The organism is Achromobacter sp. 1012554356, assembly GCF_059760815.1.
The window spans coordinates 1-56173 of sequence record NZ_JCBANC010000033.1 but is presented as its reverse complement, the minus strand read 5'-3'; the positions used below and the strand labels follow the sequence as shown (position 1 = coordinate 56173).

Below are 56173 nucleotides of genomic sequence, written 5' to 3'. Positions count from 1 at the left end.
TTTCGGAAAGTTGCTGTCGACGGACGATACCGTCAACGCGTGCCGCCCCATTAGCACTGTGGCAGGTAAATTCGCAGCGGAACAATTTCAATTCTGGCCCTGCTCCGTACTACCTTGAACGCGATGGTCGAGCCAAAAACCCAACCGGGGCTAAAATGGTGGTCGTCAAGTATAGCAAGCGGCCCGGTCGCGCGCGTAAGCGCCGGCCGGCCAAGACTTTTAACGGAACCCCACGTGACTATCAAGCCGCGTTTTTGCGTTGCCCTGCTCGCCCTGGCCCTGGCCGGCACGCCCGCTGGCGTTGCCCTTGCCCAGTCGATGAGCGGCGGCGCGGGATCGAATCCCAACGCCAGCCGCACCACCCTGGACCCGATTCCCCCCGAAGGCGGCTGGGATGCCCTGGCCAATCTGCTGGAAGCCGCCAAGCCCAGCGTGGACACGCGCCTGACGCCGTCCGCCTCCCAGATCACCACGCACATCGAGCGACTGCTCACCCGTGGCGACAATCAGGAAGCCCTGGCGATGATCGAAAAGCGCGAGGCCGAGATCAAGGACCAGCGCGGCACCGACGTCCAGCTCATGTTCCAGCACGCGCGCGCCCTGGCCGCGCTTGATCGCACGAACGAAGCGATCGACATTTACACCGATATGACCACGCGGTTCCCCGAATTGCCGGAACCCTGGAACAACCTGGCGGCTCTATATGCTGGCCGAGGCGAACTCGACCGCGCGCAGGACGCCCTGCAAATGGCACTGCGCGCCGATCCGACCTACGCGGCGGCTCGCGCCAATCTGGGCGACCTGCAACTGCTGCAGGCCTTGCGCACCTACAAGAAGGCCGCCAGCGACGGCGTGCCTGGCATGCGGGAAAAGGTCCGCGAAGTTGAAACAATGTTGAAGGATAAACAAGGCAAATGATGTCCCGTTACTCCCCTCTACACCTGCTGCGCCTGACGGCGTGCTCGTTCGCACTGGCTGCATTCGCTCCGGCGTTCGTCAGCGCCGCCCCCGCAGCCTCTTCTTCCCCCTCCACCTCCGAAGGCACCAAAACCATGAGCACCAATCCCCGCGTCAAGCTTCAAACGAACCAAGGCGACATGGTCATCACCCTGGACGCCGCCAAGGCGCCCAAGTCCGTCGAAAACTTCCTGACCTATGTCAAGGAAGGCTTCTACAACGGCACGGTGTTCCATCGCGTGATCGACGGCTTCATGATCCAAGGCGGCGGCTTTGAACCCGGCATGAAGCAGAAGCAGACGCACGCCCCGATCGAAAACGAGGCCAACAACGGCCTGAAGAACGACAAGTACACCCTGGCCATGGCCCGCACCAGCGATCCGCATTCGGCCACCGCACAGTTCTTCATCAACGTGTCCAACAACGACTTCCTGAACTTCACGTCGCCCACGCCGAACGGCTGGGGCTACGCCGTGTTCGGCACCATCACCGAAGGCACCGACGTGGTCGAGAAGATCAAGGGCGTGAAGACCGGCAACAAGGGCTTCCACCAGAACGTGCCGAACGAAGACGTGATCATCGAGAAGGCCGAAGTTCTTGAATAAGATCTCCCTGCCCGGCCCGGTCTGGCTGGCATCCGACCTGCACCTGGGGCCGGCCACGCCGGCCACCTCGGAGGCCTTCCTGGCCTTTCTGCAGGCGGCAGAGGAAGAGGCGGCAGCCCTGCTGCTGCCCGGCGACATCTTCGACGCCTGGATCGGCGACGACGTGATCCGCGCCGCCCCGCCGTGGCTTGCCACGGTGCTGGTGGCGCTACGCAATACGGCTGCTCGCATCCCGGTTTGGCTGGGCCGCGGCAACCGCGATTTCCTCATCGGCGAAGAACTGGCCAAGGCCGTGGGCGCCAGCCTGCTGCCCGAGCCGGCGCTGCTGGAAACCGATTTCGGCCAGGTCCTGCTGACGCACGGCGACGAGTTCTGTACGGACGACGCCGCCTACCAGCAATTCCGCAAGATGGTCCGCAACCCGCAATGGCAGGCCGAGTTCCTGGCCAAGACCATCCCCGAGCGGTTGGCCATGGCGCAGCAGGCCCGCGGCGAAAGCCAGGCGGCCAACCAGACGAAGTCCATGGAAATCATGGACGTCAACGCGGACGCCATCGAGTCGATCTTCCGCGAGACGGGCGTGCGCGTGCTGGTTCATGGCCACACGCATCGCCCCAACCGCCACGTGCTCGACATCGACGGCCAAAAGCGCGAACGCTGGGTGCTGCCCGACTGGGACTGCGACCACGTGTCACCCCCGCGCGGCGGCTGGCTGGTCATCGACCGCGACGGACTGCAGTTCTACGACCTGGAAACAGAAGCGTAGACGCCGCAAGACCCACGCAATTCAAAAAAAGGGCCGCTTCAAGAAGCGGCCCTTTTTCTGCTCCCGCCGAGGCGGGGAGGAATCAGCGCGTGAAGATCCAGGCCGCCACAATGGCGCCGAAGATGATCCGGTACCAGGCGAACACGCGATACGTGTGGTTGGCCACGAAGCGCAGCACGGCCCGCACCACTACCATGGCGCTCAGGAACGCCGCGATGAAGCCCACGGCGATGCCCGACAGGTCGTGCTGGGTCAGCAGGCCGAAGTTCTTGTACATGTCGTAGGCCGCCGCGCCCAGCATGGTCGGCATGGCCAGGAAGAACGAGAATTCGGTGGCCGTCTTGCGCTGGATGCCGGCGATCATGCCGCCGATGATGGTGGCGCCCGACCGCGAGGTGCCGGGAATCATCGCAAAGCACTGCGCCACGCCCACGCCCAGCGCCTGCTTCCAGGTGATCTGTTCGAGCGTGTGGGCCGAGGCGCGCTCGTCCGACGCGGTGTCGTCAGCGGCGCCCGGCGCATCGCCCGGCGTGTGGCGCGTGCGGCGTTCCACGTACAGCATGATCAGCCCGCCCAGCACCAGCGTCACGACGACCACCGCCGGGTGGTAGAACACCGATTTGATGGTCTTGATGAAGATCGCGCCGATCACCGCCGCCGGCAGGAACGCCAGGATCAGGTTGCGGGTGAAGGCCACTTCGCTGGGCACGCCCGTCAGCGTGCCGCGAATCAGTTGGAGCAGGCGGGCGCGGAAGACCCACATCACGGCAAGGATGGATCCAAGCTGGATGACCACCTCGAACACCTTACCGTCGCCCGAATCGAAATTCAGCCAGTCGCCGACCAGGATGAGGTGGCCCGTGCTGGACACGGGGATGAATTCCGTCAGGCCTTCCAGGATGCCCAGGATGAATGCTTTGATCAGATAGAGCGAGTTCTCGGTCACGGGCTAGGGTCTCTCTCTGTTAGTCGTTGGCTAGGGATGCTTCGTCGGGGAAATGCTCTTCGGGGCGCTTCTCGACGCGCACCAGCGCGATGCGGCGGCCATCCATTTCCAGGACTTCGAAGCGGAAATGCTGGTGATGGATCTGGTATTCGCAGACGTCGCCCGGCTTGGGCAGATGTCCGAAGCGCGAGAGCAGATAGCCCGCGAGCGTGGAAAAGTCCTGGGCGTCGTCGACCAGGCCTTCGGTTTCAAGCACCTGCTCGACGTGGTGCAGGTCGGCCGCCCCGTCGATCTTCCAGGTGTTGGCGCCGTCCGCCACGATGTCGGGCAGTTCGTCCTCATCGGGGAATTCGCCGGCGATGGCTTCGAAGACGTCGATGGGCGTCACCAGCCCCTCGATGGCGCCGAACTCGTCAGCCACCAGCACGAGCTGGCCGCGCGAGCGCTTGAGGGTGTCCATGAGGCGCAGGATGCCGATCGACTCGTGCACGATGATCGGATCGCGCAGGCGGTTGCGGCGCACCCGGCCTTCGGTGATCAGGTCCGCGATCAGGTCCTTGGCGCGGCCGATGCCCAGCACTTCATCCAGCGAGCCGCGGCACACCGGGAAGAAGCTGTGCGGCGCCTCGGTGAGCTGGCGGCGGATGTTGTCGGGATCGTCGTCGATATTGATCCAGGAAACGTCCGTGCGCGGCGTCATGATGGACCGGATGGAACGCTCGGCCAGCGTCAGCACGCCGCTGACCATGTTGCGCTCTTCGACCCCGAACGCCTGGACGGCCGGGCTGCCGGCATGGGGCAGGTCGGGTTCGTCGCTGGCCGGCGGGCGCTTGCCCAGCATGCGCAGCACGGCCGAGGCGGTGCGTTCGCGCATGGGGAAGCGGGCGTCGAGCTTGAGCAGGTTGCGGCGCGCCACCTGGTTGAGCGCCTCGATGGCAACCGAGAAACCGATGGCCGCGTACAGATAGCCCTTGGGCACCTTGAAGCCGAAGGCTTCGGCCAGGAGCGAAAAGCCGATCATCAGCAAGAAGCCCAGGCACAGCACCACCACCGTCGGGTGGGCGTTGACAAAGCGCGTCAGCGGCTTGGACGCGATCAGCATGATGCCGATAGCGATGATGACCGCGATCATCATGATGGCCAGGTGGTCCACCATGCCGACGGCGGTAATCACCGAGTCCAGCGAAAACACGGCATCCAGCACCACGATCTGCGTGACGATCACCCAGAAGCTGGCGTAGACGCGCGGGCCGGACGAGCCGGTGTGCATGCTGCCTTCAAGGCGCTCGTGCAGTTCCATCGTGCCTTTGAACAGCAGGAACAGGCCGCCCACCATCAGGATCAGGTCGCGACCCGAAGGCGATAGTGGACCGATATTGAACAGGGGGGTAGTCAGCGTGACCAGCCATGACATGACGGACAACAGGCCCAGGCGCATGATGAGCGCGAGGCTCAGGCCCATGATGCGCGCGCGATCGCGCTGCGCGGGCGGCAGCTTGTCCGCCAGGATGGCGATAAAAATCAGGTTATCAATGCCCAGGACGATCTCAAGGACGACCAGGGTAAGCAAGCCGACCCACGCAGCGGGGTCCAGCAGCCACTCCATCAGGAGCTCCAGAAGTTACACGACCGGTAATCGTACATGGAAAATCCATGACATGCCGGTGACGCATCCCGTCCGTAAGCCTGATGGACAGAGGCTTTGGGCCGAATGGACTAAGGCTTGCAAGCGCCTGAATCCGGCCCGTCGGCCCGGTTCACGCGCGCCGCGCGACAGGCGCCGCGGGCATGAAAAAGCCGGCCCCCCGGCCGGCTCTTGCTTGTCTCAACAGACCCGTCGGGGGGATTAGCCGCCGACTTTGAGCGTGCCCTTCATCATGGCCCAGTGGCCGGGGAAGGAGCAGAAGAATGCGTAGTTTTCGCCAGCGGCGAGCTTGGAGACGTCGATCTTGACGGAGTCGGATTCGCCGCCGCCGATGACCTTGGTGTGGGCGATGACGCGGGTGTCGCCCGCCTTGACGTAGTCCTGCGCGAGGCCGGCGCCCATGCCGTCCGTGGCGACGCCCTGCTTGTCGGCTTCCTTGGTGAGGACCCAGTTGTGGCCCATCGCGACCTTGGCCATCTTGCCGACGTGCTTCAGGTTGACCGTGAATTCCTTGCAGCTCTTGTCGACCACGATTTCCTTGACGTTGAACTGCATGGCGTCGTTGCTTTCGACGGTGGCTTCACATTGCGCGGCCAGCACGGGCAGGCTGGAGGCGGAAAGAAGGATGGCGAGGGTGGCTTTTGCCAGCATGAAATTCTCCGATGACACAGCGGTCGATGCACGTACGCCAGCCATATGCAGACGCCGTTGCCGCCGCGGGTCAGTGTAGGACTGCCTTCTCGTCGTCCGATTGACATCCATCAACACCACCCGCGGATACCCCCCAAATCTACGGAACTTCCCCTACATATCGTAGGGCTATTAGGCCTTCGACTCTGTCAGATTGACAAACCGCAATCCACCCCCCGATGCATGTTCGTAGGATGCCCGTAAGCAAACACGACGAACAGAGTTCAGCATGCGCGGCAGTACCGCAGTACACCTTCGGGTCACAAAATACGTTCAAGCCGCGTTCATTGCTTTATGGCTTTCCTGTCTGTTCCTGGCGCAAGCGGCGCAGGCGCAACGCCTGCCTGAATTCCTGGCCAGCACACCCATCACGGACGTATTCCCCGGCGCCGACCGCTCCGGGCCCGTCGAGGGCAAGCCCGCCATTGCCCGCGTGTTTGCGGGCAATAAGCCGCTCGGCCTTGTCTACCTGACTACCGACGTGGTCAACACCCGCGGCTACTCAAGCAAGCCGATCGACGTGCTGGTGGGGCTTTCCGACAGCGGCCGCATCATGGGCGCCAAGCTGGTCGAGCACCACGAGCCCATCGTGCTGATCGGCATACCGCAAGCCAAGGTCGATCGTTTCATCCAGGGCTACGTCGGCCTGAACTTCGTCGAGTCCCCGCCCCGTCACGGCGCACCGCCGCCCGTGGACATCGTCAGCGGCGCAACGGTCACGCTGATGGTGATCGGCGACACGATCACACGGTCCGCCATTGCGGTGGCGCGCGCGCACGGCATCGACAAGTCGGGCGCGCCACGCGCCGCGGCGCAGCCGGCTGCCACCCGCGTCCTCGACGAAGACAAGGACACCGTGCAGACCTGGCAGGAACTGCTTGACGCGGGCGCCGTGAAGAACCTGCGCCTGACGCCCGACGACGTCAATCAGGCGTTCCTGCGGTCCGGCCGCAAGGACGCGGCCGATCATGGCGAGGGCGGCCCCGACGATACCTTCATCGACCTGTATGCCGCGCTGGTCAGCGCACCATCCATCGGCCGCAGCCTGCTGGGCGACATCGGCTGGCAGCGCCTGAAGGAACGCCTCAAGCCCGGCCAGCAGGCTGTGCTGGTCGCGGGCAATGGTCTCTATTCATTCAAGGGGTCCGGTTACGTGCGCGGCGGCATCTTCGACCGCATCGAGGTCATCCAGGACGAAGGCGCCTTCCGGTTCCGCGACCGCAACCACCAGCGGCTGGCCGACATCAACGCCAAGGGCGCGCCGGCGCTGCGCGAAGTCGCCCTCTTTGTCGTGCCCGAAGACGCCTCGCTCGACCCGGTCAAGCCGTGGCGCCTGCAACTGATGGTGCAGCGCGTGCTCAGCGTGTCGGACAAAGCGTTCGTCACGTTCGATCTGCCGTATGACCTGCCCGCGGCCTACACCCGCACCGTCGCGCCGCCGCCGGCGCCCGCCGCCAGTCAATCCTCCGCCATTCAGTCCGCCGCCGCCACGGCGCCCTCGCCCGACGCCGAATCCGCGCCGCCCGCGCTGTGGAAGCAGATCTGGCAGGGCAAGGCCGGCCAGATCGCCATCCTGACCGTCGCGCTGACGGTGCTCGTCGGCATTTTCTTCTTCCAGGACCAGCTCACCTCACGCCCGCTGATGCACGACAGGCTGCGTCTGGCGTTCCTGGCCTTCGCGCTGTTCTGGATCGGCTGGTACGGGCAGGCGCAGTTATCCATCGTGAACGTGCTGACATTCTTCTCGGCCTTGCGCACCGACTTCCGCTGGGAATACTTCCTGATGGATCCGCTGGTATTCATCCTGTGGTGCGCCACCGCCATCTCCATGGTCTTCTGGAACCGCGGCGCGTTCTGCGGCTGGCTGTGCCCGTTCGGCGCGCTGCAGGAACTGACCAACCGCATCGCCCGGCGGCTTGGTGTGCGCCAGCTCAAGATTCGCCACGGCGTGGCGCAACGGCTGTCCACGCTCAAGTACGTGATCTTCCTGCTGCTCTTCGGCTTCTCGCTGTATGACCTTGCAGTTGCCGAGCAACTGGCCGAAGTCGAACCCTTCAAGACCGCGATCATCCTGCACTTCGTGCGCCACTGGCCCTTCGTGCTGTTCGCCGTGGCGCTGCTGGCCGCAGGTCTGTTCATCGAGCGCTTCTTCTGCCGCTACCTGTGCCCGCTGGGCGCCGCGCTGGCCATCCCCGCCCGGCTGCGTATCTTCAATTGGCTCAAGCGCTACCGCGACTGCGGCAACCCCTGTCAGCGGTGCAACATCGAATGCCCCGTTCAGGCGATCGACCCCTCCGGCGAAATCAATCCGAACGAGTGCATCCAGTGCCTGCACTGCCAGATGCTTTACCACCACAAACAGAAGTGCCCTCACCTGATCCAGAAGCAGGCAAAGCGTGAGCGGCGCCCGGCTCCGCCCCCTGAGCCGTTGGTGCAGGAAGTCGTTCTGCATCGCATGCCGACCCCCAACTCGGCAAATCGCCCCAACCGGGAATCGTGAAACACGATTTTCGTACCGCGGCGCAATGCGCCGTCCCTACCTAGGAGTTATCCATGTCCGACAAGATCCCCGAAAAAGCCGGCCTCACCCGCCGAAGCTTCCTGGGCACCGCAGCCATCACCGGCGCGGCCGGCCTCGTTGCCGGGGCGCAGATGTCCACCGCGCACGGCAAAGAGGGCAAATCTGGCAACGGCGCCGTGCTCGGGCATGTCGCGCCGGGCGAGCTCGACGAATACTATGCGTTCAACTCCAGCGGCCAGTCGGGCGAAGTCCGCGTGCTGGGCCTGCCGTCCATGCGCGAACTCGTGCGCATTCCCGTCTTCAACCATTGCAGCGCCACCGGCTGGGGCCGCACGAACGAAAGCCGCAAGGTTCTGACCGACGGCCTCACGCCTGAAACCCGCGAATACCTCAAGGATAAGGGCGGCGTGTTCCCCAACGGCGACGCCCACCACCCCCACCTGTCGTTCACCGACCAGACCTACGACGGCCGCTACCTCTTCATCAACGACAAGGCCAACAATCGCGTGGCCCGCATCCGCCTGGACGTGATGAAGACCGACAAGATCGTTGAGCTGCCCAACGTGTCGGGCGTGCACGGCCTGCGTCCGCAGCGCTATCCGCGCACCGGCTACGTGTTTGCCAACGGCGAGCACATCATCCCGCTGCCTAACGACGGCAAGGTGCTTGACGATCCCAAGAAGAACTTCTTCTCGGTCTACTCGGCCATTGATGGCGACACCATGAAGGTCGCGTGGCAAGTGCTGGTCGACGGCAACCTGGACAACGGCGACGCCGACTACCAGGGCAAATACTCGTTCGCCACCTGCTACAACTCGGAGAAAGGCGTCACCGTCGAGGAAATGTCCGCCAACGAGCAGGACTGGGTCGTGGTCTTCGACCTCAAGCGCATCGAGAAGGCGGTCAAGGACGGCGACTTCAAGACGATGGGCGGCGTGCCGGTCGTCGACGGCCGCCACGGCTCCAAGTACACGCGCTACATCCCGGTCCCCAACTCGCCCCACGGCTGCAACGCCGCGCCCGACGGCATCCATCTCATGCTGAACGGCAAGCTCTCGCCCACCGTCACCGTGATCGACGTGCGCAAGCTGGACGACCTGTTCGCCGACAAGATCAAGCCTCGCGACTGCGTCGTGGCCGAGCCGCAATTGGGCCTTGGCCCGCTGCATACCGCGTTCGACGGCCGCGGCAACGCCTACACCACACTGTTCATCGACAGCCAGATGGTCAAGTGGAACATCGACAAGGCCAAGCGCGCCTACAAGGGCGAAAAGGTCGACCCGATCCTCCAGAAGCTGGACGTGCATTACCAGCCGGGCCACAACCACTCCACGATGGGCGAAACCAAGGAAGCCGACGGCAAATGGCTGGTGTCGCTGAACAAGTTCTCGAAGGATCGCTTCCTGAACGTGGGTCCGCTCAAGCCCGAGAACGACCAGCTCATCGACATTTCCGGCGACGAGATGAAGCTCGTGCATGACGGCCCCAGCTTCGCCGAGCCGCACGACATGTGCCTGGTGCACCGTTCCAAGATCAACCCGATCAGCGTCTGGAAGCGCGACGACCCCATGTGGGAAGACGCCCGCCAAATCGCCAAGAAGGACGGCGTGTCGCTGGAAGACGCCGCCAAGGTCGTGCGCGACGGCAACAAGGTCCGCGTGTACATGATGGCGGTGGCGCCGATGTTCAGCTTGAAGCAGTTCGAGGTGAACCAGGGCGACGAGGTCACGGTGTTCGTGACCAACATGGAAGTGATCGAAGACCTGACGCACGGCTTCACGCTGGAAGGCCACGGCATCGCCATGGAGATCGGACCTCAGGCCACGTCGTCCATCACGTTCAAGGCGGATCGCCCTGGCATCTACTGGTACTACTGCCAGTGGTTCTGCCACGCGCTGCACATGGAAATGTCCGGCCAGATGATCGTGCATCCCAAGAAGTCTGCGTAACGATCCATGGCTGCCATCGCAACCTTGCGAAACGCGGTGTGGGCCGCGGCCGGCTTCGTGCTGGCCGGCTTCGGCCCGGTCCTGAACGGAGCCGCCGCGGCCGCCACCCTGGAGGTCGCGGCGGGCGCCGATCTGGCGCAAGCCGTCGCCACGGCGCAGCCCGGCGATACGCTGCGCCTGGCGCCCGGCATTTACGCCGGCGCCGTGATCATCGACAAGCCGCTCACGCTGGAGGGACCCAAGGACCGTTCCGCCGTCATCGCCGGCACGCGCCAGGGGCGCACCCTGTGGATCAAGGCCACGGACGTGTCGCTGCGCAACCTGACCGTCACCCGCTCGGGGCTGGACCTGCCCGCCATGGACGCAGGCATCTTCCTGGACCGCACCGCGCATCGCGCCGTGGTGGAACACAACGACATCCTGGACAACCTGTTCGGCGTCTATGTATGGGGTCCGCAGGACGCGCTGGTGCGCGGCAACCGCATCGTGGGCAACAAAGAGCTGCGCGTGGCCGAGCGTGGCAACGGGGTGTCGCTATGGAACACGCCCGGCAGCGCGGTCGTGGACAACGACATTTCCGCCGGCCGCGACGGCGTCTTCGTGAACACCAGCAAACAGAACCGGTTCACCGGCAACCGCTTCCATGACCTGCGTTACGGCGTGCACTACATGTACACGAACGACAGCGAGATCAGCGGCAACGTGTCCACCGGCAACGACATCGGCTTCGCCATCATGTATTCGCACCGTCTGGTCGTCACCGGCAACGTGGCGGTGAACAACGTGGAACAGGGCCTGATGATGAATTACGCCAACGACTCCAACATCTCCGGCAACACCGTCGACGGCGCCGGCAAGTGCGTATTCATCTACAACGCCAACAAGAACCGCTTTGCGGACAACCATTTCTCCAACTGCGATATCGGCATCCATTTCACGGCGGGCTCCGAGGGCAACCGGATCTCGGGCAACGCCTTCATCAACAACCGCAACCAGGTCAAGTACGTGGGCACGCGGGTGATGGAATGGTCTGATAACGGACGCGGCAACTACTGGAGCGACAACACGGCCTTCGATCTGGATGGCGACGGCATTGCCGATACGGCCTACCGTCCTAACGACGTGGTGGACCAGTTGCTGTGGCGCGCCCCCGCCGCGCGCATCCTGCTTAACAGTCCGGCCATCTCGGTGGTGCGCTGGGCACAATCGCAGTTCCCCGCGATCCTGCCCGGCGGCGTGATCGACAGCGCGCCGCTGATGAAGCCTGTCCGGGAACCGCGCGCTGACAACGACGCCATTGCCGGCCCGAATCTCGACGCGCATCTCGACGCGAGTCTTGCCGCAAAACCCGACGCAAAAACCGGCGCGAAGCGCGCCGAGGACAATCAATGAGCAATCCACTGGTGACGCTTGCGGGCGTCAGCAAACACTATGGCGCCCACCGGGCCATCAGCGTCCTGGACCTGGACCTGCGCGAAGGCGAATGCGTGGCGCTGGCCGGGCACAACGGCGCCGGCAAGAGCACCCTGATCAAACTGATCCTCGGACTCATCCGCCCGACGCACGGGCGCGTCACGTTGTTCGGCCAGGACGCGCACAGCCCGGCCGCCGCGCGCCTGCGCGACCGGATCGGCTACCTGCCCGAAACGGTCGCGCTGCATCCCGCGATGACGGGCGCCGAGACACTGGCTTTCTACGCGCGCCTGAAACGTCAGCCCGTATCGCGCAACGCGGAACTGCTTGAGAAAGTGGGCATCTCCGGCGCGGCGCACCGCCGCGTGGGCGGCTATTCAAAAGGCATGCGCCAGCGGCTGGCCTTGGCGCAGGCGCTGCTTGGCGCGCCGCGCGTCCTGCTGTTCGACGAGCCCACCACCGGCCTGGACCCGGCCTCGCGCCTCAAGTTCTACGAGATCGTGCACGAGCTGCGCGCCAGCGGCGCCACCATCCTGCTTAGCACGCACGCCTTGTCGGAGCTGGCCGGCCACGCCGACCGCATCGTCGTCATGAAGGCGGGCGTGAAGATCGCCGACGGCGGCATGTCGGCGCTGCGCCGCGACACCGGGCTGCCGATCCGTATCAGCGTCACACTTGGGCCGGACAACGCATCCGCCCCGCCCTCCTCGGCCTGGCGCCAGGTCGACGCCAGCCGCTATGAACGCCTGTGCCACGAATCGGACAAGGTCGAGGCCATCCGCAGCATCGGCGCCATCGGGGCGCCCATCAGCGACCTGGACATCCAGGTTCCAGGGCTTGACGACATCTACGCCCATCTGCTTGAACGGGAAGACGCATGAACGCCGTAAGCACAATCATCGGCAAGGAAATCCGCGACGGCCTGCGCAATCGCTGGGTCCTTGCCACATCGCTCCTTTTGGCCGCGCTGGCGCTGGCGCTGGGCCTCTTGGGTAGCGCCCCCACCGGCGCGGTCAAGGTCGATCCCCTGACCGTCACGGTGGTCAGCCTGTCCAGCCTGTCCATCTTCCTGGTGCCGCTCATCGCGATGCTGCTGGCCTACGACGCCATCGTCGGCGAGGTCGACCGCGGCACCATGGCCCTGCTGCTCAGCTACCCGGTGTCGCGCTGGCAGGTCATCTTGGGCAAATTCATCGGCCATCTGGTCATCCTGGCCATCGCGACCGGCGCGGGCTATGGGTCGGCGGGACTGGCGCTGCAATGGGTGTATGGCGGCATGGACGCCAGCGCCTGGCGGCCCTTCGCCATGCTGATCGGCGCCAGCGTGCTGCTCGGCGCAAGCTTTCTCGCCATGGGCTACCTCGTCAGCACGCTGGTGCGCGAACGCGCCACGGCGGCGGGCATCGCACTGGGGGTGTGGCTGTTCTTTGTCGTCATCTATGACATGGGCCTCTTGGGTGTGCTGGCTGCGGATCAAGGCCGCCACGTCACGCCGGGCATGCTCAATGCGCTACTGCTGGCCAATCCGTCCGACGTATACCGGCTGCTGAACCTGACAGGGTTCGAGAACATTTCCATGTACGCGGGCATGGCCGGCGTCAGCGATCAGGCGCACATGCCCGTGCCGCTGCTGGTGGCGGCGCAATTGCTGTGGATCGCCGTGCCGTTTCTGCTGGCCGCCTTCTGCTTCCGGAGGAAACAGCTATGACGCTGCAACGTTGGGCCGCAATAACGGCCTTCTCGGCCATCATGCTGGCGCTGTCGGCCTGCGGCGGCGACGAACCCGCCGCGGCGCCGCCCGCACCGCAGGCGGTCTCCGCTGAGGCCGTCGGCCACTACTGCGGAATGATGCTGCTGGACCACACGGGGCCGAAGGGCCAGATATTCGTAAAAGGGCGCGCCGCGCCGGTGTGGTTCTCGTCCATCAAGCAGGTGTTCGCCTACACGCTGCTGCCCGAAGAACCCAAGGGCCTGGCCGCCATCTATGTCAACGACATGGCGGCCGCCGGCCCCGATGGCGCGGCGGATCTGAAGGCGTGGGTCGATGCCCGCCAGGCCTTCTACGTCATCAACTCCAGCTTCATCGGCGGCATGGGCGCCGAAGACGCCATGCCGTTTTCGGATCAGACGCGCGCGCAGGCTTTCGCGCAGACCCACGGCGGACGCGTCGTGCGCTTTGCCGACGTGCCCGAGGACTACGTGTTTGCCCAATAGCGCGAACGCCCGCCGCCCTGATTGAATCGCCCTTACTTTTTGCGCCTCACCTGGTTGATAACGCCATGCACTCTCCCGCCCGTCGCCGCTTCCTCGGCATCGTTGCCGCGTCTTCCGCGCTGGCTCTCGCTCCCGGTTTCCTGCGCCGCGCGCATGCGGCCATCGCGCCGGTACGCTGGCAAGGCGTGGCGCTGGGCGCGGACGCGGAACTGCGGCTGTATCATCCCGACCGCCTGGCTGCCGAACAGCTCATCGAACGGGCGTTGCAGGAACTGCGGCGGCTCGAGGGCGTGTTCAGCCTGTACCGCGACGACAGCGCGCTGTCGATCCTGAACCGCCAGGGGTATCTGGCCGATCCGCCCTCCGACCTGGTCCGGCTGCTCAGCGAAAGCCGGCACTACGCGGAATTGACCGGGGGCCTCTTTGATCCGTCCGTGCAGCCGCTGTGGCGCGTGTACGCCGACCACTTCGCGCAAACCGATGCTTCCCCCGATGGCCCCGCACAGAACGATATCTCTCGGGCGCTGCAGTCCGTGTCGTACAGAAACATCCAGGTCGACCCGCAGCGCATCCACCTGCAGCCGGGCATGGCGCTGACGCTGAACGGCATCGCGCAGGGCTACATCACCGACCGCGTGACGGACCTGTTTCGCAACGCCGGTCTGGAGCGCGCGTTGGTCGACATGGGCGAGATACGCGGACTGGATGCATCGGCCAACGCTACGGGGTGGCGCGTCGGGCTGGCCGATCCGCTGTCGCCCGACCAGATCCTGGCTCAGGTGCCGATCAGCAATCAGGCGCTGGCCACGTCGGGCGGCTATGGCACGCCGCTGGATGCCGCGGGACAGTATTCGCATCTCTTCGATCCGCTCACAGGACAGGCAAGGCCGCTGTACCGCAGCGTGTCCGTCATGGCGTCCACAGCCACGGCTGCCGATGCGCTGTCCACGGCGTTTTCGAACATGCCGCTGGAACTTACCGCGGCGCTGGTGCGCAGCCTGGGCGTGCGGGCGTGGATGGTGCTTCCCGATGGCCGGTTGATTGCGCAGTCCGCCGAGACCTGATCGCGGCACGGCTGCCTGCGCGAGCGTCGGGCACACAGATTTCGACCCCGGCCAAACCGATTATTTCTCCCAGCGTAATAAAGAAGTGCGCCCAGAGGTTATTCCTCTAAAAATCGTTCGGTTCCACACTGACGGCACGGTTCGGGAATTGTCCCGCTCCGAAAACCCACCCCAGGAGCCGGACCTTGAAAATCCACCACCACCCGCTGTCGGGCCATTCTCACCGAGTGGTTCTCTTCGCATCGCTGCTTGGCCTGAACGCCGAGCTGGTCGAAGTCGATCTGAAGTCGGGAGCCCACAAGAAGCCCGAATTTCTCGCCCTCAATCCCTTCGGCCAAGTCCCGGTTCTGGAAGACGACGGCGTTGCCATTGCGGATTCGAATGCCATCCTGGTCTATCTCGCCAACAAATCCGGCCAACGCGCCTGGCTGCCGGAAGACGCGCGTGGCGCGGCGGCCGTCCAGCGCTGGCTGTCGGTGGCGGCGGGTGAAGTCGCCTACGGGCCGGCGGCGGCCCGGCTGATCACCGTGTTCGGCGCCGGCTTCAACGCCGAAGAAGTCATCGGGCGCGCGCACGCCCTGCTCAATAAGCTTGAAGCCCACCTGGCCAATCGCGAGTGGCTGGCCGCCGATCATCCGACCATCGCTGACGTCGCCATCTACAGCTACCTCGCCCGCGCGCCCGAGGGGAACGTCGATCTTTCGGCGTACACCGCGGTCAAGGGTTTTCTCGGCCGAGTCGAGGCCTTGCCGGGCTTTGTGCCCTTCGTCCAGACCCCGGCCGGGCTGACCGCCAACGCGTGACGGCGTCCTGAGCACCGACGGTTTGGTCCGCGGTCCATCCCCCCAGCGAGAAACGAAAATGGCCGAGACATCCACCAAGTTGCCCACCTGGCATGCGGGCGAAAAATTCATCCAGGAGAAGGTCGGCGTCGCCGAACGAATGGAAGTGGTCGGCCAGCGTGTCGTGCGGGACTACATGCCTGACCAACACCGGGACTTCTACGCGCAACTGCCCTTCATCGTGCTGGGAAGCGTGGACGCCGCGGGGGACGCCTGGGCGACGTTTCTTGAAGGCAGACCGGGCTTCATGTCGTCGCCGACACCGGCGACGCTCGATATCGCCGCCCGCCCGGATGCCACGGACCCGGCAGGCCGCGGCATGATTGAAGGCGCTCCGGTCGGCCTGTTGGGCATCGAGATGCACACGCGCCGCCGCAACCGCATGAACGGTGTGCTCGCACATGGCGTGGATAGCGGTTTCCGGGTCGGCGTCGATCAAAGTTTCGGAAACTGCCCGCGGTACATTCAGCTCCGCGACTTCACCTTTGTCCGCGATCCCGGCGTGCCCGCGCCGGTGCAGGCCGAGGAACTGGCGGCCATCGACCCGGAGACGCGGGCGCTGATCGAAAAATCCGACGCCTTTTTTGTCGCGTCGTACGCCGAGCGTGAAGACCGCCGCCAGGTCGATGTCTCCCATCGTGGCGGCAAGGCCGGGTTCGTCCGGGTGCATCAGGACGGCACGCTTACCATTCCGGACTTCAACGGCAACCTCTTCTTTGCCACGCTCGGCAACATCCTGCTCAACGGCAAGGCAGGACTTCTGTTCGTCGATTTCGAGACCGGCGACATGCTGCAGATGACGGGCGAGGCTCAGGTCATCCTGGACGCTCCCGACATCGCGGCATTTCAGGGTGCGGAGCGTCTATGGACATTCCGCGCGCACAAGATCGTGCGCAGAAGGGGCGGCCTGGCCCTGCGCTGGAAGTTTCAGGAGGGCGGCTGGTCGGAGAGTTCGTTGATGACGGGCGATTGGCAGCAAGCCGATGCGCGGTTGCGCGCGGCGGAATTTGCAACCCGTTGGCGACCCTTGAAAGTGCGCAGCGTCGTGCAGGAAAGCGAGTCGATCCGATCGTTTCATCTGGCGCCGGACGATGGCGCTGGACTGCTGCCGCATCTGGCGGGCCAGCATCTGCCCATACGCGTCAACGTCCCGGGATTGGATAAGCCGGTCATTCGCACCTACACGCTGTCGGTCGCACCGTCGGATGGGCATTACCGCATCAGCGTCAAGCGGGATGGCCAGGTCTCCCAATACCTGCACGACCACCTGCATGAGGGCGACACCATCGACGTGCGGGCGCCGGCGGGCAGTTTCACGCTGGACGCGCAGACGAATCGCCCTGCAGTGCTGATGGCGGGAGGAGTCGGCATCACGCCCATGCTGGCGATGCTGCGCCATCTTGTCTATGAAGGGCTGCGCCGGCAACGCATCCGGCCCACTACGCTGTTTTATGCCGCGCGCGCCAAGCGCGAACGCGCGTTTGATGATGAGATTGCCCAGCTGGTTGCCGCCGCAAAAGGCGCAGTCAAAGTCGTTCGTGTGCTCAGCGATATCGCCGATGCCCAGGACGGCATTGATTACGAAGCCTCGGGCCGTATCGATATGCCACTGCTCAGCCGGTTTCTGGCATTTGGCGACTACGAGTTCTATCTTTGCGGCCCCCCGACGTTCACACAGGCCATCTACGACGGCTTGCGCGGCTACGGCATCGCCGATGAAAGAATCCTCGCCGAGGCGTTCGGACCGGCGTCGTTGACGCGCACGGGTACGCCCCATGCAGATAAGCCGGTCCGCTTGCCGCCAGCCACGGCCTCCGTGCCCATCGCGTTCATGAATTCGCTGAAGGAGGCACGCTGGACCCCGGGGTCCGGCACGCTACTTGATCTTGCGGAGACGCGCGGACTGAATCCGGAATTCAGTTGCCGTGAGGGGAATTGCGGGACGTGCCGCACCAAACTGATCAAGGGCGCGGTGACCTACATAAAGGAACCCACCGCCGAAGCCGGTGAGGATGAGGTCCTCATTTGCTGCGCGGTGCCCGCCATGCCGCTGGGCGAAGAAGAGAATCGAATCCAGTTGGCGCTCTGACCCACGTGCAGTATGCGGCGGGCCGCTAACCCGCGCGGGTAGCGTCCTGACGCAGTGAAAAAAAACCGGCCGCCAGGGCCGGTTTCTGTTTGCGCGTCGCGCCGATCAGGCCGCCGAGGGCGGGTTCAGCGTGGAGAGCATCTGCGTGAAGATCTTGGGGCTTGCGGCCAGGACGTTGCCGCTGTCCATCCAGCCTTGTTCGCCATCGAAGTCGGCGACCAGACCGCCCGCTTCCAGCACCATCAGGCTGCCGGCAGCTACATCCCAGGGCTTCAGGCCCACGCCGCAGAAACCGTCCAGGCGGCCGGAGGCCACATAGGCGAGGTCCAGCACGGTCGAGCCCAGGCGGCGCACGCCGGTGGCGCCTTCGGCCATCTGGCGGAAACGCTGCGAGCCCTGTTCGGGATCGCCGGCATTGGGCCAGTGCGCGCCCAGCAGCGCGTCGTGGTAGCGGGTGCGGCCCGAGACGCGCACGCGGCGGTCGTTCAGGAACGTGCCGCTGCCACGGCTGGCGGTGAAGAGTTCGTTGCGCGAGGGGTCATAGATGACCGCTTGCGTGACCTGGCCGCGCTGCGTCAGCGCAATCGACACGGCGTAATTGGGCAGGCCGTGGATGAAGTTCGTGGTGCCGTCCAGCGGGTCGATGATCCACTGGAATTCCGCCTGGTCGGGTCCCTGCAGACCGAACTCCTCGCCCAGCACGGCGTGGTCAGGGTAGGCTGCGCGCAGCGTTTCGACGATGGACTCTTCGGCGGCGCGATCGACTTCCGTGACATAATCGCGCGGCCCCTTGCGAGCCACGCTGAGTCGTTCCAAATCCATGCTGGCACGGTTGATAATGGTGCCGGCACGCCGGGCCGCCTTGATGGCGATGTTGAGCATCGGGTGCATAAAATTCCGTACGTATGCGATGAGTTGGCTTGATGATAGGCCGCTTGCCGCCCCCCGGCACGCCGTCGCCCCCGCGGGGAAATCGACTCAAAAAACCAGGAAGGCACGAAGCCAAACGTGCCATTTTAAATGACTCAAGCATTTTCACGTGTTCGCTTCGTAATGGTGAACCCCAGCCACCCCGGAAACGTCGGTTCCGCGGCCCGTGCGATCAAGACGATGGGCTTCTCGGAACTGGTCCTGGTGGACCCCAAATTCCCGGATGTAACAAGCCAGCCGGAGGCCGTGGCGCTGGCCAGCGGCGCGCTGGACGTGCTTGAGAACGCCCGCATCTATCCGTCGCTCGAGGAAGCCCTGGCGCCCGTCACGCTGGCTTTCGCGCTGACGGCGCGGGTCCGCGACCTGGGTCCCCCGCCCTGCGACATCCGGCAGGCGGCCGATCTGGCCTGCGCTCACCTGGCGGACACGGCCGAAGGCGTGGCCGCGATCGTGCTGGGCACCGAACGCGCGGGGCTGACGAACGCGCAGATCGCGCTGTGCCACCGCATCTGCCACATCCCGGCCAATCCCGAGTACAGCTCGCTGAACGTCGCCCAGGCGCTGCAATTGGCCGCCTGGGAGCTGCGTTATGCGCTGCTGGTGGATCAGGGCGCCGAGCTCTTGCCGCGTTCCACTGCCCAGGAACCGTCGCGTGGCGCGGAACCGGCTTCCAGCGAGGCGGTCCAGGCGTTTCTGGCGCACTGGGAGGAAGCGCTGGTCGGCGTGCAGTTCCTGGACCCTGCCCACCCGAAGAAGCTGATGCCGCGCATGCGCCATTTGTACTCCCGCCTGTCGCTCACCCGCGACGAAGTGGACATGATGCGCGGCGTCTGCACGGCGATGCTGAACGCGGCCAAGAAGAAATAGCGGTCGTGGCGCCGGCTGAAATCAATCAGCTGGATCAAACGCACAAATAAAAAAGGGACGGCCCAAGACCGTCCCTTTTTACTAAGCCCTCCGCCGGCGAGTGACCGGCAGAGGCGCCGATCAGTCCACCGTCGCGCCCGAGGCCTTGACCACGGGGGCCCAGCCTTCGACTTCCGACTTGATGAACTGGCCGAATTCGGCCGGCGTCGTCTTCACGCCCACGGCGCCCAGCTTTTCAAAGCTGGTCTGCACGGCGGGCTTGTCCAGCGCCTGCTGCATGGCGGCGTTGAGCTTGTTGATGACTTCCGGCGGCGTGCCGGCGGGAGCCAGCAGACCAAACCACGACGACACGTCAAAGTCCGTGAATCCCGATTCCTTCATGGTCGGCAGGTCCGGCGCGCTCTTGGAGCGGTCGGCGGTGGTGACGGCCAGTGCGTTCAGCTTGCCCGATTGGGCATGCGGCCAGGCCGAAGGCATGTTGTCGAACATGAACTGCACCTGGCCGCCGATCAGGTCGGTCATGGCCGGGGCGCTGCCCTTGTACGGCACGTGCAGGACGTCGATGCCCGCCTTCATCTTGAAAAGCTCGCCCGCCATGTGGATGGACGTGCCGCTGCCGGACGAGGCAAAAGCCAGCTTGCCCGGGTTCTTCTTGGCGTAGTCGACCAGTTCCTTCACGGACTTCACCGGCACCTGGGGATTGACCACCAGGATGTTCGGGACCTTGGCGCCCAGGGCGACCGGGGCGAAATCCTTGGTCAGATCGAACGAGACGTTCTTGTACAGGGTCTGGTTGATCGCGCTGGTCACCGCCACGAACAGCAGCGTGTAGCCGTCCGGCGTGGCGCGCTGGACCTGGTCGGTCGCGATGTTGCTGCCGGCGCCCGGCTTGTTTTCGACCACGAATGATTGACCGAGGGACTCGGTCAGTTCCTTGGCCATGATGCGGGCGATCACGTCGGTGGTGCCGCCGGCCGAGAAACCGACCACGATGCGGACAGGCTTGTCGGGATAGGCTGCGTGGGCGGAACCCAATGCAAATGCGCTTGCGGCGGTGGCCAGAAGGGTGGCGGCAAGGCGCCGCATGCCAGGCTTGTGACCTGTAGTCATAATGTCTCCGTGCGGGTACTGTCCATTAGATGGACGATTCGAATTATTGGATGGACGCATTCTGCGCTATACAGGCGGTGGCCATCAAGGTAGAGTCCACCCTACGGACGATGGTTTTCCCTCGTTCGTTTGTTGATAACCCTTAGTTTTCAGAGATCTGCATGCAAGACAGCGATGCCGCGGCCGCGGGCCCACGCACTCTGCGACGCGGCCTGGCCGTGCTGGCCGCCCTCCGTGACCAGGGTCCGGACGGCCTGAGCGTGACCGATATTGCCCGGTTGACCGGCATACAGCGGCCCACCATCTACCGGTTGCTCGCCGCCCTGCTCGACGCGGGCCTGGTGCTGCCGGTCGCGGGCACCAAGAAATACCGCGCCCAGCTTGCCGTCGATCCGGACACGCGGTCGCGCGATCCGCGTGTGCGCCAGCTCCTGCCCGTGCTGCGCCGCCTGGCGGACCGCACCGGTGACGCCGTGTTCCTGGTGGTGCGCGAGGAAGACGACTCGATCAGCCTGCATCGCGAAATCGGCAGCTATCCCGTACAGATCCTTGCCACGTATGCCGGCAAGCGCCAGCCGCTAGGCGTGGGCTCGGGCGGCATGGCACTGCTGGCCGCCCTGCCCGACGACGTGGCGCGCGGCATCGTCGAACGCAATTCCGGCAGGCTGGACGAGTACGGCGGCATGACGCCTCAGGAAATGTTCCGCCTGATCGAAAACACGCGCGCACGCGGCTACTCGGTGGTCGGCAACCACGCGGTGCGCGGCGCGCTGGGCGTGGGTTGCGCTTTGCTGGACGCGCAGGGCGCGCCCCTGCTGGCCGTCAGCGTCACGGCCATCATCGACCGCATGCCCGCGCAGCGCCAGCGCGAGATCGCGGGCTGGATCAAGACGGAACTGGCCCGGCTTGCGATGCCGGCCTGATTGGCGGGTCGCCAAGATCGATCAAGCCATCTCGCCATCTCGCCGTCGAATAAAAATGGGCGCCTCCAAAGAGGCGCCCATTTTCATGACTGACAAAACCAAACCCGCAATCAGGAAGCCGCCGCGCCCGTCTTGGGGTTCTGGATTTCGCGCAGCGGGATCGGGGCCTGGAAGCCGGCCTCTTCGAGCGAGCGGCGGATTTCCTGGTACAGGCTCCAGCGCAGGTCCCAATACTTGCCCGACTCGGCCCACACGCGCACGTTCACCGTAACGCCGTTTTCCTTGTAGTCGAACACCTTCACCTGCGGCGCCGGGTCCTTCAACGCGTCGGGACGCGCGTCCACTATCTGTTGCAGTTTGGCGACCACCGCATCCAGGTCGTCGCCATAACGAACCGGCACGGGGATGTCCAGACGGCGCGTCTTGTTGCGGCTGTAGTTGGTGATCGTGGCGTTCCAGACCGTACTGTTGGGCAACGTCATGTGGATGCCGTCACCCTGCACGAGGCGCGTCAGAAACAGGCCCACTTCCTCGACCGTGCCATCGGCACCCGAGCTGAGCGCGATGTATTCGCCCGCGCGGATCGGACGCAGGATCAGCAGCATGATGCCGGCCGCAATGTTCTGCAGCGTGCCCTGCAAGGCCAGACCGACAGCAAGACCCGCAGCGCCCAGCACCGCGATCAGACTGGCCGTCTGCACGCCAAAGCGCGCCAGCACCGCGATCACGGTGAAGATCCGCACTGCCCACATCACGGTCGTGGAGAACATGGGCACGATCGTGGGATCGATCTTCGGCGACCGCGTGGCGGCCCGACGGACCCAGTTGCCCAGCAACGACGACACCCACCAGCCAATGCCGAGAATGAGCAAGGCGACGAGCAGATTGATGCCCATATCCATCAGTCTCGGGGCCCAGATATAGAACTCTTTTACGGCCTCATCCATGGAACCTCCTGCGAAAAAAATCGACGGAAGAATGTATCAGAAGCGGCTTGCACAAAGCGGCGCGACGCCCGACGGGAGTGTCAGGCTTTGTAAAGAGAAGCAGCGCGAGCCACTACGGGGCACGACGTAGGACTGATTCCGGTGTCTGACGTCAGCGATAGGCGGAGGTGTCTGACACCCAAGGCACACCGCTGCAATCCCGAGGCCGTCTCCCCAGGGTGTCAGACACCGGCACCAGCACGCAGCATAGGTCTTGCCGCGCTGGCAGGCAAAGCCGCGTTACGCAGGCACGACGCGGAAGTGGTTGTCCCAGGAGACGTCGCGCGACGGGGGCAGGACCGGCTTTTCATTGCCCTGCGCGTCAGTGCGGATCATGGCGCCCAGACCGCTGCTGACCAGAAAGCCCGCTTGCGCGGCGGGTGCGACGCCGCAGCCGTCGGCAAGCGACGTGACGCCCAGGCATTTGCCGCTGGCTGCGTCCCAATAGATCACTTGCCCGCCGACCGGGCTGGATGTGGCCACGATGCCGCCGGATGCGTCGACCGCAACGGAGCCCACATAGTTGCGCATGTTGCGCAGCGTCTCGGCCGGGCCTTCAAACAGTTCCAGCGCCGCGCCGCGGCGATGGCGGCCGACCAGCGCGGGACGATCGGCGGCCGGGCCCATGTATTGGCAACCGAACCACACCGCGCCATCGGCCGCCAGGGCTAGATGCCGGATCGACAGCCGGTGCAGCGCCGGCGCAAGCTCCACCTTCTCCAGCAGTTGCCCCGTGGCCGCGTCGATATACGCGAGCGACGGCCGCATGGTGTCCAGGTTCAGTTCCAGCTTGCCGTAGTCCGGGTGAGTCAGGATGCCGCCGTTGGCCACGCACAGCGTTTTGCCGTCGGGCATCAGCACGACCTCGTGCGGCCCGATGCCGCCGGAGTCGAACTCGCCCACGCGCCGGTAGCCGCCGCCGGGGGTGGCGTCGTACAGACCCAGCACGCCGCGCCCGCCTTCGAAGTCGTTTTCCGTGGCGGCCAGCAAGCGGCCGCCTTGCACGAAGGCGCCGTGGCCGAAGAAGTGCCGGTCCTCGGGCAGCGGCAAGGCCGCTGGCTCGCCGCCTTCCAGCGAAAAGCCCAGCGCAAAGAAGCCAGGCTGGCGGCCAAACACCACGGCGCGCTGCGCCGCGGCGTCGATCGCAAAACTGTGCCCGCGCGCGGGCATGGGAATCGCGAGGCGATCGCGGCCGGTCTGATCCAGCACCACCGCCTCGTCGCGCCCGCCGCGCTTACGCGCGGTCAGGTACAGCGGTCCGCCATCGGCCGGCAGCGCGGCGCGCGCGGCGGCGGGCGACAGGCCCAGCGCCGCGGCCAGCGCCAGGAAGCGGCGCCGGTCAATCTCCATCGAGCGCGTTGAAGCCGATGGTGACGCCCAAGGCGGGCGCCAGGTTCTCGTCGACGATGGCCTTCGCGTTCTTGAGCGTCAGCGACGCGAGGACCAGCAGGCGGCGCCCATCCTCGCCCGCCAGCGCCTGATCCAGCGGGGCCGGCACCGCACGCAGCGTCTCTACGGCGCTGGACAATTCTCCGCGCACCGACGCATCCATCCATTTCTCGCCCGCGGGCAAGGGATAGCCGCCGGCCACGTAGAAGGCCTTCAACGCATCCAGGTTGGCCGCCAGCAGGCTCATGGACAAGCCGCTGCGCCAGAATGCCGCGCGCTTGGACCGCGCGGCTTGCGGCGAATCGCCCAGCACCGGCTCGATCTTCACGTCGCGCGCGAACTGCAGCCCGGTCGACAAGGCCTTCATGGCCTCGGCCGCGACTTCCTGCGAACTGCGATAGAGGTCATTGCCCGGCTGGGGCCTGGCAAACTGCCGCCCGAACTCGCCTTGCGCGCTCCAGGCTTCGCCCAGATCGCGCGAGATCGTCGCGACGTTGGCAGAGACGGCCGTGGCGTAGCCGCAGGCATACGCAAAGCCGGGCGCGCCGGTGTCCTTGAGCAGGTCGGGCTCGCCGTACAGCACATATTCGAGTGCGGGCAGACCCTGCACCGCCACGCTGCGGCCGGCCAGCGCGCCCGGTTTGAGCAGCCCGTCGTCCTTGGCCGCGATCAGCGTCTGCACCTGACGGGGCATCACGCCGCGCGTGTCGGGCCAGAAGGCCAGGCGCTCGAAACGGTTGGCCTGCACCAGCGGGCCGAAGCGCAGAATCTCGACGCCCGACCACGCGTGCGCCAGCGTCTTGAACGCATCACCGACGCGCGCGGCGCCCGCTGCGTCGGGCTTGGCGCACCAGCCGCCCAGCGCGCCTTCCAGCGCTGCGGCGGCGTCCGTCATCTTCGCGACAGCAGGCCGGGCGTACTCGCGCGCCAGGCGTTCGCCCAGATCTGCGGGTAGCGCGGCCTGCGCGGTAACCGCGGCGATCGGCGCCGCCAGCATCAGCACCGCAGCCGCGGCGCGCGTGAACAAAAGGCGGGCCATTACAGGGACTCCAGGAAGCGGATCAGGTCCGCGCGTTCTTCGGGCGTCATATCCACGACGCGGTCGCGCGCGGGCTTGGCCGCGCCGCCATGCCACAGCACGGCTTCCAGCAGCGTGCGGGCGCGCCCGTCGTGCAGCCAGGTCGCGTTGGGGTTCACGGTCTTGGTCAGGCCGATGCCCCACAGCGGCGGCGTGCGCCATTCGCGGCCCGTGGCCATGCCGTCACTCACGCCATCCGCCAGGTCGTCGCCCATGTCGTGCACCAGCATGTCGGTGTACGGCCAGATCAGCTGAAAGCGATGTTCCGGCTGCTTGGCGTTGCGGCTGGTCACGTACTTGGGCACGTGGCAGGCCACGCAATTGGCTTCGTAAAACAGCTTCTTGCCCGCCAGCACGCGCGCGTCGTCCGCATCCCGCCGCATGGGCACGGCAAGGTTGGTCGAATAGATGGTGACGAAGTCCATCAGCTTGCCCGGCACTTCCTCCGCGCCGAAGCGTGGCTGCGCGCCGTGCGGCATGTCCAGGCATTGGGTCTGCGCGGGCGTGCATTCGCCGGAATGCTTGGGGAACATCGGCGTGGATAGGCCCATGTCATTGGAGAACGCGGCAGCGCTCTGCTGCTCGACCGTCGGCTGTCCCGCCTTCAAATTGAACCGGCCCAGCACGCGTGCCCCGGTGCGCGCATCGGTGACCCAGTTAGCCTTGCCGACGATGCCGTCGCGCTTGTCCGCGCCGACGTTCGCCAGGATGTCGGACTCGTGGATCGATTCCAGCAGCCCCAGCCCGATCATCGGCGGCGCCAGCCGCGGCGAGATCTGCGTGTCCGCGCGCATCGGCCCGTAACCCAGGTTCTCGATGCGATACGTGGGCTTCATCAGCGTGGCGGTCTCGCCGCCGCGCAGCGCCACGGGTACGGCTTCGTATTCGATTTCCATGCGGCCTTCGGCGGGCAGGCCCGCGACCGCGAAATTCTGCAGCTGCACACCATAGACGGGTTCCGGCAAGGCCGCGATCTCGTCGGCGCCCAGCTTGGGATGCCCGCGATCGGCGCCTTCCGGCACGGCCAGGCGCAGCAGCAGCGCAACCGCATCCGTGCGTTCCAGCGGATCGAAGCCCGGCACCGTGCCACGGCCGTCCTTCGTGTGACAGGCCTGACAGGAGCGTGCGTTGAACAGTGGTCCCAGGCCGTCGGACGCCTGCGTGGACGAGGGTGCGGACACCCAGTCCTTGCGGAACAGGCCGTTGCCGACGATGAACTCCTGGCGGCCTTCAAAACTCATGTTCGCCGACGGCTGCGAAAAAATGTCGGCGTTGATGAGCTTGTTGGTCGTCGCGGCCCCGGCCTGCATGGTCTCGAATGTTTCGACCTTCGAGAAATCGCGGGTGGGCGCCGTGATGGCGGTGACGCGCTTCTGGTCTTCGGGCGTCAGATCGTCACGCCCGCCGGGAGCGGCGGGCGCGGCGGCGGCGACGGCATGAACCGACGCCGCCAGTACGGCGGCTAATGCGAGTTTCACTTGAACACGGCGTCGGGTTTATCCAGGCTGTCGGACCCTTCGATGGCAACCTTGCCCAGGTCCAGCAGCGTGATCACGCGTTCCAGGCTGCGCGTCTGCGCGACCAGGCTGTCGATGGCAGCCTGCACCACCGCGTTGCCCTCCTTGTTGCCTTCCGCGATCATCTGGTCATACGTCTCGACCGTCTCGGCCCGCGTCTTCATGGCCTGCATGGCGGCGACCGTGGCGTCCAGCTTGGCGCGCACTTCGGCGTCCAGCTTGGGATCCTTGGCCTTGACCAGTTCGGACAGGCTGGCGCCGGTCACCTTCTTGCCGTCGATGCGCGTGTACGAACCCAGATAGACATTGCGGATGCCGATCTGGTCGTAATAGTGCGAGTTGTGCGTGTTGTCCGAGAAGCAATCGTGCTCTTCCTCGGGATCGTGCAGCATCAGGCCCAGCTTCATGCGTTCGCCGGCCAGTTCGCCGTACGAGAGGCTGCCCAGCCCGGTCAGCATGGCGATGAGGCCGGCCTTCGGGTCCTCTTCGACCGCCTTGCGCGCCGCGCCGTCCTTCTTCCAGTTGCCCACCATTTCTTCGAGATCAGTCACCAGCAAGTCCGTTACCGCCTTCAAAAATTCAATGCGGCGTTCGCAATTGCCGCCGGTGCACTGTTTGGGGTCAAAATCCGTATGCGGGCGATTGCCCGAGTGACGCTCCTGCGGCGTGCCCTTGCGATCCGCGGGCGCGGCGCCGGTGCCGTTCAGGTCCTGGCCCCACAGCAGGAATTCGATCGCGTGATAACCCGTGGCCACGTTGGCCTCGTTGCCATCGGCCTCGTGCAGCACTTCGGACAGCAGCTCGGGCGTGATCTTGCTGACATCGACCGTCTTGCCGCCCACCGATACCTTGGCGTTGGCGATGACGTTCACAGCGTAGAACGCGTTTTCGTCGTTCTCCGTGCCGTAGGACGCGTCGACATAGTCAATCAGGCCTTCATCCAGCGGCCAGGCATTCACGCGGCCTTCCCAGTCGTCGACGATGGGATTGCCGAAGCGGTAGGCCTCGGTCTGCTGATAAGGCACACGCGCCACGATCCACGCTTCGCGCGCGGCTTTCAGGGTTTCGGCGCTGGGCTTGGCGACCAACGCGTCGATGGCGTCGCGCAGCTTCTTGGCGGCCGTCAGCGAATCCTCGTAGCCGGCCAGCGCCAGATCGGAGTACGTGGCGACCACGGCCTTGGGTTCGACGGCGGCTTGCGCCACTCCGCCGTACACCGCGGCGGCCAGCACCGCACCCAATAGCAACTTGCGCATCGTCTTTCTCCCGTAATTCGGACGGCCCGCCCCCGCGGCGGTCCGTTCCGGCTTGAATTTTGTGGATGCGAGTGTAAACAATTTTCGTTTGATATTCAGGCGCCGTTCAGTTAGCTGACAAATTTTTGAACGAAAACGCCTACCGGGCCGACCCCACCCGCGGCGCAATGACCGAGGCAGTGAACTGATCCGAAGCGCGGCACGCCAGTTCCGCCACGAGCCGGATCGCGTCCGAGCCGCCGCTTTCCAGATAGCTCACCGCCAATTGTTGCGGCGGCACCGGCAAGTCAGTGTGAATGATCTGGATCTCGCCACGCGCGACGTACTCATAGAGGGGCGGCAACGGCACGAGCGCACGGCCGAAGCCGCCGCGCACCAGCCGCGCGAGCGCCGAGATCGAACTGACGAAATGCACCTTGCCCTGCGGCATGCCGACCTCGCGGTACAAGGCCTTCAGCGCCTCGTGCGGCTGCGATCCCGGGCTCATCGTGAGCACCGGCTCGCCGAGCAGGTCGTGCGCCGTCATCGTGTCCTCGCCGCCCGCCGGTCCGATCCAGCCCATCTCCATCGGCAGGCAGGGCATGCTGACGATGCCCGTGTCGTTCAGCACGTCCGTCTGGAACGCGATGTCCAGCGTGCCCTCGCGCAAACCGCGATGCAGGGCGCGCACCGTCTCGGACGTCAGCTGGACGTCGATGCCGGGATACGTGGACCGCAGGTTCGTCAGAAAGCCGATCAGCCAGGTGTGCACGACGGTCTCGATGGCGCCGATGCGCACCAGCCCGGCGACCGCGTCGCCGCGTTTGCCCAACGACAGGATCTGCTGGCGGATCTCGAGCAGGCGCTCGCCGTAATCCAGCAGCCGCGTGCCGACCGCCGTGAGCTTCAATTCCTTGGCGTCACGCTCGAACAGGCGCGCGCCGATGTCCTCTTCCAGCGACGCGATGCGGTTGGCCACGGCCGCCTGCGTGATGTGCAGACGGTCGCTCGCGGCGCGAAAACTTCCTAGCCGCGCGGACCACAGAAAGGCTTCGACAAAGCGCGTGTTCATGCGCCCGATGCTACTGCCAACGCAGCCGGCGCGGGCGCGTCGTTGCCGGCGGAGGACACGTTATGTCCCCTTATGTGGTGCGTCTTGCACCAATTTGGTTCACGACAGCACCAGCCTGAGGCGAAGTGATCGCGCGCCAGGGGGCCAACCACCCCGCGCAAAACCTGGCACGGGTATTGCTTGATGACTGGTATGCAAGCTTGTCTACAAGCGCCCCCATCCAAGCAGCCCAGGAGCCTTACATGATCCATCGCAATGCACCCTACGCCTTCAACGCCACCCGCCGCCGCCTGATCCAGGGCGCCGCCATGGGCGCGGCGGCGCTCGCCGCTCCGGCGCTGGTGCGCGCGCAATCGGGTCCGGTCATCCGGATTGGCTTCTGGCCCGTGGCCGCTGGCCTGCCGTTCTACGCCGCCATCGAGAAAGGCTATTTCAAGGAAGCCGGCCTGAACGTCGAGGCGCTGAAGTTCGCGGGCGCGCAACAGGTCATGGAAGCCATGCTCGCAGGCCGCGCCGACGGCAGCGCCAACGGCACGGGCTCCGCCAATCTGGCCATCGGCGAGATCGCTTCGCCCGGCCTGTTCAAGATTTTTGCGTCCAACCCCAGCAACGCCAAGAACGTGCTGGATGAGTTCATCGTCGCGAAAGACAGTCCCATCAAATCCATCGCAGACCTCAAGGGGAAAAAGGTCGGTTCTGGTCCCGGCATCCAGAATTCCACGCTGGCCAAAGCAGTCCTGGAGCGCGCCGGCGCAACGGGGGCAACCGTGGTCGAGTTGGCGATCAGCCAGCACGTCGCCGCGGTTGCCGCCGGCCAGTTGGACGCGTGCTACACGCTGGAACCCACTGGCACGGTGGGCCGCCTGAACGGCACGACCCGCGTGCTGGAGACCGGCGTCATCGCCAAGTACGTCCTGGGCGATCCGATGGCGCCGTGGTTCGGGGGTTCTGCCTCGCTGACCACCGCCTTCCTGAAGAAGCATCCTGAGGAAAGCAAGAAATTCATCGCCGCGTACGCGCGCGGCATCGAGCTGATCCGCACCAAGCCCGACGAGGCGCGCCCCTTCCTGAAGGGCTACACCGCCATCGAAGGCCCGATGACCGAGGAAGTGCCGCTGGCCGCCTACACGCTGCACAACGAGTTCACGCCCAGCGACGTGCAGTACTTCCAGAAGTTCTTCGACCTGTTCACCGACAAGGGCGTCTTCGCGCAGAAGGTCGACGTCTCGACCATGCTTTACAAGGGTTGATCCATGACCGCGACCACGGCTACGGGCGCCACGCCCGCCCCCTCTACGGCCACCGCCGCCGCGCCGGCCAAGGCGCAGCCGGCCATGTCTAAGACGCAGCCGGCCATGTCCAAGCCGCCGCGCAAGTTCGACACCTCGCGCCTTCTGCCGCTGATCGGCCCGCTCGCGCTCTTTGTGGTGTGGGACCTGGTGGTCCGGCTGCAGCTTGTCAGTCCGGTGCTGCTGCCCACGCCCAGCGCCACCATCGTGGCGCTGGTCAAGGGCATGGCGGGCGGCCCGCTGCTGGCGGACTTCCTGTCCTCTTTGAACCGCACCGTGCAGGCCTTCCTGATGGCCGGCGTGATCGGCGTGCCGCTGGGCGTGCTGCTCGGCAGCAACGAAAAGGCCTACCGCAGCGTCGAGTTCCTGGTGGACTTCTTCCGGTCCACGCCCTCTTCCGCGCTGATCCCGTTGTTCCTGATGATCTTCGGCGTGACCGACATGAACAAGATCGCCATCGCCGCCTTCGCGGCCGTGCTGGTGATCCTGTTCAACAGCGCGTACGGCGTCATCAACGCCCGCAAGCAGCGCGTGATGGCGGCGCGCGTGATGGGCGCGTCGCGCTGGCAGATCTTCAAGGACGTGCTGATCTGGGAAAGCCTGCAGCCCACGTTTGTCGGCCTGCGCAGCGGCGTGTCGATGGCGCTGGTCATCGTGATCGTGGCCGAGATGTTCATCGGCTCGGACAGCGGCCTGGGCAATCGCATCATCAATGCGCAGCAGGTGCTGAACGTGCGTGAGATGTACGCCGCGATCCTGGCGGCCGGCGCGCTGGGCTATGTGCTCAACATTCTCTTTCTCGTGCTGGAAAAGCGCGTGGTTCACTGGAGCGGCCGATAAATGTCCACCGTCATCAACCCCGTCATCGCCCCCGCGCCAGCCGCCGCGCCCTTCCAGCCCGGCCCGCTGGGCACGCACATCACCATCCGCGGCCTGACCAAGTATTTCGCCGGCTGGCCGCTCTATGAAGACTTCAACCTGGACATCCCGAAGGGCAAGATCGTCTCGGTCTTCGGGCCGAACGGCTGCGGCAAGTCCACGCTGATCAACATGATCGCCGGGCTGATCCCCATCGATTCCGGCGAGATCCTGTTCGACGGCAAATCGCTGGCGCAGACCAAGATCGGCTACGTGTTCCAGAACTACCGCGAAGCCATGTTCCCGTGGCTGCGCACCATCGACAACATCGCGTATCCGCTGCGCCTGGAAGGCCGCAGCAAGGCCCAGGTGGATGCGCGCGTCGAGGAACTGGTGGCCTCGTTCGACGTGAAGTTCGACCTGAACCGGTATCCGTACGAACTCTCGGGCGGACAGCAGCAGACGGCATCCATCATGCGCGCGCTGGCCCCCGGACCCGAAGTGCTGTTTTTGGACGAACCGTTTTCCGCGCTGGATTTCGAGATGACGCTGTTCATCCGCGAAAAGCTGCAGGAAGTCTTTTTGCAGACCGGCACGACCATGCTGCTGGTCTCGCATGACCTCGAAGAAGCGGTGTATCTGGCGGACCAGGTGCTGCTGCTGACCAAGCGTCCCACGCGGGTCGCGGAGATCCTGGACTACACGGATGCGCGGCCCCGCACGGTCGAAACGCTGTCCGAGCCCAGCTTCATCCAGATGAAGAAACTGAGCCTGGAAATCTTCCAGCGCGAAGTGCGCAAGTAATCCCACGCCACCATCGGAAGCCATCGCCATGACACAGGAAACCATCGACCAATACGTGCGCAGCGCGCTGGCGCTGTCGGGATATGCGCTGCGCGAGTCCGCCGCCGAGCAGGTCGTGCAGCAGTTCTCGCGCATCCACGACATCGCGTCGACTTTCGCCGACGAGCCGCTGCCCGTGGAACTGGAATCTGCTTCGGTGTTCCGTCCGTGACCGGCCCCGCTCACGATATCGCCCGCCAGGTCCGCAGCGGCGAACGCAGCGCCGCCGCGGTGCTGGACGCCACGCTTGCCCGCGTGCGCGAGCGCGATCCCCGCTACAACTGCTTCACCGCCGTCACGGAAAGCCGCGCCCGGCAGGAAGCTCTGGCCATCGACGCCCGCCGTGCGCGCGGCGAAGCGCTGCCCCCGTTGGCGGGCGTACCCTACGCCGTGAAGAACCTCTTCGACATCGCCGACGAGGTCACGCTGGCCGGCGGCCGTGTCAACGCGTCCAACCCGCCCGCGCGGCGCGACGCGTTGCTGGTCGAGCGCATGCGCGAAGCCGGCGCCGTGCTGGTCGGCGCCCTCAACATGGACGAGCACGCCTACGGCTTCACCACCGAGAACACCCATTACGGCGCCTGCCGCAATCCCCACGACACCTCGCGCATCGCGGGCGGCTCGTCCGGCGGCAGCGCCGCCGCGGTGGCCGGTGGACTGGTGCCGCTGACGCTGGGATCGGACACCAACGGATCGATCCGCGTGCCCGCCTCGCTGTGCGGCGTCTTCGGCCTGAAGCCCACGTTCGGCCGCCTGCCGCGCACGGGCTCCTTTCCGTTCGTGGGCAGCCTGGATCATCTGGGCCCCTTCGCGGGCAGCGCCAGCGACCTGGCCGCCGCCTACGACGCGCTGCAAGGCCCCGATGCCGCGGACGTTTCCTGCGCGCAGCACCCGGCAGCGCCCACGTTGCCAGCCATTGCCGACGGCGCAGGCGGGCTGCGCATCGCGGTGCTGGGCGGCTACTTTTCGGAATGGGCGGGTCCCCAGGCGCGCCGCGCCGTGGAAATCGCCGCGCGCGCCCTGGGCGCGACCGACGTGGTCGAGATGCCGGCCGCCGTGCAGGCGCGGTCTGCCGCCTTCATCATCACCGCGGCGGAAGGCGGCGCGCTGCACCGCCGCCGGCTCGTCACGCACTACGACTACTACGAACCGCACTCGCGCGACCGCCTGGTGGCCGGCAGCCTCGTTCCTGCGGCGTGGGTGCAGCAGGCGCAGCGCGTGCGCCACCGCGCCTACCTCGAGGCGCTGGCCCTCTTCGAGCAATACGACGTCCTCATCGCCCCCGCCACGCCCGTCAGCGCCACACCGATCGGCGCGGACTGGCTGACGCTCGCCGGCAAGCAACTGCCAGCCCGCGCCAGCATGGGGCTGCTGACGCAACCGATTTCCGCCATTGGCCTGCCGGTCTGCACGGCGCCCACGTGGCCCGAATTGGACGAGGACGGCCACCTGCCGCTGGGCGTGCAGCTTATCGCCGCCCCCTGGCGCGAAGCCGATTGCCTGCGCGCCGCCCACGCACTCGAGCAGGCCGGCGCGGCCCGCACGCGGCCGGTCTGACACGCACCCTGCCCTTCTATCGCAAAGCCTGGAGCCTCGACATGGAAACCGCATTCGCCGCCATCGACATGCCCCGCACGCTGGCCGACTCCGCGTATACCACGCTCAAGCGCGACATCCTGGAGTTCCGGCTGGCCCCGGGCGACCGCTTCACCGAAACGGAGATCGCGGACCGCCTGCAGGTCAGCCGCACACCCGTGCGCGAGGCGCTGTTCCGCCTGGAGCGCGAAGGCTATCTGGAGGTGCGGCAACGTAACGGATGGCTGGTCAAACCCCTGGACTTCGAGACGCTGGATCACTTCTATGAGCTGCGCAGCGTGCTCGAAGCGGCGGCGGTACACGCGCTGTGCGCCCCGGGACAATCGCCCGATCCGCTGCTTGCGCTGCGGCCGCTCGCGGAGACGTGGCTGGTCGACGAGAACGAGCGGTCCAGCGATTGCGAATGGCTGGCCGACCTGGACGAGCGCTTTCACGTTGAATTGGTGGCGGCCGCTGGCAACCCCGAGATCGCGCGGGTGCATCGGGCCGCAACCGAGCGGATCCGTATAGTGCGCCGGCTGGACTTCACCCAGCCCGACCGTATCGGCACCACGTACCGGGAACACGGCGCAATCCTGTCTGCCGTGCTGGCGCGCGACGGTGCAGGCGCGGCGGAATTGCTGCGCGCACATATCAAGGACAGCCAGGACGCCGTGCGCAAAATCACCCTGCACCGGCTCTACGCCACACGCCGTGCAAAGGCGGCGTGAAGGCGGGATCAAGAACGCTTTAGCCTGCGCGCAGCCAGCGGTGCAGCACCCGCGAGATGAACGGAATGCAGACGAACACCATGATGGGCGTCAATATCACGCTTGTGATCAACACGCGCCAGAACACCGGCAGGATGCTCAAGTGCTCGCTCACCAGCACCGAGAACACCAGCAGCACCGGAAAATAGGCCAGCCAGATGCTGACCGCCTGCTTCCAGCGCGGCGGCGTGCTGGCCTTCGGCGCAAACCAGCCGGCCGTGCCAGTCACCCGATGCTCGTGACTCGCGCGCACCAGCGTCGCGCCACGTTCCAGCCACATGCGGCGCGGCAAGGATTTTTCCCACCGGTTCAAGCTTGCCTCGTCGGTAAAGCGCAGCACAATCTGATACTCGTCGCCCCCTTCCGGCGGCTGCAGCACACCAGACCCGAGAAACCCCGGAAAGCCCGCCGCCAGGATTTCGCCCTGGCGCATCCACGACAGGAAATCGCTATAGCGCTCGGGCGCGATGTGCCGAGTCACCAGCATGGTGACCGGACTGGAAACGGCAGAATGAGACATGGCGGAACTCCTGGGCAGCGTGCAGCGTGTTATGCACGTTAACCCTAGCAATCCCCGTGCCAGCTTTGCGGCGCAGCATTTGCCCCGAGCCAGCGCCGCTAAGCCCGAAAGGTCGAATAATTGCGCACCGCAACACACCCCATATTGGTGATAACCCTAAACAACGCACCAATTAGGTGCACACGGAGATACGCAGCAATGGACATCAATCTGCCCGACGTCTTGGCCGAAGTCACAGCCGCCGTTGAACGCTACGAGGCCGCGCTGGTTTCGAACGACGTGCAGGTGCTCGACACCCTGTTCTGGAACAGCCCTCACACCTTGCGCTACGGCGCCGGCGAAAACCTTTACGGCTACGACGAGATCCGCGCCTTCCGCGCACAGCGTTCGCCGCAAGGCCTCGCAAGACAGGTCCTGCGCACCGCCATCACCACCTATGGCGAGGACTTCGCCACCGCGAACCTGGAATTCCAGCGCGAAGGCAGCACGCGCATCGGACGCCAAAGCCAGACCTGGATGCGCACGCCGCAGGGCTGGCGCGTGGTGGCGGCGCATGTCAGTTTGATGACTTGAAGCAGTCATGCGCGTGCGCTTCACTCGGTGCCAAGCGCGCCATATGAATATGCGCAATCGGCATTGAGCCTGGCCCCATGCAGGTCTACACTGGCTGTTCCTTTTTCCCTCGTTGGAGCACACGCTCATGAGCACATACAAGATTGCAGTCTTCGTCGGAAGCCTACGCGCCGCCTCGATCAATCTGCGCCTGGCGCGTGCGCTGGAAAAGCTGGTTCCGGCCGACTTCAAGTTCGAGTATGTGAGCCTGGGCGACATCCCGCTCTACAACCAGGACAACGAGAACAACCTGCCCGCGCCCGCCGCCAAGCTCAAGCAGCAGATCGCCGATGCGCAAGGCATCCTCTTTGTCTCGCCCGAACACAACCGCTCGGTCCCGGCCGCCATCAAGAACGGCATCGACTGGGGCACGCGCCCGTGGGGCCAGAACTCGTGGGCCGGCAAGGCCGTGGGCATCGTCGGCGCATCGCCCAGCGCCGCCGGCACCGCCATGATGCAGCAGCACCTTCGCAACATCCTGGCCGCCGAAGGCGCCAACGCCCTCACCACGCCGGAGGTATTCCTGCAATATTCCGAAGGCCTGGTCGACGACCAGTTCAACATCACCAACGAAGGCACCCGCAAGTTTCTGCAGGGCTGGGTGGACCGCTACGTCGACTGGATCAAGAAATTCAACGCCTGATCTGCCGCCGACGCCGGCCACGCGCAAGGCGTGCCGGCGCCGATCGCCCGACCTACCTCCGGGCGATCAAGCCCCTCGATTCGTCGAGGGGCTTTTTTTCGAGCGGCTACGTTGTAGGACCAACTCCGGTTTCAGACACCCGAGAGAAACTTATCCCCCTCAACTGTGGAGAAAGGTGAGGACAGCCTTGGGGCAGGTCGAAAATCTCCTGCCACGCCAAGCACTTGCGAGGGGCGATCAATAAATGCGCAATCATCCTTTTGGACGATTTCCGGTGGAGTTATCCCCGTTTTTAAGCGCGCGGAGCGGCGGAAACGGTGTTTGCGCACCCCGATGTGGATTTGTCCCCGCCTTCTGTGGAAAAGCATGAGGACAGTGTGAGGGCAGGTCGAAAATCCTGTTTCATATCAACGCCCTGCAGGCCGTGGTCAAGAAAGGCCCAAACGCAGTTTGCGCGGGCCTGTGTTGTCCCCGCCAAATGTGGATAAGCCTGAGGACAGCCTAGGGGGAGTCTGCAAAAACCCTTTCAGGTCAGTGACTTGCGGGTCGCGGGCAAGAAACGCTCACGTGGCCGCCATGATGCTGGCCGCGCTGTGGATGACCGAGCCTGGGGGAAAAGCAGACAGGCTTGTCCCCACGGAATGTGGACAAGCCTCTGAACAGTCGGACAACAAGTCCGGAAACTCCTTATCCGACAGTCACTTGCGAGGTGCGATCAAGGAATGACCACCACTGGATCAGGAATCGCCTTCGAGGCGCATGCCGATCTTCAATCCCACCTGCCAATGCGCCACCTTGCCGTCCTTGATGTGACCACGCACTTCGGTCACCTCAAACCAATCCAGATTGCGCAAGGTTTCGGATGCGCGCTCGATGGCTTTCGCGATCGCATCGTCGGAGGATTTGGTGGAAGAGCCCACCAACTCGATCTGCTTGTAGACATGATTCGACATAGCTCGTCTCCGCTGTGAGGTGAGTCGTGAATCGTCGGTGCTTGGGCCGTGTTCCGGCGCTTACGACCGGCAATCCATTCGAACACACAGGATACCTGCGCAGCGATAGAGTGGTGTTACGAGTTCCGTCGCGCGGTCTCGACCGGCGACGGAATCGCTTTTGCAATGCGAGCAAAGGAGGTCACCATGCCTGAACGAAAAACCATTGAACGCGCCAAGCGCGACAAGCGCGAAGGCAAGTCTGCGTCCACACAGGCCGGGGAATTCGTGCGCGAGGAAATCGACAACGTGCGCGAAGGCAAGCACGGCGTGCGGTCCAGCAAGCAGGCGATCGCGATCGGCCTGTCCAAGGCGCGGCGCGCTGGCGTCAAGCTCGGCACGCCCAAGAAGGCCAGCGCCGAAACCAAGCGCAAGGCAGAGCAGGACACGCGCGCGGCGCACGACGGCCATGCCAAGTCGAGCACGCGCTCCAAGGCCGCGACGAAGGCCTTGAAGAAGGAAAGCACCAAGCCCGCGTCGAAGGCGGCGCTGTCACGCAACGCCACCAAGACGGCCAGCAAGCGCACGCCTGCGGACCGCTCTGCCGCCGCGCGCAAGGCAGCGGCGACCAAGGGTGCGGCTGGCCGCTCGGCCGCGGCCAAGAAGGCGGCGCGCACGCGTGCGGCGAACAAGCAGGCAGCGGGCGGGCATCATGCGGCGCATTGATATGGCGAATTGATGTGGCGTGCCGACGCCGCCCCCATCAACGCGCTGCTATCCCGCCTCGAACGCCTTGAACCGCTCCTGCAAGAACTCCCGCAATCGCCGCACCGCCGGAGACAGCAGCATGCGGTGCACGCACAGCAGGTATAGCGGCGACGGTTCGCTGACATAGCCGGGCAGCAGTTCGACGAGCCGGCCCGCGCGCAGGTCCGTCAGCACGTCGTAGCGCGATTTGTATGCCACGCCGTGCCCGGCCAGCGCCCACCGCCGCACCAGATCGCCGTCATCGCCGACGCGATCGCCCTTGACCGGAATGGTGACGGTGGTGCCGTCTTGCTCGAACGTCCAGCGGTCGTGCAGGGTCTCGCCGAGCACGAAGGACAGGCAGTTGTGTCGCCGCAAATCCGCCGGCGTCTGCGGCACGCCGAGCCGCGCCAGATATGCGGGCGCCGCACATACGACGCGCCGGTTGTGCTCGGCGAGCGGGAGCGCGACCAGGCTCGAATCGTTTGGCGTGCCATAGCGCACGGCGATGTCGACCGGCTGCCGGTACAGGTCCGCCAGCCGGTCGCTGATGCGCAGCTGGAAGCTGACGCGTGGATGCTGCCGCTGGAATTCGTCCAGCCACGGCAGCAGCACATGGCGGCCCAAATCAGATGGGATTGACACTGACAGGGTGCCCGCGATGTCTGTCTTGTCGCGCGCCATGGCATTCTTGCCGGCGTCGAGCGTGGAGATCGCGGAGCGCGCGTACTCCAGATAGCGCTCGCCGTCGCTGGTCAGGCGAAGGCTGCGCGTGGACCGCACGAAGAGCCGCGTCTCCAGCTCCTGTTCCAGCCGCTTGAGCGCGGCGCTGGCCACCGCCGGCGTCAGGTCGAGTTCGCGCGCGGCAGCGGAAAAGCTGCCCAGATCCGTCGCGGCGACAAAAATCCTCAAATCCTCGAATCGGACCAATTTGGCCTCATTTTCAAAAATTTATTGAAACTGCCTGCGATGCTAGCCCGTTTTTCCCCGGTGCGGTGTGGGTAATCATGCAGTCATTCCCCGACAAGCAAGGAGTCACCGCATGAAAATCGAACTGAAGGGCAAGAAGGCATTGGTCACCGGATCGTCCGGTGGGATCGGCTTGGCCATCGCCACCGGACTGGCCGAAGCTGGGGCGCAGGTCGTCCTGCATGGCCGCAATGCGAGCAAGCTGGCGCAGGCCGCGCAGGCCATCTCGCAGCGGGTGGCGGGCGCGCAGATCACCACCGTGCAGGCGGATCTGGCGACCGCGGACGGCGCGGCCTCGGTCTGCGCCGCGCATCCCGACGTGGACATCCTCGTCAACAACGCGGGCACGTTCACGCCCAAGTCCTTTACCGAAATCACCGATGACGACTGGCAGGCCATGATGGACACCAACGTCATGAGCGGCATCCGCCTCTCGCGCTATTACCTGCCGCGGATGCTGGTGGCCAACTGGGGCCGAATCGTCTTCATCTCCAGCGAGTCCGCCGTGCAGATCCCCGCCGAGATGATCCATTACGGCGTCAGCAAGACAGCTCAGCTCGCCGTGTCGCGCGGTCTGGCCGAGCTGACCGCGGGCACCAATGTCACCGTCAACGCCGTGCTGCCGGGCCCGACCCGTTCCGAAGGCGTCTCCGACTTCTTCGCGGAAATGGCGAAGGAACAGGGCGTTTCGCAGGAACAGATGGAGCAGGACTTCATCGCCCAGCATCGCCCGACGTCGCTGCTGCGCCGCCTTGCCACGGTGGAAGAGGTGGCGAACATCGTTGTCTACACCTGCTCGACGCAAGCGTCAGCCACCAACGGCGCAGCCCTGCGCGTGGACGGCGGCGTGGTCCGCTCCATCATCTAATCCCTTGAACAGCCTGAACTCCCACATGAAAGCCATTGCCTACTTCAAGAACCTGCCCGCCGATAACGCCGACGCGCTGCAGGACATCACCGTCCCGGAACCCGCGCCGGGCGACCACGACCTGCTGGTGGACGTGCATGCCATCTCGGTCAATCCCGTTGACGTGAAGATCCGCGCCAACCGCAAGCCGCAGGACGGAACGCCGGAAATCATCGGCTGGGACGCCGCGGGCGTGGTGCGCGCGGTTGGCGCCCGGACCAGCCTCTTCAAGCCAGGTGACCGCGTCTGGTATGCCGGCGCCCTGACCCGCCCCGGCGCCAACAGCGAACGCCACATCGTGGACGAGCGCATCGTCGGCCACATGCCCGAGAGCCTGGATTTTGCACAGGCCGCCGCCCTGCCCCTGACCACCATCACCGCGTGGGAACTGCTGTTCGACCGTCTGCGGGTGCTGGACAACGCGGCCCCCAGCCAGCGCAGCCTGCTCGTCGTCGGGGCGGCCGGCGGGGTGGGCTCGATCCTCGTGCAGTTGGCGCGCCGGCTTACGGGCCTGACGGTCATCGGCACGGCATCGCGGCCCGAGACCCAGGCCTGGGTGCGCGAACTGGGCGCGCATCATGTCATCGATCACACGAGGCCGCTGACCGAGGAACTCAAGCGCATCGGCTTTGAAAACGTCAGCTACATCGCGGGCCTGACCCACACGGACAAGCACTTTGCGCAGATGGCTGAGGCAATCGCGCCGCAGGGCAAGATCGCGCTGATCGACGACCCGGCCGCGGTGGATGTGCGGCTGCTCAAGGGCAAGTCGGCCTCGCTGCATTGGGAGTTCATGTTCGCGCGGCCGCTGCACAACACGCCCGATCTCATCGCCCAACACGAGCTGCTGAACCAGGCAGCCCGCCTGATCGACAACGGCACGCTGCGCACGACGCTGGGCGAGCACTACGGCAAGATCAACGCCGAGAACTTGCGGCGCGCCCACGCCTTCATCGAAAGCGGCAAGGCGCGCGGCAAGATCGTGCTGGAGGGGTTCTAGAGACGCGGCGATCCCGAGCGGGGCCGCGCGCCAACGCCGTGCGCCGCGCCGGGCGCGACCAGGCCTGTCAGCCCCGGCCTTCGCGCTTGGCGCGCGCGTGCGGATCGTTGATCTCGGCTTCCAGCTCGGCGATCAGCCACTGGAACCAGCCATTTTCCGTGCGGGCATAAACGGCGGCCGCCGGCGTTTTGCCTTCGCGCCAACCTGTCTGGTGCGCGTCCATCCAGGCGGACAGGCTCTTGTGCGGCGCCAGCAGGCCCGACAACCACGACCACACGTAATCGGGCACGTTGCGGCGAAAGCCCTTGGCGCTGGCATAGATGGTCGGCTCCAGCGGCAGGTTGCCCGCGCGAGCCAACTTGACCTGCGTCCGGCGCAGCGTCTCGACAGCGGCCTGCAATTGTTCGGTGCTGAGCTTTTTCACGTAACGACTCCTGATACTGGGTTCGTGCGGATTATCGCCGCAGGGTGCGGCGGTTACCAAGCTGCCATTCACTTTTTGCGCGCTGGCGCAAGCCCCAGCAGCAGCGTGGCAGCGAAGCGCTCGCCCGGTTCCAGCACCTGCATGCCAGTACGGGTATCGCCGGCCGCCGCCAGATTGAACGCGTCGGCCACATTGCTGACCGGTTCCACGCAAAGAAAATCCGCGCCCGGCGCCGTGTACACCACCAGATGCGCGAACGCCGGATCGGCATGCAGCGCCAGCTCGTGGCCATCGGGCCAGTGCAGCGTCGCGCGGCCCTGCCACTGCGACAGGTACGTATCGCATCCCTCGGCGGACTGGCGAAATTCCCGCACCGTCGTCGTTTTGCTTCCGCTGGGCAGACCATTTTCATCCGACGGCCAAATGCGCCGAGCATGCAGCGACACGCGCTGGGCCGTGAAATACGGATGGATACCCATGCCGCACGGCATCGGGGTGTCGCCCCGGTTGGTGATGGACAGCTTCAGGCTGAGTCCGCGGCTGTCCAGCCGCCAGCGCTGCACGCACTCAAACGGCCAGGGCCAGCCCAGCACACCGGCCGGTTGGTCAAGCACCAGGTCGACGCTGTCGGCCGTCAGATTGCGGACCTGCCACGACTGGAACAGCGCGGCGCCATGGATCGCCTGTGGTCGATTGGGCACGGACTGCAGCGCGTGTCGGGCGCCATTGAAGGTGAAGACGCCGTCGCGGATCCGGTTGGCATACGGCGCCAGCGGATACGACCCGGCGCGCGGCCATTTGCCGGCGGGCCATTCGGTGGCGGTCAACGGCACTATCCAGTCGTGTCCGCCGGTGGACAGCCGCGTCAGCCGCCCTCCACCGCCCGGGGCGAACTCAGCCTGGTGGTCGCCACTGGAAATGGAAACGCGCTCGGTGGCGTCCAGGACGGCGGGAACGGCAATATCTGGCATGGCATTGAAACTCCCGCAGCGTCCACACGCGCCACGAGGTGGGATTGTGCCCGGCGGCACGACGCGGCTGCAAGTTGGCGTCACCGTGACGCCGGCCGCTACTCTCTGGCGGACCACCACAACCATGCCGCCGCGGCAAGGCCCACCCAGACCAGAACGATGAATACTGCGCCAAGGAAGCTCCGGGGCTTCGAACGCTTTGCGAGCACCCATTCTTCAGCGCGACTGCGGCAATCTGAAATGGCATCCGGGGGCACCAGCTTGATGCTTGTTCGTTAGCTACGACAACTCGGCTGCCGCCCGCTTTGAATTTCAGAGCGGCTGCGGGGTGCTAGTGCCAGTTCGGGTTTGACAGCCCCGGCTCATGCCCCGCGTGCGCAGTCCCTCCCTGGAAATGCCATGCTCGAAGCACGCCTACGCTTCATCGAAGAACTGATCGACGTTTTCAATTTCGGCAGCTCGATCAGAAGTAGTTCGAGGGTGACCAAAGGCAAAGGGCCGAACCCCTTGTTTCAAAGGATTCGGCCCCACTTGCTAGGTGCCAGCCCGCTTGCCTTAGGGCAAGCCAGCCAGTTCTTAAATCGGTTTGATCATTGTCGCCTGAGGACCTTTCTGACCTTGGCCGGCGACGAACGTCACGCGCTGGTTCTCTTCCAGAGATTTATGCCCGCTACCCTGAATTTCGGAGTAATGAGCGAAGAGGTCCTTACCGCCCTGCTCCGGCATGATAAAGCCGAAGCCCTTGTCGTTGTTGAACCACTTCACAATACCAGTTTCAATCTTCAATGTAAGTCCTAGATTTTCCAGGGAAAATTTCCCTGCCCTCACTATCGGGTATTGTCAGCCAGATTGATATGTCCGTTTCAATTTGACACATTCTCCGACGCGCCCGCCGGTGCCCGTCATGGCGATAGTCCCACGCCGCCCCCAGTTCACGGCGAAGGATCTGCGGCTGTACAGGAATGTGGGAGAACGATTCGATGAGACAAAACGCATCCGCACGAGTGACCGTCTCTGCAGGCTTGCTCGCAAGGTCCCCCACATGGTTTTGAACGTGCGCTTGATCTCAATCAGGCATTTCTCTGCCCGATGCTGTTTGATGTGTCCGGTTAGGTAAATGTCGCAGGCGGAGGATTTCCCATTCCACGACCGCAGCAGCGATCGACATGGCCGGCCAGCGTCCCAGCTTCTTCTGACGCATATTGCCGCTCACCGGGCTCTTGGACCGGTAGATCCATGTTCTTGCCGTGGCGGTTGCTTCAAGCCGCAGCCCGGTATAGCCATCAATGGTAAGGTGTCGGCCTGGCTCAAGCAGCTTGGCGGCGCGCGCGTCGAATTGCATGAAGGGAAGGATCCTCTGGCGTCGGTTGCGAGAGTCCTAAACGAAGCGGCGTAACTTCTCAATTCGACCCACCAAAAAGCTACGCCAAACCGCCAAGTGTTGGTGGATTTTGATGGGCGTGGTTGGGCCATACGACGATGACAACTTTCCCGACTCTCCCTCAATAAATGCAAGAAAATCAAGGCACAACGCCGAAATCTCGGGCCAAAACGGACGAGGATCTGTCAAGCCATACCCCCATGATGCAGCAGTACCTGCGCCTCAAAGCCGAGGCCGGGCCGTTGCTGCTGTTCTATCGCATGGGCGATTTCTATGAAATGTTCTACGAAGACGCCGAGCGCGGCGCGCGGTTGCTCAATCTGACGTTGACCAAGCGGGGCTCGTCCAACGGCGTGCCCATCCCCATGGCCGGCCTACCCGTGCACGCCATGGAGCAGTATCTGGCGCGGCTCGTGGCCATGGGCGAGTCCATCGCCATTTGCGAACAGATCGGCGATCCCGCTGCCTCCAAGGGCCCGGTCGAACGCCGCATCGTGCGCATCGTGACGCCCGGCACGTTGACGGACGACGCGCTGCTGCCCGCCAAAGCGGACCGCGCGCTGGCGGCCGTTTTCGTCAGCGGCAACGCGCGCGCGCCGCGCGCCGGGTTGGCCTGGCTGAATCTGGCCAGCGGCGAGTTCCGGGTGACGGAATGCGCGCCTGCCCAGCTGGAATCCGAGTTGCACCGCATTACGCCGGCGGAGATCATCTGCGCCGACAGCGCCGAGTTCGACTTCCCGTTCGAAGGCGCGCGCTCCCGGGTGCCGGACTGGCACTTTGAAAGCGACGGCGCCCGTGCGCATCTGCTGGCGCATTTCAAGACGGACACGTTGGCGGGCTTCGACATCGAAGACATGCCGGCCGGCATCTGCGCGGCGGGCGCCCTGCTGCGTTATGCGGCGCGCACGCAGTCGCAGGCGCTGGCGCACGTGCAGAGCCTGTCGGCCGAGCGGCCCGGGCAGTTCGTGTTGCTGGATCCGGTCACGCGCCGCAATCTGGAACTGACGCAGACGCTGTCTGGCGAAGACTCGCCCACGCTGTTCTCGCTGCTGGACGGTTGCCGCACGCCGATGGGCAGCCGCCTCTTGCGCCGGTGGCTACATCATCCCTTACGCGAAAACGACCAGGCGCTGGCGCGCCAGCAGGCGATTTCAGCCCTGCTGGCCGGGCGCATGGACGTCGAGCAGACCTTCGGCTCGGCGGGCCTGCTCGAAGCCCTGCGTGCCGCGCTGAACGCCTTTCCCGATATCGAGCGGATCGCTGCGCGTCTGGCACTGCGCTCCGTGCGCCCGCGCGAACTCGCCAGCCTGCGCGACGCGCTGCAGGCACTGCCCGCGCTGGCCGATCTGGTTGAACCCATGTCGGCCTCGCCGCGCATCGGCGAACTGATTTCGTATCTGTCCGTGGATCCCGCGTTGGCCGCGCTGCTGATGCGGGCCATCGCGCCCGAACCGGCCGTGGCCATCCGCGATGGCGGCGTGCTGGCGGCCGGCTTTGACGCGGAACTGGACGAATTGCGCGGACTGGCCGCCGACGGCGGAGACTTTCTTGTCCAGCTGGAAGCCCGCGAGCGCGAGCGCACCGGCATCAGCAATCTGCGCGTGGAGTTCAACCGCGTGCATGGCTTCTACATCGAGGTCACCAAGGGCCAGACGGCCAAGGTGCCGGAAGACTACCGCCGACGCCAGACGCTCAAGAACGCCGAACGCTACATCACGCCCGAGCTCAAGACCTGGGAAGACAAGGTGCTGTCCGCGCAGGACCGCTCGCTGGCCCGCGAAAAATGGCTGTTCGAGCAATTGCTCGACGTGCTGGCCGAACACGTGCGCCCGCTGTCCGACTGCGCCGCGGCGCTGGCCGAACTGGACACGCTGGCCGCCCTGGCCGAGCACGCGCAGCGCCATGACTGGGTCGCGCCCGAGTTGTCCGAACAAGCCGACATCGACATCGACGCCGGCCGCCACCCGGTGGTCGAGCGCGCCATCGAACGCTTCACGCCGAACGGCTGCCGCCTCGATCCGGCGCGGCGCATGCTGCTGATCACCGGCCCGAACATGGGCGGTAAGTCGACGTACATGCGGCAGGTGGCGCTGATCGTGCTGCTGGCGCGCATCGGCAGCTTCGTGCCCGCGTCGCGCGCGCGGATCGGCAAGATCGACCGCATTTTCACCCGCATCGGCGCGGCCGACGATCTGGCGGGCGGACGTTCGACCTTCATGATGGAAATGACGGAGGCCGCAGCCATCCTGTCTGCCAGCACGCCCAACAGCCTGGTGCTGATGGACGAGATCGGCCGCGGCACGTCCACGTATGACGGCCTGGCGCTCGCCTGGGCCATCGCCTGCCGCCTCTTGTCGCACAACCGCGCGCTGACGCTGTTTGCCACCCACTACTTTGAACTGACCCGTCTGCCCGCCGAGCAGGCCACGGCGGCCAATGTGCACTTGGCCGCCGCCGAATCGGCAAGCGGCATCGTCTTCCTGCACGAAGTGCGCGAAGGCCCGGCCAGCCGCAGCTACGGGATTCAGGTGGCCCAGCGCGCGGGCGTGCCCGCCGCCGTCATTCGCCAAGCGACGCGCGAACTCGAACGCCTGGAGGCGCAAGGCGCCCCCACGCCGCAGCTCGGTCTGTTCTCGGCCGCCGCCGAGGCCGACGCGCAGGCGTACGCCGAAGCCGAACGCTCCGACGCCATCGAGGCGCTGGATTCGCTGCGCGAGGAGCTCTCCGCCATTGACCCCGACAGCCTCACCCCGCGCGAAGCGCTGGATGCCCTTTACCGCTTGAAGAAGCACCTCCAATGAACCTCGACCAACCGCTGCCGCTCTTGGGCAATCAAAGCCCCAACGACTTCATGCGCCGTTACTGGCAGAAGAAGCCGCTGCTGATCCGCCAGGCCATCCCGGCTTTCAAGCCGCCCGTCACCATCGCGGCCATCAAGAAGCTTGCGCGCCGCGACGACGTGGAATCGCGCCTGATCTGGCGCGAGAACGGCGAATGGCAGATGGAAAACGGCCCCTTCGCGCGCCTGCCCAAGGACAACGAGGGGGACTGGACCCTGTTGGTGCAAAGCGTGGATCTGCACAGCGATGCGGCAGCCGAGCTGATGGCCTTGTTCCGGTTCATTCCGGACGCCCGCCTGGACGACGTGATGATCAGCGTTGCCAGCCACGGCGGCGGCGTCGGCCCGCACTTTGACAGCTACGACGTGTTCCTGCTGCAGGCCGCGGGCGAGCGCGAGTGGCGCTATGGCCGGCAAAAGGATCTGTCGCTGGAGCCGGGCCTGCCGCTCAAGATCCTGAGCAACTTCCAGCCCGAGGAAAAGGCGGTGCTATCACCCGGCGACATGCTGTACCTGCCGCCGCAGGCCGCGCATGACGGCATTGCCATGGGCGACGGGTGCATGACGATCTCCATCGGCTTTCGCGCGCCGACGCAGGCCACGCTGGCGCGCGGCCTGCTGGAAGCGGCCGCCGACCAGGTCATGGCGCGCGTGGGCCTTCTGGGTGGCCCCTACGGCGAACCGGCGTTGCCCGGCGCAAAGCTGTCGGCCGTGTACCGCGATCCGGCCCAGCCGGCCGTGGACACCCCTGCGGCGCTGCCCGACGCACTGGTGGCCGCCACGCTGGACACTGTCGAAAAACTGCGCTTTGACGACGCCCTGGCGTCGCGCTTCCTGGGCTGCTGGCTGACCGAGCCCAGCAATCTCAGCGTGTTCGATGCGCCCGAGGGCATGGACGTGGATCTGGAGGAAGACTGGCCCGCGTCCGGCCGCCTCGTGCTGGATCGCCGCAGCCGCATGCTTTATCGCGGCAAGCAGCTCTTCATTAATGGGGAAACGGCTATGACGCCCGCGGACACGGCATTGCGCCTATTGGCTGACGCGCGTAGCCTGGATTGCGCGCATCCCGCTTGCGCCCGCTTATCGGAGGACGCGCGCACCTGCTTGGCGGACTGGCTGGACTCGGGCTGGATTCATTACCGCCCCGAGTAGTATCTGGAAACGTCGGCGTATCCGTGTCGCACAGAAAGAAATCAGGTCTGTAAGGCGGGTCACATCAAGAAAGACATAACACCAAGCTGAAAGGTTTGTTGCTTTTGGGATGCCACCGCTTTAACTTTCATACGCGATCGGCTTGAACCTTCCTGTAGCCTGAATTCTGGTTTCCCCTAACGGGGTTTCAAGAGTCGTCATCTATAGGAGTTCAAATAATGATGAGCAAAACCTTGATTATTGCCTCGGTGCTGGCCGTCGCGCTCAGCGCTTGCAACAAGAAGGAAGATGCCCCGGCACCGGCGGCCAACCCGACTCCGGGCGCCTCCACGCCCGCACCCGCTCCTGGCGGCACGCCGCCGGCCTCGCCCGCGCCGACGCCTGGCACGACGCCCGGCTCCGGTTCGACCACTCCGGGCGGCTCGACCACCCCGGCGTCGTAAAGCTTCAGGCACGAACCCCCGCACTGAAAGACGCAAAAAAAACCCTGGCATGTCATGCCAGGGTTTTTTTGTGTCTTGCCGCAGCGCAGGCGGCCATTGAAGGCCGCATTTGCCGCCAGCCGGGCGAGGATTCCGTTGGAACCCTGCCGGCGGCCGCGGCACGCGGAGCGTGCGCGGCCTGGCGTTTCAATTACATCTTGTCCTTCAGGACGCTCAGCAGGCGCTGCGCCGTCGGGCTGTTGTCAGGCGAACCGTTGGCGTCCAGCACCGAGACGGTGGTCTGTTCGCCGCTGCCCACCAGGTGGATGCGGTACTGGGGCGCCTGCGCCTTCTTGTCGCCAGAGAACATACGGCTGAAGAAACCGGGCTGTTCCATCTTTTCGCCGGTGTCGGTGTCGACATAGCGCACGAAGTAGTCGCCGGCCGAACGGTCGCGGTCTTCGACGGCGAAGCCGCCGCCATCGAGCGCCACGCCGACACGACGCCATGCGCGGTCGAACGATTCGCTGACGATGAGGGACGCGCCCTGCGCGCGGACATCCTGCTGCACGGCGGGACGCTGCGGCGACGCTTCGGCCTGCTGCACCAGCTTGCGGGCGTTGTCGACGTCGGTGCCCAGGTAGACCATCATGCGCGCCAGCATGGCGGCGTTCAGGCCCGGGTCTTCCTTGCCGTTCTGCCACTGCACCTGGCCGCCGTCGGAGCCGACGCGCTTTTCGAGCATCTGGCGGTGGCTGACGTAGATCTCGGTGTGGCCGTTGACGCGTTCGACGCGGGTGCGGAATTTCTCGCGCTCGCCGCTATCCCAGGCCGATTCGAGCACCGCGCCCAGCGCTTGGCGCAGCCAGCTTTCCGGGATCTTGGCACGGTTCTCGGCCCAGTCCGTTTCGATCAGACCGGCGCTGGGGTTGTTGCTGGCGACGGTAAAGCCGTTTTCGGTCCAGAAGTCGACCAGGCGGGGGAACACCTGCTCGGGCGGGCGGTCCACCACCAGCCAACGCAGATCGCCGTCGCGCTCGACACGCATGTCGGTGCGGTTGGGCAGCACGTTGCTGGTCTTCGGGGCGCTGGCCTGGGTTACGCCTTGCTGCTGGAATTCAGAGAAGGTGGTGGAGCCGGAGGCCGGCGCGCGGTAGCGGGGGTCGCTGTTGGCTTGCGTCAGGTCGGGCGGAATGCTCAGGGGCTCTCCGCGTTGGTTCACTGCGCTCTTGTAGTCGACTGATTCTTCATTGCCCAGGAATTGGTTGACCTCGGAGCACCCGGCCAGCAACACCAGAGACATCAATGCCGACAAACCGGCATGACGCTTGTTCATACGTTTCCTCACGATATTTAGAGCAGTCCCGTTTCCTGGAGCGCGTTGCGCACCGTTGCGTGATGCTGCGCGCTCAGTTCGACCAGTGGCAGTCGGTAGCCAAGTGCGCTGCGGCCCATTTCGGCCAACGCCCACTTGACGGGGATGGGGTTGGCTTCAACGAACAAAGCCTTGTTCAGACGCGCCAGGAACGCGTTAAGTTCACGGACCTTCGGCACGTCGCCCGCCAGGGCGGCGGCACAGAGGTCACGCATGAGCTTGGGCGCCACGTTGGCCGTGACGGAAATATTGCCGCGCGCGCCCAGCAGGATCAGGGCTGCCGCGGTGGGATCGTCCCCGCTGAAGACCTGGAAGCTGGCGGGCGCCTCGCGGAGCAGCAGGCCGCCGCGGGCGATGTCGCCGGTGGCGTCCTTGATGCCGATGATGCCCGGCACCTGCGCAAGGCGCAGGATCGTCTCGTTGCTCATGTCGGCAACGGTGCGGCCCGGCACGTTGTACAGAATGGTGGGCAGGTCGACGGCTTCCGCGATGGTGCGGAAGTGGCGGTACAGGCCTTCTTGCGACGGCTTGTTGTAGTACGGAACGACCGACAGGCCAGCCTGGGCGCCGACCGCCTTGGCGTGGCGCGTCAGGTGGATGGCTTCGTCGGTGGAGTTGGCGCCCACGCCTGCGATGACCGGAATGCGGCCGGCGGCGTGTTCAACGGCAACGCGGATCAGTTCCGCGTGTTCTTCCATGGAGACCGTGGGCGACTCCCCGGTGGTTCCCACCACCACCAGCGCGTCGGTGCCTTCCTGGACGTGCCAGTCGATCAACGACCGGTAGGCAGCGTAGTCCAGGCTGCCGTCGGGTTGCATTGGGGTGACCAGGGCCACCATGCTGCCCTGGAAATTAACGCCTGCGGCGGTAGCAGGGGATGCCATAGATTCGGGCTCCAAAACCCCGCGGCGGGATTGCCCCAGGGCCTGATTCAGTGAAACCGCTGAGTTTAACGGATATTGGGTGGAATCTTACAGAAACCACTGAACGATTGTCGTTCCCAGCGCGAGCACCGGTTGCATCAATAACCAGAGCACATCGGTGACCAGCAGGACAATGACGATGATCAATCCATAAGGCTCGATTTTCGAATATTGCCAAGCCAGACGATTGGGCAGCAGGCTGAACAGGATGCGGCCGCCGTCCAGCGGCAGGATGGGCAGCAGGTTCAGCGCCATCAGCACGAGGTTGACGTTGACGCCCGCGACGGCCATTTCGAACCAGAAGCTTTCGTGCAGGCCGCTTTCCATGAAAAGGCGCAGCGACAGGGCCCACAGAATGGCCATGAACAGGTTGGCGGCCGGTCCGGCCAGGGCCACCCAGGCCATGTCTTTCTTGGGACGGCGCAGGCGGCCGAAGTCGACCGGAACCGGCTTGGCCCAACCGAAGAGCAGCATGGAGCCGCCGATGAGCTTGGAGGCCAGCAGGATGGCAACCGGCACCAGCAGGGTGCCGATGGGGTCGATGTGGCGCGCCGGATTCAGGCTGACCCGTCCGGCCTGGTAGGCGGTCGGATCGCCCAGCATGCGCGCCACGTAGCCGTGCGCGGCTTCGTGCAGGGTGATGGCGAAGATAACCGGTATCGCGTAGACCGCAATGGTTTGGATGATGTCATTCATGGCGAACCGGATTGTAGATGAGCCACGCGCCGGCGCGGCGCGTCTCGTGCATCGAGTCGAGGAGAGGAATCAGACAAGTCCGAGAGTGGCGGGATCGCCGCGGCCCAGGCGCACCACAAGGGGATCGTCGCCCGTGAGGTCGATGACTGTGGTGGGCGCTTGCGGGCAGGCGCCCGCATCGATGATGGCGGCCAGATCGTGGTCGTAGCGCGCGCGGATATCCTCGGCGTCGTTCAAAGCCTCGGTTTCATCCTTGGGAATGAGCGTCGTGGACAGCAGGGGCGAGCCCGCCTGTTCCAGCAGGCCCAAGAGGACGGCGTGATCCGGCACGCGGATGCCGATGGTCTTGCGCGAAGGGTGCGAAACGCGCCGCGGGACTTCCTTGGTGGCTTCGAGAATGAAGGTCCAGGGGCCGGGGGTCGCGGCCTTCAGCAGGCGGTATTGCTTGTTGTCGACGCGGGCGAAGTGGCCGATTTCGGCCAGGTCGCGGCACAGGACCGTAAGGTGGTGGCGTTCGTCCAGTCCGCGAAGGCGACGCAGCCCGTCGGCGGCGTTTTTGTCGTCGAGGCGCGCGACGACGGCGTAACTGGAGTCGGTGGGAACGGCAACCAGGCCCCCGTCATTAAGCCATTGCGCGGCTTGCTTGAGCAGCCGCGGCTGGGGATTTGCAGGGTGGACAGAGAAGTACAAAGCCATGGGTTTATCCTAACATCCTTGAAGGCCGCTCAATTGCGCGGCGATGCAAAATGGCGGTATCGCCGATCCGCCCCGGAGAACGAACATGCGCCTTGGAAATTCGCGCCAGAGCAACAATGTGGAAGACCGCCGTTCGGGCGGCCCGCGAATCGGGGGCCGCGGCACCATCGGCATAGGCACGATAGTACTTGCCCTTGTCGCAATGTACTTCGGTGTTGATCCCCGCGTGGTCCTGGATATGGCCGAAGGCCCGGCGGTGCAGCAGCAAGCGCCCGCGACGGCCCCGCCGGCCAACGATCCCCAGGCCGTTTTCGTGTCCAAGGTGCTGGGCGAAACCGAGGATGTGTGGAACACCATCTTCCAAAACGAACTGAACCGCCAGTACGTCGAGCCCAAGCTGGTGCTCTTTCGGGGCGCCACGCCCACGGCCTGCGGCACCGGGCAATCGGCCATGGGGCCCTTCTATTGCCCGGGCGACAGCAAGGTCTATATAGACCTGACGTTCTTTGACGAACTGCAGAACCGGTTCAAGGCGCCCGGCGATTTCGCACAGGCGTATGTGATCGCCCATGAAGTCGGCCATCATGTGCAGCACCTGCTGGGCATTTCGGATCAGGTGGATCAACTGCGCCGCCGCAACCCTTCGCAGGCCAATGCGCTGTCGGTGCGCCTGGAACTGCAGGCGGATTGCTTTGCCGGCCTGTGGGCGCAGCGCGCGGATGCGGCGCGCAACATCCTCGAAGGCGGCGACGTCGAGGAAGCGCTGGCGGCAGCCACAGCCATCGGCGACGACCGATTGCAGAAGCAGAGCCAGGGGTACGTGGTGCCCGATGCCTTCACACACGGCAGTTCGGCGCAGCGCGTGCGCTGGTTCAAGCGCGGTCTGGAAAGCGGCAGCATCAAGCAGTGCGACACGTTTGGCGCGACTTCGCTCTAAACCGGCGCGTTCTGGTTCCAAGCCGGCGTCGGCCTGCTGCGTTAACTGTATATCCATACAGCCAACTGACCCCGGCCGTCTTCATCTTGTAAGATTACGCCCCCTCGCAATGCTGCGCGCGCGTGTTTCTCTTCCGCGGCGCGGCGGGCGCAGCGCTTGCCTCTCGCAGGTTTGCCCGCGCGCGCCCAAGACCCTTTATCTGTTTCCATGGCCAACAAGTTCGAACCGCTAATCACCGTTGATGAGGTGCAAGAGATTCTTGCCGAACCCAAGGAAACCGCGAAGCCGATCCTCTGGATCCCAAAGCCGGCCGCGGGCAGCGCGCAGTGGATGGAGTTCAGCAGCCCTTGCAAGATCAAGGGCGACGTGCGTGAGGACGTGATCTTTCGCGTGATGTACCGGGGCGCCCGCACGGCCGTGCACGGACAGGCCACCATCTTTCTGACAGAGGCGTTCTGTGCCAGCCTGTTCGTGGGTCCGCACCGGGTGTACGGCGTCGACACCGACGACTCGTTTCACACCAGTCTGGTGGGCGCCGACCGGCCGCAGTACCGCAAACCGCTGGCCGACCGCAGCCACGAGCACATCTGGGTCGAGGAAGGCGAAGGCTATGCCGAGCCCGTCGTGCCCGCGCTGGACACCATTGCGGCGCTGATGCAGTATTTCCTGCCGCGAGCGAACCTGACGCTGGCCGGCGGCTTTGCGCATCCCCTCAAAGGCCGCCAAATCGAACTGATCCTATGAGCAATTTTCTGGAAGCCTCCGGCTGGACTGTCCTGCCGGCGGGCGAATACGCCATCCGCGCCGTGTCTCCCATGACGCTGGGCCTCGACGGCCAGCACGCCGCCTTCTTCATCGCGCATCCGGACGAGTCATCGTTCTACCTGACCGACGCCTGTGAGACCGCGATGCATGCGTCGAGCTTCGGCATCGACGTGGCGGCAAAGCGCATCGACATCCTGAACGAGACGCCCGGCGTCACCCTTGCCCACTTCGACCGGTCGGGCGCCATCGTGGCATCGGGTCCGAACGAGCAGTTGCAGGAAGCGTTGTGGGACGCGGTGAAGCTGGCAATGGCGCTGTCGTTTCAATGCGCCAAGTGGATGCCGCGTTTCAGCCAACTGCGCTTCCGCGCCCAGGTGGGACGCGCGCTGGCCGAAGGCGTGGGCGTGAACCGCATGGTAAAGGGCGCGCGCGCCAAGGGCAGCAGCGGTCACACGGCGGACTTTGCGTATGCGGTGCGCGCGGCGGGCAGCACCGCCCTGACTTACATCGAACCGATTGCCCTGAAGGCTGGCAAGAAGATGGACTGGACGCAGGTCTATCAGACCCACGGCAAGATGTCCGACGTGAAGATGGCCGATGCGCGCAACTCGCGCATGGTGATTCTGGAAGACGGCGCGTCGGCCGAGGAATTCAAGAAAGCCGTGACGATTCTGGAGCAGTCCGCCACCGTGCAGACGCTGGCCAAGACCCGCGACTGGCGCGAGGTGTTTTCGGCCTAGCCGTCAGGGCCGCAGGAGTCAGGCTGGCAGATTGGTCAGGCCGTCCACGATCTCGCGGCCATGCACGATGGCCGCATGGACGGCCTCGCGTGGGCTGTAGACAAAGCCGCCCCCGGCAAATTGCGGTACGGGATATTCGTCGCCGCCTTCAAGGATGGCGCCTGCCTGCACGACCATCACCGATGCGATGAAGACGGGGCCGCTGGCTTGCGCCGGAACTTCGATAGCGCCGCTGCCCCGGGAGACCTTGGCCGTGAGGCGGTATCCCTTGTAGATCAAGTTGTTCTGATGCACTTCGGTAGTCCTCTATCTGCCGTCGAGCATACTCCGTGATTTGATGACACTTCGGATAAGTTTTGTAACCCAAGCAGAAAATAGAAACACTGTTGCGCTGCCGCAAGCGCGTCCCCGTTTCTCAAATGCTGGGAAGCAAAACCGCATTCGCGCCGAAAGGTAGCGCTGACGCGGCTTGCGGGGCTGCACCGCCTGCGGGCGGTGCAGCATCGAAGGCGGTTTCCCGGGGATTACCCTAGGGCCTGTTGTGAAAGCGCATCCTGGGACACTTTCATCCCTGTCACGCGCCTGTAATCGTCCAGCCGCCAGCCCCGGCCCAGCAGGATCATGCGGGTGTGCAGATCGTCGCGCACGCTCTCACTGACTGCCGGTCCCAGATACGTAAGCTGCTTGCATCGAAGGTCCACGAAGCCCAGCGCGTAGTCGCGTGCCAGCCCCATCCATAGACGATGCGCGCCGACCGATTGGCGCGCGCCGCTGAGGATGCAGAGCCCCGCATCCAGCGCCCAGCGGTACACCGCCGTCGCCAGCCCCATGCCCTGGTATGGCGCAGCGTATTTCGAATGCGGGGCGCGCACGTAGGGATCGGCGCGCCGCCCCACTTCGATCAGGCGGTTGAAGACCGTATAGCCCGCCAGCCGGCCGCGTCGCACGTCCACCACATACACGTAATACTCGCCGTCGGCTTCGCGGTAGCGAAGCACGATGCCAGGGATGTCGGTCTTGACCTCCGGCAATCCATGCAGGCGGTCCATCGGACGATTCATGCGGTTGTGGATGGCATCGAGTTCCTTGTCGACCTCTTGGGGACTATGGTTAACGTCGATGCGCAGTTCCGTCACGATCGACATGACGTGACGGAACGCGTGCAAGGCCAGCGTAGGCAAGGCCACCTCCTGAGCAGGGTTGAAAAGCAGTCCGCAAGGGACGGGAAGACGTAAAAAAAGCCGCATCCGCGGCTTGAAAGCTTGTGTGCGGGTACGCCGCCGGTTGGGACGGTAGGGATCGGCAGAGGCGAGAAGGAAGCGATCAGGCTGCTGCATGCGCGTCCTTTTGAGCTGCGGGCTGGTCGCCGGCAAGGCCAAAGAAGGCCGGGAACTGCCGTTCGCCCTTGGCCGTGATGCGCAGCGCGCGCGAGTCCAGATCCTTGCTGATCCAGCCGCGCGCCAACAGCGCATCGAGCAGCGCCGCGCCCAGCGCGCCGCCCAGATGCGACCGGCGTTCGCTCCAATCGAGGCATGCGCAGGCGAAGCGGCGGCGGCGCTGCCGCGCTTGCGTGGCATCAACGCCCACCTGCGCGAGCGAGGCCTCACCCAGCGGCGTCAGCAGATAATCGCGGCCGTCCGGCTGCAACCAGTGCCGGGCCAGCATCTCATCATGGATTCGCACGGCCAGCGTGCCAGCCATGTGGTCGTAGCAGGTGCGGCTGTCGCGCAGCGCGGAAGGTGTGGTCGGCTTGAATGGGGTGCGCTCGGCGCCGGCCACCACCAGCAGCGCTTCCAACGCATGGCCGACTTCGCCGCTGGCCAACCGGTAGTAGCGATGCTTGCCCTGTACGGCCATCTCGACCAGGCCCTGATCGCGCAGACGCTGGAAATGGCTGCTGGCCGTGGACGCGCCGATGTCGGCGGCCGCGGCCAGCTCCGTGGCGGTGCGCGCGCGGCCGTCCAGCAGCACGCACAGCATGCGGGCGCGCGCGGGATCGGCGATGGCGCCCGCGACGGCGGACAGGTTGATATCGGCGAACTCGGAATCCATGATTCGGTATGGACCAAAGTGTTGTGTGTAGGGCGTAAGCATACTTCGCCCCAACGAAACCGACATCCCACCTGCCCTTCCATGACCGCCTCCCCTTCCTTTTTCGGCTGGACAGTCCTTTGCGCCACCTTCGTGCTCGCCGTTTTCGGCTGGGGCGTGGGCTTTTACGGGCCGCCGGTATTCCTGCACGCCGTCGTCCAGCGCACCGGCTGGAGCGTCGGACTGGTGTCGGGCGCCGTCACGCTGCATTTTCTGGCGGGCACGCTGGTGGTGGCCAATCTGCCGCGTTTGTACCGGCGCATCGGCGTCGCCCGCACGACCGCGGGC

The 56173-nt window shown here is 65.2% G+C and carries 56 protein-coding genes and 1 pseudogene; 32 read left to right on the top strand and 25 right to left on the bottom strand.

Annotated elements, in window-relative coordinates; translation table 11 throughout:
* The first annotated feature begins 234 nt into the window (after positions 1-234).
* From AC6LJW_RS17725 to AC6LJW_RS17715, 3 genes are all read left to right on the top strand, one after another.
* A complete protein-coding gene (locus tag AC6LJW_RS17725) occupies positions 235-918 on the top strand; it encodes a tetratricopeptide repeat protein (protein ID WP_056563521.1) in 684 nt (227 codons plus the stop codon).
* A gap of 134 nt (positions 919-1052) precedes the next feature.
* Entirely contained in the window at positions 1053-1562 is a 510-nt protein-coding gene (locus tag AC6LJW_RS17720; protein WP_056563523.1) for a peptidylprolyl isomerase, read from the top strand.
* Positions 1555-2328 (top strand): UDP-2,3-diacylglucosamine diphosphatase, encoded by a 774-nt coding sequence (locus tag AC6LJW_RS17715; protein ID WP_427986617.1) that lies wholly within the window; start codon positions 1555-1557, stop codon positions 2326-2328. The genes AC6LJW_RS17720 and AC6LJW_RS17715 overlap by 8 nt, the downstream gene beginning before the upstream one ends.
* A gap of 82 nt (positions 2329-2410) precedes the next feature.
* On the opposite strand, the gene AC6LJW_RS17710 is transcribed toward AC6LJW_RS17715, so the two are convergent.
* The 3 genes from AC6LJW_RS17710 to azu all read right to left on the bottom strand — a co-directional run bounded on the left by AC6LJW_RS17710 (position 2411) and on the right by azu (position 5570).
* Positions 2411-3274: an undecaprenyl-diphosphate phosphatase gene (locus tag AC6LJW_RS17710; protein ID WP_056563528.1), complete on the bottom strand. Its 864-nt coding sequence runs from the start codon at positions 3272-3274 to the stop codon at positions 2411-2413.
* Between the two features lie 19 nt (positions 3275-3293).
* Positions 3294-4880 (bottom strand): TerC family protein, encoded by a 1587-nt coding sequence (locus tag AC6LJW_RS17705; protein WP_056563530.1) that lies wholly within the window; start codon positions 4878-4880, stop codon positions 3294-3296.
* A gap of 240 nt (positions 4881-5120) precedes the next feature.
* A complete protein-coding gene (gene azu / locus AC6LJW_RS17700) occupies positions 5121-5570 on the bottom strand; it encodes an azurin (RefSeq protein ID WP_056563534.1) in 450 nt (149 codons plus the stop codon).
* 268 nt (positions 5571-5838) lie between these two features.
* Between azu and AC6LJW_RS17695 the strand changes: the two genes are divergently transcribed.
* The 9 genes from AC6LJW_RS17695 to AC6LJW_RS17655 all read left to right on the top strand — a co-directional run bounded on the left by AC6LJW_RS17695 (position 5839) and on the right by AC6LJW_RS17655 (position 17701).
* Positions 5839-8109 carry a 4Fe-4S binding protein gene (locus AC6LJW_RS17695; protein WP_498087876.1) on the top strand — a complete coding sequence of 757 codons (2271 nt, stop codon included), beginning with the start codon at positions 5839-5841 and terminating at the stop codon, positions 8107-8109.
* 53 nt (positions 8110-8162) lie between these two features.
* The gene (gene nosZ / locus AC6LJW_RS17690) at positions 8163-10079 is read left to right on the top strand and encodes a TAT-dependent nitrous-oxide reductase (protein WP_498087875.1); all 1917 of its coding nucleotides are present in this window, start codon (positions 8163-8165) and stop codon (positions 10077-10079) included.
* A gap of 6 nt (positions 10080-10085) precedes the next feature.
* The gene (locus AC6LJW_RS17685) at positions 10086-11471 is read left to right on the top strand and encodes a nitrous oxide reductase family maturation protein NosD (RefSeq protein ID WP_427986135.1); all 1386 of its coding nucleotides are present in this window, start codon (positions 10086-10088) and stop codon (positions 11469-11471) included.
* Positions 11468-12373, top strand: coding sequence for an ABC transporter ATP-binding protein (locus AC6LJW_RS17680; RefSeq protein ID WP_498087874.1), 906 nt, complete (start codon positions 11468-11470; stop codon positions 12371-12373). Before AC6LJW_RS17685 ends, AC6LJW_RS17680 begins: the two co-directional genes overlap by 4 nt.
* The gene (locus AC6LJW_RS17675) at positions 12370-13200 is read left to right on the top strand and encodes an ABC transporter permease (RefSeq protein ID WP_056563543.1); all 831 of its coding nucleotides are present in this window, start codon (positions 12370-12372) and stop codon (positions 13198-13200) included. The genes AC6LJW_RS17680 and AC6LJW_RS17675 overlap by 4 nt, the downstream gene beginning before the upstream one ends.
* Positions 13197-13706, top strand: coding sequence for a nitrous oxide reductase accessory protein NosL (locus AC6LJW_RS17670; protein ID WP_056563546.1), 510 nt, complete (start codon positions 13197-13199; stop codon positions 13704-13706). Before AC6LJW_RS17675 ends, AC6LJW_RS17670 begins: the two co-directional genes overlap by 4 nt.
* A 65-nt stretch (positions 13707-13771) precedes the next feature.
* Positions 13772-14770: an FAD:protein FMN transferase gene (locus AC6LJW_RS17665; RefSeq protein ID WP_498087873.1), complete on the top strand. Its 999-nt coding sequence runs from the start codon at positions 13772-13774 to the stop codon at positions 14768-14770.
* A gap of 185 nt (positions 14771-14955) precedes the next feature.
* Positions 14956-15573, top strand: coding sequence for a glutathione S-transferase family protein (locus AC6LJW_RS17660; protein ID WP_056563553.1), 618 nt, complete (start codon positions 14956-14958; stop codon positions 15571-15573).
* Between the two features lie 58 nt (positions 15574-15631).
* A complete protein-coding gene (locus AC6LJW_RS17655; protein ID WP_498087872.1) occupies positions 15632-17701 on the top strand; it encodes an FAD-binding oxidoreductase in 2070 nt (689 codons plus the stop codon).
* Positions 17702-17806: 105 nt separating this feature from the next.
* Here AC6LJW_RS17655 and AC6LJW_RS17650 read toward each other — a convergent pair whose 3' ends face one another.
* Positions 17807-18592: an inositol monophosphatase family protein gene (locus AC6LJW_RS17650; RefSeq protein WP_056563559.1), complete on the bottom strand. Its 786-nt coding sequence runs from the start codon at positions 18590-18592 to the stop codon at positions 17807-17809.
* A gap of 129 nt (positions 18593-18721) precedes the next feature.
* On the opposite strand from AC6LJW_RS17650, the gene AC6LJW_RS17645 reads away from it, so the two are divergent.
* Complete coding sequence (locus AC6LJW_RS17645) at positions 18722-19498, top strand: RNA methyltransferase (protein WP_105239791.1); 777 nt, start codon at positions 18722-18724, stop codon at positions 19496-19498.
* 120 nt (positions 19499-19618) lie between these two features.
* On the opposite strand, the gene AC6LJW_RS17640 is transcribed toward AC6LJW_RS17645, so the two are convergent.
* Positions 19619-20608, bottom strand: coding sequence for a Bug family tripartite tricarboxylate transporter substrate binding protein (locus AC6LJW_RS17640; protein WP_056563566.1), 990 nt, complete (start codon positions 20606-20608; stop codon positions 19619-19621).
* Between the two features lie 161 nt (positions 20609-20769).
* Here AC6LJW_RS17640 and AC6LJW_RS17635 point away from each other — a divergent pair, with 161 nt between their 5' ends.
* The gene (locus AC6LJW_RS17635) at positions 20770-21531 is read left to right on the top strand and encodes an IclR family transcriptional regulator (protein WP_056563570.1); all 762 of its coding nucleotides are present in this window, start codon (positions 20770-20772) and stop codon (positions 21529-21531) included.
* 110 nt (positions 21532-21641) lie between these two features.
* On the opposite strand, the gene AC6LJW_RS17630 is transcribed toward AC6LJW_RS17635, so the two are convergent.
* From AC6LJW_RS17630 to AC6LJW_RS17605, 6 genes are all read right to left on the bottom strand, one after another.
* The gene (locus tag AC6LJW_RS17630) at positions 21642-22478 is read right to left on the bottom strand and encodes a mechanosensitive ion channel family protein (RefSeq protein ID WP_056563573.1); all 837 of its coding nucleotides are present in this window, start codon (positions 22476-22478) and stop codon (positions 21642-21644) included.
* 279 nt (positions 22479-22757) lie between these two features.
* Positions 22758-23867 carry a DUF1513 domain-containing protein gene (locus AC6LJW_RS17625; RefSeq protein ID WP_498087871.1) on the bottom strand — a complete coding sequence of 370 codons (1110 nt, stop codon included), beginning with the start codon at positions 23865-23867 and terminating at the stop codon, positions 22758-22760.
* Positions 23857-24945, bottom strand: a complete 1089-nt coding sequence (locus AC6LJW_RS17620; protein WP_498087870.1) for an imelysin family protein — start codon at positions 24943-24945, stop codon at positions 23857-23859. Before AC6LJW_RS17620 ends, AC6LJW_RS17625 begins: the two co-directional genes overlap by 11 nt.
* Positions 24945-26462 carry a di-heme oxidoreductase family protein gene (locus AC6LJW_RS17615; protein ID WP_427986146.1) on the bottom strand — a complete coding sequence of 506 codons (1518 nt, stop codon included), beginning with the start codon at positions 26460-26462 and terminating at the stop codon, positions 24945-24947. Before AC6LJW_RS17615 ends, AC6LJW_RS17620 begins: the two co-directional genes overlap by 1 nt.
* Entirely contained in the window at positions 26459-27757 is a 1299-nt protein-coding gene (locus AC6LJW_RS17610; RefSeq protein ID WP_427986147.1) for an imelysin family protein, read from the bottom strand. The genes AC6LJW_RS17615 and AC6LJW_RS17610 overlap by 4 nt, the downstream gene beginning before the upstream one ends.
* Positions 27758-27896: 139 nt before the next feature.
* The gene (locus AC6LJW_RS17605; RefSeq protein ID WP_498087869.1) at positions 27897-28808 is read right to left on the bottom strand and encodes a LysR family transcriptional regulator; all 912 of its coding nucleotides are present in this window, start codon (positions 28806-28808) and stop codon (positions 27897-27899) included.
* 242 nt (positions 28809-29050) lie between these two features.
* On the opposite strand from AC6LJW_RS17605, the gene AC6LJW_RS17600 reads away from it, so the two are divergent.
* The 6 genes from AC6LJW_RS17600 (at position 29051) to AC6LJW_RS17575 (ending at position 34104) form a co-directional block, all read left to right on the top strand.
* On the top strand, positions 29051-30058 hold the full coding sequence (locus tag AC6LJW_RS17600) for an ABC transporter substrate-binding protein (protein WP_056563590.1): 1008 nt from the start codon (positions 29051-29053) through the stop codon (positions 30056-30058).
* An 84-nt stretch (positions 30059-30142) separates the two neighbouring features.
* Entirely contained in the window at positions 30143-30937 is a 795-nt protein-coding gene (locus AC6LJW_RS17595) for an ABC transporter permease (protein ID WP_498087880.1), read from the top strand.
* Complete coding sequence (locus tag AC6LJW_RS17590) at positions 30938-31759, top strand: ABC transporter ATP-binding protein (RefSeq protein WP_056563596.1); 822 nt, start codon at positions 30938-30940, stop codon at positions 31757-31759.
* 28 nt (positions 31760-31787) lie between these two features.
* On the top strand, positions 31788-31970 hold the full coding sequence (locus tag AC6LJW_RS17585; protein WP_056563598.1) for a DUF4089 domain-containing protein: 183 nt from the start codon (positions 31788-31790) through the stop codon (positions 31968-31970).
* Positions 31967-33355, top strand: coding sequence for an AtzE family amidohydrolase (locus AC6LJW_RS17580; protein ID WP_056563602.1), 1389 nt, complete (start codon positions 31967-31969; stop codon positions 33353-33355). The genes AC6LJW_RS17585 and AC6LJW_RS17580 overlap by 4 nt, the downstream gene beginning before the upstream one ends.
* 41 nt (positions 33356-33396) lie before the next feature.
* The gene (locus AC6LJW_RS17575; protein ID WP_056563604.1) at positions 33397-34104 is read left to right on the top strand and encodes a GntR family transcriptional regulator; all 708 of its coding nucleotides are present in this window, start codon (positions 33397-33399) and stop codon (positions 34102-34104) included.
* A gap of 19 nt (positions 34105-34123) precedes the next feature.
* On the opposite strand, the gene AC6LJW_RS17570 is transcribed toward AC6LJW_RS17575, so the two are convergent.
* A complete protein-coding gene (locus tag AC6LJW_RS17570) occupies positions 34124-34663 on the bottom strand; it encodes an antibiotic biosynthesis monooxygenase (protein ID WP_056563606.1) in 540 nt (179 codons plus the stop codon).
* Positions 34664-34861: 198 nt separating this feature from the next.
* On the opposite strand from AC6LJW_RS17570, the gene hpxZ reads away from it, so the two are divergent.
* Entirely contained in the window at positions 34862-35236 is a 375-nt protein-coding gene (hpxZ, locus tag AC6LJW_RS17565) for an oxalurate catabolism protein HpxZ (RefSeq protein WP_056563608.1), read from the top strand.
* 127 nt (positions 35237-35363) lie between these two features.
* Entirely contained in the window at positions 35364-35918 is a 555-nt protein-coding gene (locus tag AC6LJW_RS17560; RefSeq protein WP_056563611.1) for an NADPH-dependent FMN reductase, read from the top strand.
* Between the two features lie 737 nt (positions 35919-36655).
* Here the strand turns inward: AC6LJW_RS17560 and AC6LJW_RS17555 are convergent.
* Positions 36656-36871 carry a dodecin gene (locus AC6LJW_RS17555; protein ID WP_056563617.1) on the bottom strand — a complete coding sequence of 72 codons (216 nt, stop codon included), beginning with the start codon at positions 36869-36871 and terminating at the stop codon, positions 36656-36658.
* Positions 36872-37057: 186 nt separating this feature from the next.
* Between AC6LJW_RS17555 and AC6LJW_RS17550 the strand changes: the two genes are divergently transcribed.
* Positions 37058-37576: a DUF6496 domain-containing protein gene (locus AC6LJW_RS17550; RefSeq protein ID WP_056563620.1), complete on the top strand. Its 519-nt coding sequence runs from the start codon at positions 37058-37060 to the stop codon at positions 37574-37576.
* 48 nt (positions 37577-37624) lie between these two features.
* Here the strand turns inward: AC6LJW_RS17550 and AC6LJW_RS17545 are convergent, their stop codons facing one another.
* Complete coding sequence (locus AC6LJW_RS17545; RefSeq protein WP_498087868.1) at positions 37625-38527, bottom strand: LysR family transcriptional regulator; 903 nt, start codon at positions 38525-38527, stop codon at positions 37625-37627.
* 112 nt (positions 38528-38639) lie between these two features.
* Here AC6LJW_RS17545 and AC6LJW_RS17540 point away from each other — a divergent pair, with 112 nt between their 5' ends.
* Entirely contained in the window at positions 38640-39434 is a 795-nt protein-coding gene (locus tag AC6LJW_RS17540; RefSeq protein ID WP_498087867.1) for an SDR family NAD(P)-dependent oxidoreductase, read from the top strand.
* A 25-nt stretch (positions 39435-39459) separates the two neighbouring features.
* Positions 39460-40473, top strand: a complete 1014-nt coding sequence (locus AC6LJW_RS17535) for a zinc-binding alcohol dehydrogenase family protein (RefSeq protein WP_498087866.1) — start codon at positions 39460-39462, stop codon at positions 40471-40473.
* A 67-nt stretch (positions 40474-40540) separates the two neighbouring features.
* Here AC6LJW_RS17535 and AC6LJW_RS17530 read toward each other — a convergent pair whose 3' ends face one another.
* From AC6LJW_RS17530 to AC6LJW_RS17515, 4 genes are all read right to left on the bottom strand, one after another.
* Positions 40541-40897 carry a hypothetical protein gene (locus AC6LJW_RS17530; protein WP_056563633.1) on the bottom strand — a complete coding sequence of 119 codons (357 nt, stop codon included), beginning with the start codon at positions 40895-40897 and terminating at the stop codon, positions 40541-40543.
* A 68-nt stretch (positions 40898-40965) separates the two neighbouring features.
* On the bottom strand, positions 40966-41868 hold the full coding sequence (locus AC6LJW_RS17525; RefSeq protein ID WP_498087865.1) for an aldose epimerase family protein: 903 nt from the start codon (positions 41866-41868) through the stop codon (positions 40966-40968).
* Between the two features lie 576 nt (positions 41869-42444).
* Positions 42445-42654 carry a cold-shock protein gene (locus AC6LJW_RS17520; RefSeq protein ID WP_427986159.1) on the bottom strand — a complete coding sequence of 70 codons (210 nt, stop codon included), beginning with the start codon at positions 42652-42654 and terminating at the stop codon, positions 42445-42447.
* 280 nt (positions 42655-42934) lie between these two features.
* Positions 42935-43210, bottom strand: coding sequence for a hypothetical protein (locus tag AC6LJW_RS17515; RefSeq protein WP_498087864.1), 276 nt, complete (start codon positions 43208-43210; stop codon positions 42935-42937).
* 239 nt (positions 43211-43449) lie between these two features.
* Between AC6LJW_RS17515 and mutS the strand changes: the two genes are divergently transcribed.
* The 3 genes from mutS to AC6LJW_RS17500 all read left to right on the top strand — a co-directional run bounded on the left by mutS (position 43450) and on the right by AC6LJW_RS17500 (position 47683).
* Positions 43450-46050, top strand: a complete 2601-nt coding sequence (gene mutS / locus AC6LJW_RS17510; RefSeq protein ID WP_498087863.1) for a DNA mismatch repair protein MutS — start codon at positions 43450-43452, stop codon at positions 46048-46050.
* On the top strand, positions 46047-47240 hold the full coding sequence (locus AC6LJW_RS17505; protein ID WP_056563644.1) for a ribosomal protein uL16 3-hydroxylase: 1194 nt from the start codon (positions 46047-46049) through the stop codon (positions 47238-47240). The genes mutS and AC6LJW_RS17505 overlap by 4 nt, the downstream gene beginning before the upstream one ends.
* A 218-nt stretch (positions 47241-47458) precedes the next feature.
* Positions 47459-47683, top strand: a complete 225-nt coding sequence (locus AC6LJW_RS17500; protein WP_082578865.1) for an endopeptidase — start codon at positions 47459-47461, stop codon at positions 47681-47683.
* A gap of 190 nt (positions 47684-47873) precedes the next feature.
* Here the strand turns inward: AC6LJW_RS17500 and bamC are convergent, their stop codons facing one another.
* The 4 genes from bamC to AC6LJW_RS17480 form a co-directional block, all read right to left on the bottom strand.
* Positions 47874-48998 (bottom strand): NlpB/DapX family lipoprotein, encoded by a 1125-nt coding sequence (bamC, locus tag AC6LJW_RS17495; RefSeq protein ID WP_056563649.1) that lies wholly within the window; start codon positions 48996-48998, stop codon positions 47874-47876.
* Between the two features lie 17 nt (positions 48999-49015).
* Positions 49016-49921 (bottom strand): 4-hydroxy-tetrahydrodipicolinate synthase, encoded by a 906-nt coding sequence (gene dapA / locus AC6LJW_RS17490; protein ID WP_056563652.1) that lies wholly within the window; start codon positions 49919-49921, stop codon positions 49016-49018.
* Between the two features lie 87 nt (positions 49922-50008).
* A complete protein-coding gene (locus AC6LJW_RS17485; RefSeq protein ID WP_427986166.1) occupies positions 50009-50656 on the bottom strand; it encodes a site-2 protease family protein in 648 nt (215 codons plus the stop codon).
* 69 nt (positions 50657-50725) lie between these two features.
* Complete coding sequence (locus tag AC6LJW_RS17480) at positions 50726-51352, bottom strand: L-threonylcarbamoyladenylate synthase (protein ID WP_056563659.1); 627 nt, start codon at positions 51350-51352, stop codon at positions 50726-50728.
* 85 nt (positions 51353-51437) lie between these two features.
* Between AC6LJW_RS17480 and ypfJ the strand changes: the two genes are divergently transcribed.
* From ypfJ to AC6LJW_RS17465, 3 genes are all read left to right on the top strand, one after another.
* Positions 51438-52289: a KPN_02809 family neutral zinc metallopeptidase gene (ypfJ, locus tag AC6LJW_RS17475; RefSeq protein WP_498087862.1), complete on the top strand. Its 852-nt coding sequence runs from the start codon at positions 51438-51440 to the stop codon at positions 52287-52289.
* A 207-nt stretch (positions 52290-52496) separates the two neighbouring features.
* Positions 52497-53033, top strand: a complete 537-nt coding sequence (locus AC6LJW_RS17470) for a hypothetical protein (RefSeq protein ID WP_056563666.1) — start codon at positions 52497-52499, stop codon at positions 53031-53033.
* On the top strand, positions 53030-53794 hold the full coding sequence (locus tag AC6LJW_RS17465) for a DUF1828 domain-containing protein (protein ID WP_056563669.1): 765 nt from the start codon (positions 53030-53032) through the stop codon (positions 53792-53794). The genes AC6LJW_RS17470 and AC6LJW_RS17465 overlap by 4 nt, the downstream gene beginning before the upstream one ends.
* 18 nt (positions 53795-53812) lie before the next feature.
* Here AC6LJW_RS17465 and AC6LJW_RS17460 read toward each other — a convergent pair whose 3' ends face one another.
* The 3 genes from AC6LJW_RS17460 to AC6LJW_RS17450 all read right to left on the bottom strand — a co-directional run bounded on the left by AC6LJW_RS17460 (position 53813) and on the right by AC6LJW_RS17450 (position 55846).
* On the bottom strand, positions 53813-54088 hold the full coding sequence (locus tag AC6LJW_RS17460; protein ID WP_056563672.1) for a hypothetical protein: 276 nt from the start codon (positions 54086-54088) through the stop codon (positions 53813-53815).
* A 230-nt stretch (positions 54089-54318) separates the two neighbouring features.
* Entirely contained in the window at positions 54319-54975 is a 657-nt protein-coding gene (locus AC6LJW_RS17455; protein ID WP_427986194.1) for an N-acetyltransferase, read from the bottom strand.
* A gap of 142 nt (positions 54976-55117) precedes the next feature.
* The gene (locus AC6LJW_RS17450; protein WP_498087861.1) at positions 55118-55846 is read right to left on the bottom strand and encodes an ArsR/SmtB family transcription factor; all 729 of its coding nucleotides are present in this window, start codon (positions 55844-55846) and stop codon (positions 55118-55120) included.
* Between the two features lie 81 nt (positions 55847-55927).
* On the opposite strand from AC6LJW_RS17450, the pseudogene AC6LJW_RS17445 reads away from it, so the two are divergent.
* Positions 55928-56173: pseudogene (locus AC6LJW_RS17445) on the top strand (MFS transporter); the annotation flags it as partial.

Excerpts from the sequence above, each read along its gene's own strand:
- AC6LJW_RS17720 (WP_056563523.1), top strand. The coding sequence starts at position 1,053 with ATGAGCACCAATCCCCGCGTCAAGCTTCAAACGAACCAAGGCGACATG.
- AC6LJW_RS17705 (WP_056563530.1), bottom strand. The coding sequence starts at position 4,880 with ATGGAGTGGCTGCTGGACCCCGCTGCGTGGGTCGGCTTGCTTACCCTG.
- azu (WP_056563534.1), bottom strand. The coding sequence starts at position 5,570 with ATGCTGGCAAAAGCCACCCTCGCCATCCTTCTTTCCGCCTCCAGCCTG.
- AC6LJW_RS17695 (WP_498087876.1), top strand. The coding sequence starts at position 5,839 with ATGCGCGGCAGTACCGCAGTACACCTTCGGGTCACAAAATACGTTCAA.
- nosZ (WP_498087875.1), top strand. The coding sequence starts at position 8,163 with ATGTCCGACAAGATCCCCGAAAAAGCCGGCCTCACCCGCCGAAGCTTC.
- AC6LJW_RS17685 (WP_427986135.1), top strand. The coding sequence starts at position 10,086 with ATGGCTGCCATCGCAACCTTGCGAAACGCGGTGTGGGCCGCGGCCGGC.
- AC6LJW_RS17680 (WP_498087874.1), top strand. The coding sequence starts at position 11,468 with ATGAGCAATCCACTGGTGACGCTTGCGGGCGTCAGCAAACACTATGGC.
- AC6LJW_RS17675 (WP_056563543.1), top strand. The coding sequence starts at position 12,370 with ATGAACGCCGTAAGCACAATCATCGGCAAGGAAATCCGCGACGGCCTG.
- AC6LJW_RS17670 (WP_056563546.1), top strand. The coding sequence starts at position 13,197 with ATGACGCTGCAACGTTGGGCCGCAATAACGGCCTTCTCGGCCATCATG.
- AC6LJW_RS17665 (WP_498087873.1), top strand. The coding sequence starts at position 13,772 with ATGCACTCTCCCGCCCGTCGCCGCTTCCTCGGCATCGTTGCCGCGTCT.
- AC6LJW_RS17655 (WP_498087872.1), top strand. The coding sequence starts at position 15,632 with ATGGCCGAGACATCCACCAAGTTGCCCACCTGGCATGCGGGCGAAAAA.
- AC6LJW_RS17650 (WP_056563559.1), bottom strand. The coding sequence starts at position 18,592 with ATGCACCCGATGCTCAACATCGCCATCAAGGCGGCCCGGCGTGCCGGC.
- AC6LJW_RS17645 (WP_105239791.1), top strand. The coding sequence starts at position 18,722 with ATGACTCAAGCATTTTCACGTGTTCGCTTCGTAATGGTGAACCCCAGC.
- AC6LJW_RS17640 (WP_056563566.1), bottom strand. The coding sequence starts at position 20,608 with ATGACTACAGGTCACAAGCCTGGCATGCGGCGCCTTGCCGCCACCCTT.
- AC6LJW_RS17635 (WP_056563570.1), top strand. The coding sequence starts at position 20,770 with ATGCAAGACAGCGATGCCGCGGCCGCGGGCCCACGCACTCTGCGACGC.
- AC6LJW_RS17630 (WP_056563573.1), bottom strand. The coding sequence starts at position 22,478 with ATGGATGAGGCCGTAAAAGAGTTCTATATCTGGGCCCCGAGACTGATG.
- AC6LJW_RS17625 (WP_498087871.1), bottom strand. The coding sequence starts at position 23,867 with ATGGAGATTGACCGGCGCCGCTTCCTGGCGCTGGCCGCGGCGCTGGGC.
- AC6LJW_RS17620 (WP_498087870.1), bottom strand. The coding sequence starts at position 24,945 with ATGGCCCGCCTTTTGTTCACGCGCGCCGCGGCTGCGGTGCTGATGCTG.
- AC6LJW_RS17610 (WP_427986147.1), bottom strand. The coding sequence starts at position 27,757 with ATGCGCAAGTTGCTATTGGGTGCGGTGCTGGCCGCCGCGGTGTACGGC.
- AC6LJW_RS17605 (WP_498087869.1), bottom strand. The coding sequence starts at position 28,808 with ATGAACACGCGCTTTGTCGAAGCCTTTCTGTGGTCCGCGCGGCTAGGA.
- AC6LJW_RS17600 (WP_056563590.1), top strand. The coding sequence starts at position 29,051 with ATGATCCATCGCAATGCACCCTACGCCTTCAACGCCACCCGCCGCCGC.
- AC6LJW_RS17595 (WP_498087880.1), top strand. The coding sequence starts at position 30,143 with ATGTCTAAGACGCAGCCGGCCATGTCCAAGCCGCCGCGCAAGTTCGAC.
- AC6LJW_RS17590 (WP_056563596.1), top strand. The coding sequence starts at position 30,938 with ATGTCCACCGTCATCAACCCCGTCATCGCCCCCGCGCCAGCCGCCGCG.
- AC6LJW_RS17585 (WP_056563598.1), top strand. The coding sequence starts at position 31,788 with ATGACACAGGAAACCATCGACCAATACGTGCGCAGCGCGCTGGCGCTG.
- AC6LJW_RS17575 (WP_056563604.1), top strand. The coding sequence starts at position 33,397 with ATGGAAACCGCATTCGCCGCCATCGACATGCCCCGCACGCTGGCCGAC.
- AC6LJW_RS17570 (WP_056563606.1), bottom strand. The coding sequence starts at position 34,663 with ATGTCTCATTCTGCCGTTTCCAGTCCGGTCACCATGCTGGTGACTCGG.
- hpxZ (WP_056563608.1), top strand. The coding sequence starts at position 34,862 with ATGGACATCAATCTGCCCGACGTCTTGGCCGAAGTCACAGCCGCCGTT.
- AC6LJW_RS17560 (WP_056563611.1), top strand. The coding sequence starts at position 35,364 with ATGAGCACATACAAGATTGCAGTCTTCGTCGGAAGCCTACGCGCCGCC.
- AC6LJW_RS17555 (WP_056563617.1), bottom strand. The coding sequence starts at position 36,871 with ATGTCGAATCATGTCTACAAGCAGATCGAGTTGGTGGGCTCTTCCACC.
- AC6LJW_RS17550 (WP_056563620.1), top strand. The coding sequence starts at position 37,058 with ATGCCTGAACGAAAAACCATTGAACGCGCCAAGCGCGACAAGCGCGAA.
- AC6LJW_RS17540 (WP_498087867.1), top strand. The coding sequence starts at position 38,640 with ATGAAAATCGAACTGAAGGGCAAGAAGGCATTGGTCACCGGATCGTCC.
- AC6LJW_RS17535 (WP_498087866.1), top strand. The coding sequence starts at position 39,460 with ATGAAAGCCATTGCCTACTTCAAGAACCTGCCCGCCGATAACGCCGAC.
- AC6LJW_RS17525 (WP_498087865.1), bottom strand. The coding sequence starts at position 41,868 with ATGCCAGATATTGCCGTTCCCGCCGTCCTGGACGCCACCGAGCGCGTT.
- AC6LJW_RS17515 (WP_498087864.1), bottom strand. The coding sequence starts at position 43,210 with ATGCAATTCGACGCGCGCGCCGCCAAGCTGCTTGAGCCAGGCCGACAC.
- mutS (WP_498087863.1), top strand. The coding sequence starts at position 43,450 with ATGATGCAGCAGTACCTGCGCCTCAAAGCCGAGGCCGGGCCGTTGCTG.
- AC6LJW_RS17505 (WP_056563644.1), top strand. The coding sequence starts at position 46,047 with ATGAACCTCGACCAACCGCTGCCGCTCTTGGGCAATCAAAGCCCCAAC.
- AC6LJW_RS17500 (WP_082578865.1), top strand. The coding sequence starts at position 47,459 with ATGATGAGCAAAACCTTGATTATTGCCTCGGTGCTGGCCGTCGCGCTC.
- bamC (WP_056563649.1), bottom strand. The coding sequence starts at position 48,998 with ATGAACAAGCGTCATGCCGGTTTGTCGGCATTGATGTCTCTGGTGTTG.
- dapA (WP_056563652.1), bottom strand. The coding sequence starts at position 49,921 with ATGGCATCCCCTGCTACCGCCGCAGGCGTTAATTTCCAGGGCAGCATG.
- AC6LJW_RS17485 (WP_427986166.1), bottom strand. The coding sequence starts at position 50,656 with ATGAATGACATCATCCAAACCATTGCGGTCTACGCGATACCGGTTATC.
- AC6LJW_RS17480 (WP_056563659.1), bottom strand. The coding sequence starts at position 51,352 with ATGGCTTTGTACTTCTCTGTCCACCCTGCAAATCCCCAGCCGCGGCTG.
- ypfJ (WP_498087862.1), top strand. The coding sequence starts at position 51,438 with ATGCGCCTTGGAAATTCGCGCCAGAGCAACAATGTGGAAGACCGCCGT.
- AC6LJW_RS17470 (WP_056563666.1), top strand. The coding sequence starts at position 52,497 with ATGGCCAACAAGTTCGAACCGCTAATCACCGTTGATGAGGTGCAAGAG.
- AC6LJW_RS17465 (WP_056563669.1), top strand. The coding sequence starts at position 53,030 with ATGAGCAATTTTCTGGAAGCCTCCGGCTGGACTGTCCTGCCGGCGGGC.
- AC6LJW_RS17450 (WP_498087861.1), bottom strand. The coding sequence starts at position 55,846 with ATGGATTCCGAGTTCGCCGATATCAACCTGTCCGCCGTCGCGGGCGCC.